This window comes from Herbidospora yilanensis (assembly GCF_001570565.1).
Lineage (GTDB): Bacteria > Actinomycetota > Actinomycetes > Streptosporangiales > Streptosporangiaceae > Herbidospora > Herbidospora yilanensis.
In genome coordinates, this window is record NZ_BBXE01000023.1 from 56,479 (window position 1) to 114,149 (window position 57,671).

46 protein-coding genes and 1 pseudogene (1 of these 47 running past the window's edge) are annotated in these 57,671 nt (G+C 69.3%); 32 read left to right on the plus strand and 15 right to left on the minus strand.

Translation table 11 applies throughout. From position 1 onward, the window contains the following. Positions 1 to 61, minus strand: partial view of a hypothetical protein gene (locus AW273_RS37270; RefSeq protein ID WP_157555881.1) — the beginning only. It extends 332 nt beyond the left edge of the window; the window shows 61 of its 393 coding nt (coding positions 1-61); it begins with the start codon at positions 59 to 61; its stop codon lies off the left edge, out of view. Between the two features lie 213 nt (positions 62 to 274). Then, positions 275 to 1,510: a pentapeptide repeat-containing protein gene (locus AW273_RS17655; RefSeq protein ID WP_062349425.1), complete on the minus strand. Its 1,236-nt coding sequence runs from the start codon at positions 1,508 to 1,510 to the stop codon at positions 275 to 277. 525 nt (positions 1,511 to 2,035) lie between these two features. Between AW273_RS17655 and AW273_RS17660 the strand changes: the two genes are divergently transcribed. The 6 genes from AW273_RS17660 (at position 2,036) to AW273_RS17680 (ending at position 9,749) form a co-directional block, all read left to right on the plus strand. Further along, positions 2,036 to 2,434, plus strand: a complete 399-nt coding sequence (locus AW273_RS17660) for a plasmid replication, integration and excision activator (RefSeq protein ID WP_232327474.1) — start codon at positions 2,036 to 2,038, stop codon at positions 2,432 to 2,434. A gap of 358 nt (positions 2,435 to 2,792) precedes the next feature. Beyond that, positions 2,793 to 4,223: an FtsK/SpoIIIE domain-containing protein gene (locus AW273_RS17665; RefSeq protein WP_232327475.1), complete on the plus strand. Its 1,431-nt coding sequence runs from the start codon at positions 2,793 to 2,795 to the stop codon at positions 4,221 to 4,223. A 152-nt stretch (positions 4,224 to 4,375) separates the two neighbouring features. Then, on the plus strand, positions 4,376 to 6,058 hold the full coding sequence (locus AW273_RS17670) for a replication initiator (protein ID WP_232327476.1): 1,683 nt from the start codon (positions 4,376 to 4,378) through the stop codon (positions 6,056 to 6,058). A 586-nt stretch (positions 6,059 to 6,644) separates the two neighbouring features. After that, on the plus strand, positions 6,645 to 6,839 hold the full coding sequence (locus AW273_RS36345; protein WP_083949840.1) for a helix-turn-helix transcriptional regulator: 195 nt from the start codon (positions 6,645 to 6,647) through the stop codon (positions 6,837 to 6,839). A gap of 16 nt (positions 6,840 to 6,855) precedes the next feature. Then, positions 6,856 to 8,325, plus strand: coding sequence for a tyrosine-type recombinase/integrase (locus AW273_RS17675; RefSeq protein ID WP_062349428.1), 1,470 nt, complete (start codon positions 6,856 to 6,858; stop codon positions 8,323 to 8,325). A gap of 134 nt (positions 8,326 to 8,459) precedes the next feature. After that, positions 8,460 to 9,749: a C40 family peptidase gene (locus AW273_RS17680; RefSeq protein WP_062349429.1), complete on the plus strand. Its 1,290-nt coding sequence runs from the start codon at positions 8,460 to 8,462 to the stop codon at positions 9,747 to 9,749. Between the two features lie 3 nt (positions 9,750 to 9,752). Here the strand turns inward: AW273_RS17680 and AW273_RS17685 are convergent, their stop codons facing one another. The 4 genes from AW273_RS17685 to AW273_RS17700 form a co-directional block, all read right to left on the minus strand. After that, a complete protein-coding gene (locus AW273_RS17685; protein WP_062349430.1) occupies positions 9,753 to 10,424 on the minus strand; it encodes a FadR/GntR family transcriptional regulator in 672 nt (223 codons plus the stop codon). Positions 10,425 to 10,454: 30 nt separating this feature from the next. Beyond that, complete coding sequence (locus AW273_RS17690; protein WP_062349431.1) at positions 10,455 to 11,486, minus strand: MBL fold metallo-hydrolase; 1,032 nt, start codon at positions 11,484 to 11,486, stop codon at positions 10,455 to 10,457. A gap of 303 nt (positions 11,487 to 11,789) precedes the next feature. Continuing rightward, a complete protein-coding gene (locus tag AW273_RS17695) occupies positions 11,790 to 12,905 on the minus strand; it encodes a steroid 3-ketoacyl-CoA thiolase (RefSeq protein ID WP_062349432.1) in 1,116 nt (371 codons plus the stop codon). Positions 12,906 to 12,924: 19 nt separating this feature from the next. Next, a complete protein-coding gene (locus AW273_RS17700) occupies positions 12,925 to 13,542 on the minus strand; it encodes a TetR family transcriptional regulator (RefSeq protein ID WP_062349433.1) in 618 nt (205 codons plus the stop codon). 96 nt (positions 13,543 to 13,638) lie between these two features. Between AW273_RS17700 and AW273_RS17705 the strand changes: the two genes are divergently transcribed. The 3 genes from AW273_RS17705 to AW273_RS17715 all read left to right on the plus strand — a co-directional run bounded on the left by AW273_RS17705 (position 13,639) and on the right by AW273_RS17715 (position 16,518). Continuing rightward, entirely contained in the window at positions 13,639 to 14,658 is a 1,020-nt protein-coding gene (locus tag AW273_RS17705) for an acyl-CoA dehydrogenase family protein (protein ID WP_062349434.1), read from the plus strand. After that, the gene (locus AW273_RS17710; protein ID WP_062349435.1) at positions 14,643 to 15,797 is read left to right on the plus strand and encodes an acyl-CoA dehydrogenase family protein; all 1,155 of its coding nucleotides are present in this window, start codon (positions 14,643 to 14,645) and stop codon (positions 15,795 to 15,797) included. The genes AW273_RS17705 and AW273_RS17710 overlap by 16 nt, the downstream gene beginning before the upstream one ends. 343 nt (positions 15,798 to 16,140) lie before the next feature. Then, positions 16,141 to 16,518 carry a hotdog family protein gene (locus AW273_RS17715; protein ID WP_157555883.1) on the plus strand — a complete coding sequence of 126 codons (378 nt, stop codon included), beginning with the start codon at positions 16,141 to 16,143 and terminating at the stop codon, positions 16,516 to 16,518. A 10-nt stretch (positions 16,519 to 16,528) separates the two neighbouring features. Here AW273_RS17715 and AW273_RS17720 read toward each other — a convergent pair whose 3' ends face one another. Further along, positions 16,529 to 17,962: an RNA polymerase sigma factor gene (locus AW273_RS17720; protein WP_062349437.1), complete on the minus strand. Its 1,434-nt coding sequence runs from the start codon at positions 17,960 to 17,962 to the stop codon at positions 16,529 to 16,531. Positions 17,963 to 18,151: 189 nt separating this feature from the next. Between AW273_RS17720 and AW273_RS17725 the strand changes: the two genes are divergently transcribed. The 5 genes from AW273_RS17725 to AW273_RS17745 are packed head-to-tail and all read left to right on the plus strand — an operon-like array spanning position 18,152 to position 21,873. Then, positions 18,152 to 19,105 carry an ABC transporter ATP-binding protein gene (locus AW273_RS17725; RefSeq protein WP_062349438.1) on the plus strand — a complete coding sequence of 318 codons (954 nt, stop codon included), beginning with the start codon at positions 18,152 to 18,154 and terminating at the stop codon, positions 19,103 to 19,105. Continuing rightward, the gene (locus tag AW273_RS17730) at positions 19,098 to 19,763 is read left to right on the plus strand and encodes an ABC transporter permease (protein WP_062349439.1); all 666 of its coding nucleotides are present in this window, start codon (positions 19,098 to 19,100) and stop codon (positions 19,761 to 19,763) included. Before AW273_RS17725 ends, AW273_RS17730 begins: the two co-directional genes overlap by 8 nt. Next, positions 19,760 to 20,422 carry an ABC transporter permease gene (locus tag AW273_RS17735; RefSeq protein WP_083949859.1) on the plus strand — a complete coding sequence of 221 codons (663 nt, stop codon included), beginning with the start codon at positions 19,760 to 19,762 and terminating at the stop codon, positions 20,420 to 20,422. Before AW273_RS17730 ends, AW273_RS17735 begins: the two co-directional genes overlap by 4 nt. 30 nt (positions 20,423 to 20,452) lie before the next feature. Beyond that, positions 20,453 to 21,373: an ABC transporter substrate-binding protein gene (locus AW273_RS17740; RefSeq protein ID WP_062349441.1), complete on the plus strand. Its 921-nt coding sequence runs from the start codon at positions 20,453 to 20,455 to the stop codon at positions 21,371 to 21,373. Next, positions 21,373 to 21,873, plus strand: coding sequence for a flavin reductase family protein (locus AW273_RS17745; RefSeq protein ID WP_062349442.1), 501 nt, complete (start codon positions 21,373 to 21,375; stop codon positions 21,871 to 21,873). Before AW273_RS17740 ends, AW273_RS17745 begins: the two co-directional genes overlap by 1 nt. A 52-nt stretch (positions 21,874 to 21,925) precedes the next feature. Here AW273_RS17745 and AW273_RS17750 read toward each other — a convergent pair whose 3' ends face one another. Continuing rightward, on the minus strand, positions 21,926 to 22,486 hold the full coding sequence (locus AW273_RS17750; RefSeq protein ID WP_062349443.1) for a hypothetical protein: 561 nt from the start codon (positions 22,484 to 22,486) through the stop codon (positions 21,926 to 21,928). A gap of 188 nt (positions 22,487 to 22,674) precedes the next feature. Between AW273_RS17750 and AW273_RS17755 the strand changes: the two genes are divergently transcribed. After that, positions 22,675 to 23,166 (plus strand): BP74-related protein, encoded by a 492-nt coding sequence (locus AW273_RS17755; protein WP_232327477.1) that lies wholly within the window; start codon positions 22,675 to 22,677, stop codon positions 23,164 to 23,166. 86 nt (positions 23,167 to 23,252) lie between these two features. Here the strand turns inward: AW273_RS17755 and sppA are convergent, their stop codons facing one another. The 6 genes from sppA to AW273_RS17785 all read right to left on the minus strand — a co-directional run bounded on the left by sppA (position 23,253) and on the right by AW273_RS17785 (position 34,123). Beyond that, complete coding sequence (sppA, locus tag AW273_RS17760) at positions 23,253 to 24,941, minus strand: signal peptide peptidase SppA (RefSeq protein WP_062349444.1); 1,689 nt, start codon at positions 24,939 to 24,941, stop codon at positions 23,253 to 23,255. Between the two features lie 68 nt (positions 24,942 to 25,009). Then, entirely contained in the window at positions 25,010 to 26,608 is a 1,599-nt protein-coding gene (locus tag AW273_RS17765; RefSeq protein WP_232327478.1) for a glycosyl hydrolase family 18 protein, read from the minus strand. Positions 26,609 to 26,755: 147 nt separating this feature from the next. Next, positions 26,756 to 28,900, minus strand: coding sequence for a 1,4-alpha-glucan branching protein GlgB (gene glgB / locus AW273_RS17770; protein ID WP_062349446.1), 2,145 nt, complete (start codon positions 28,898 to 28,900; stop codon positions 26,756 to 26,758). 12 nt (positions 28,901 to 28,912) lie between these two features. Beyond that, a complete protein-coding gene (locus AW273_RS17775; RefSeq protein WP_062349447.1) occupies positions 28,913 to 30,262 on the minus strand; it encodes a maltokinase N-terminal cap-like domain-containing protein in 1,350 nt (449 codons plus the stop codon). 3 nt (positions 30,263 to 30,265) lie between these two features. Next, entirely contained in the window at positions 30,266 to 31,999 is a 1,734-nt protein-coding gene (gene treS, locus AW273_RS17780; RefSeq protein WP_062349448.1) for a maltose alpha-D-glucosyltransferase, read from the minus strand. A gap of 33 nt (positions 32,000 to 32,032) precedes the next feature. Further along, complete coding sequence (locus AW273_RS17785; protein ID WP_062349449.1) at positions 32,033 to 34,123, minus strand: alpha-1,4-glucan--maltose-1-phosphate maltosyltransferase; 2,091 nt, start codon at positions 34,121 to 34,123, stop codon at positions 32,033 to 32,035. 349 nt (positions 34,124 to 34,472) lie between these two features. Here AW273_RS17785 and glgP point away from each other — a divergent pair, with 349 nt between their 5' ends. From glgP to AW273_RS17865, 16 genes and pseudogenes are all read left to right on the plus strand, one after another. Further along, the gene (gene glgP, locus AW273_RS17790; RefSeq protein ID WP_062349450.1) at positions 34,473 to 37,070 is read left to right on the plus strand and encodes an alpha-glucan family phosphorylase; all 2,598 of its coding nucleotides are present in this window, start codon (positions 34,473 to 34,475) and stop codon (positions 37,068 to 37,070) included. A 109-nt stretch (positions 37,071 to 37,179) separates the two neighbouring features. Next, positions 37,180 to 37,380, plus strand: coding sequence for a hypothetical protein (locus AW273_RS17795; RefSeq protein ID WP_062349451.1), 201 nt, complete (start codon positions 37,180 to 37,182; stop codon positions 37,378 to 37,380). Continuing rightward, positions 37,380 to 38,222, plus strand: a complete 843-nt coding sequence (locus tag AW273_RS17800; RefSeq protein ID WP_062349452.1) for a M55 family metallopeptidase — start codon at positions 37,380 to 37,382, stop codon at positions 38,220 to 38,222. The genes AW273_RS17795 and AW273_RS17800 overlap by 1 nt, the downstream gene beginning before the upstream one ends. Next, positions 38,219 to 39,715, plus strand: coding sequence for a flavin monoamine oxidase family protein (locus tag AW273_RS17805; protein ID WP_062349453.1), 1,497 nt, complete (start codon positions 38,219 to 38,221; stop codon positions 39,713 to 39,715). Before AW273_RS17800 ends, AW273_RS17805 begins: the two co-directional genes overlap by 4 nt. After that, positions 39,715 to 40,227, plus strand: coding sequence for a YbaK/EbsC family protein (locus AW273_RS17810; protein WP_062349454.1), 513 nt, complete (start codon positions 39,715 to 39,717; stop codon positions 40,225 to 40,227). Before AW273_RS17805 ends, AW273_RS17810 begins: the two co-directional genes overlap by 1 nt. Before the next feature lie 106 nt (positions 40,228 to 40,333). Then, complete coding sequence (locus AW273_RS38675; RefSeq protein WP_083949842.1) at positions 40,334 to 42,697, plus strand: serine/threonine-protein kinase; 2,364 nt, start codon at positions 40,334 to 40,336, stop codon at positions 42,695 to 42,697. Beyond that, positions 42,698 to 44,683, plus strand: coding sequence for a serine/threonine-protein kinase (locus AW273_RS17820; protein WP_062349456.1), 1,986 nt, complete (start codon positions 42,698 to 42,700; stop codon positions 44,681 to 44,683). A 53-nt stretch (positions 44,684 to 44,736) separates the two neighbouring features. After that, positions 44,737 to 45,951 carry a serine/threonine-protein kinase gene (locus AW273_RS17825; RefSeq protein WP_062349457.1) on the plus strand — a complete coding sequence of 405 codons (1,215 nt, stop codon included), beginning with the start codon at positions 44,737 to 44,739 and terminating at the stop codon, positions 45,949 to 45,951. Between the two features lie 154 nt (positions 45,952 to 46,105). After that, positions 46,106 to 46,888 (plus strand): electron transfer flavoprotein subunit beta/FixA family protein, encoded by a 783-nt coding sequence (locus tag AW273_RS17830; RefSeq protein WP_062349458.1) that lies wholly within the window; start codon positions 46,106 to 46,108, stop codon positions 46,886 to 46,888. Positions 46,889 to 46,901: 13 nt separating this feature from the next. Continuing rightward, positions 46,902 to 47,849 (plus strand): electron transfer flavoprotein subunit alpha/FixB family protein, encoded by a 948-nt coding sequence (locus AW273_RS17835; protein WP_062349459.1) that lies wholly within the window; start codon positions 46,902 to 46,904, stop codon positions 47,847 to 47,849. A 325-nt stretch (positions 47,850 to 48,174) separates the two neighbouring features. Then, a complete protein-coding gene (locus tag AW273_RS17840; protein WP_083949843.1) occupies positions 48,175 to 49,320 on the plus strand; it encodes a cysteine desulfurase family protein in 1,146 nt (381 codons plus the stop codon). 573 nt (positions 49,321 to 49,893) lie between these two features. After that, positions 49,894 to 50,043, plus strand: a pseudogene (locus AW273_RS39350) (helix-turn-helix domain-containing protein); the annotation flags it as partial. Positions 50,044 to 50,079: 36 nt separating this feature from the next. Further along, positions 50,080 to 51,072: a hypothetical protein gene (locus tag AW273_RS17845; protein WP_062349461.1), complete on the plus strand. Its 993-nt coding sequence runs from the start codon at positions 50,080 to 50,082 to the stop codon at positions 51,070 to 51,072. A 163-nt stretch (positions 51,073 to 51,235) separates the two neighbouring features. Continuing rightward, positions 51,236 to 52,192, plus strand: coding sequence for an SAM-dependent methyltransferase (locus AW273_RS17850; RefSeq protein ID WP_083949845.1), 957 nt, complete (start codon positions 51,236 to 51,238; stop codon positions 52,190 to 52,192). Between the two features lie 82 nt (positions 52,193 to 52,274). Continuing rightward, positions 52,275 to 52,583 carry a hypothetical protein gene (locus AW273_RS17855; RefSeq protein ID WP_157555887.1) on the plus strand — a complete coding sequence of 103 codons (309 nt, stop codon included), beginning with the start codon at positions 52,275 to 52,277 and terminating at the stop codon, positions 52,581 to 52,583. 1,008 nt (positions 52,584 to 53,591) lie between these two features. Continuing rightward, positions 53,592 to 53,948, plus strand: a complete 357-nt coding sequence (locus AW273_RS17865) for an STAS domain-containing protein (RefSeq protein WP_269750251.1) — start codon at positions 53,592 to 53,594, stop codon at positions 53,946 to 53,948. Positions 53,949 to 54,139: 191 nt separating this feature from the next. Here AW273_RS17865 and AW273_RS37280 read toward each other — a convergent pair whose 3' ends face one another. After that, on the minus strand, positions 54,140 to 54,562 hold the full coding sequence (locus tag AW273_RS37280; RefSeq protein ID WP_157555889.1) for a hypothetical protein: 423 nt from the start codon (positions 54,560 to 54,562) through the stop codon (positions 54,140 to 54,142). A 900-nt stretch (positions 54,563 to 55,462) separates the two neighbouring features. On the opposite strand from AW273_RS37280, the gene AW273_RS17870 reads away from it, so the two are divergent. After that, positions 55,463 to 57,397 (plus strand): replication initiator, encoded by a 1,935-nt coding sequence (locus AW273_RS17870; protein WP_063910004.1) that lies wholly within the window; start codon positions 55,463 to 55,465, stop codon positions 57,395 to 57,397. Positions 57,398 to 57,671: the final 274 nt, after the last annotated feature.

Sequence of the window (57,671 nt, forward strand, 5' to 3'; positions counted from 1 at the left end):
GAAGGTGGACGATTCTGATCACATGGCCGGGTAGGTCGGCTCTGCGGGCGTCGTAGTCCATGGGGTCAGTATGGCTTTGGATCATGTGTTGGTGGCCTGGACGAGTGGGCGGCTTGCCGCTCCTCGCCGGGACCGGCCGGAGGCCGCATGCCCGGCGAGGGGAGGGCGGCGTTCTGCCGCCCGCGCGGCCGTCAGGCCGCGCCTTGACATCTATAAGAACAATTCGGCAGTGGCGCGGAGGCGTCCAAGATCGATTAGGGCCTGGCGGTAATGTCTACGATCTCGTGGCATCACTCCGTGTTGTTGCGTCGAGGATCTGGTCAGGGGTCCTTCCTCGCACGTTCTGGAGGTTCGCGTGGGTCAGGTCCGCGTCGGTGAGATCCGCGCCGGTTAGGTTCGCATCGGTCAGGTTCGCGTCGGTGAAGTCCGCGCCGGTCAGGTTCGCGCCGGTCAGGTCCGTGCCTGCCTGGTACTGACCTGCTATGTACGCGCCGTTCAGGTACGCGCCGTTCAGTTTCGCGCGGTTCAGGAATGCTCCGTTCAATTTCGCGCCTACCAGGGTGGCTCTGGTCAGGTCCGCGCTGAACAGTCTCGCCTCGGTCAGGTCCGCGCTGAACATTTGCGCGTCGGTCAGGTCGGCACTGGCCATGTGGGCACCGTTCAAGAATGCGTCGTTCAGGTCCGCATCGGTCAGGTGGGCTCGGGCTAGGTTCGCGCGTTTCAGGGATGCGCCGGTCAGGACCGCGTTTGCCAAGTGGGCGTAGATCAAAATCGCGCCGTTAAGGTTCGCGCCGGCCAGATTCGCGCCTGCTAAGTGGGCGCCGGTCAGATCCGCGCCGGTCAGGTTTGCGCCTGCCAAGTTCGCGCCTGCTAAGTAGGCGCCGGTTAGGTCTGCGCCGGTCATGTTGGATCGCGTGATGACGGTGAGTGCGGCTTGGATGTCGGGTGGTGGCTTCTTGTGCGACGGGGCTTCATCCGTGGGGGTGTCCTCGTCCTCTTGCGAGTCGGCGGGGGTGTCCTCGTCTTGGTGGGAGTTAGCGGGGGTGCGCTCTTGGGAGTGGATGCGGATGAAGGCGGTGAGGACTTCTTGGACGGTGCTGTGGTCGCGCTGGGAGTCGTGGGCGATGCGTTCTAGGGCGTAGATGCCGCCGAGTCGGATGTCGAGTTTCTCGTCTCCGAGTTGTTGGATGGCTTTGGTGTATCGGTCGGTAACTTGGCCTTGCTCGGTGAGCGCGAGTGCGTTTCGGGCTGTCTGTGCGTTGCGGGCGGTGTAGTAGACCGCTATGAGCGCGATGATGCCGGTGGCGATGGCGAGGGCTCGTCCGCGTACGGCGTCGACGGCGGTGGCGAGGTCTTTGGGTTCCAGGGTGCCAACGCGGTCCAGGTCGAGAATCCAGCGTGCACCCGGTCCCATGATCCAGAAGAGTGCGCAGAAGAATACGGTCGCCGGAAGAATGAGGCTTAGGCGTCGTGCGTACTCGCGATACCGGGCAGACGCAGTGCGGGGCATGCGCAGGATCGTAGGGCTTTAGTTCGTTCGCCCGGAACGGTGAGTATGGCTGTCTTTATGGTAATCATGCCGTGTGGTTGTGACGGGCGTCCCGGAGCTGGCGGCGCTGGGCGTGCGGGATGCACCATGGGGGCTGGAGCGCGTTGACTTGTTCCGTGTCGTTGCCGGATGAGGTACGCGTGACCGGTCCGAACGATGTGGGTCCTGCCAGAGACAGAACTGCGAGAGACAGAAGAGGAGGGTTGATCACCAATGTCATACGTGTCATATGCGCTGTTCAGCTCGCCTCCGTGCGCTCCTCGCACGCGGGGCCGTTCGACGTGGGCGGGATAATAACAGCGGATTCCTGATTTGGGAATACCTGATTGATGCCGTCCGGTTATGGCGGGATCCGTCGCCCTTCTCGGGCCGTTTACTGGTCACAAGCCCGCCGAGTCAGATCACTTGTCAAGGACGGTAATCCGGCTCGGGCGGGGACCAGCTATCGAGGAGGCTGATGCCAAATTGATTAGGGGCCCCATCCCCGTGCACCACGCGTTCGTGTTTCCCAGCGGTGCCTTTCTCTCCGGAGAGGTCACCCCGGTACTCGATTTCGATGCGAGTACCAAGGATCGTCCCGTCCAGCAGCGCGACAAGGTCACCGGTGAGCTGGTGTGGTCGGTCGCGGTGACCAATGTGAGTCCGGATGTCCGTGCGGCGGATAAGACGGTGAGCGTGAAGATCGTGGCGGCGGTCGCTCCGGAGATGCCTCCGGTGCCACCCGCCATGGCAAGTCTCGGCTTGCCGTTCGTTCCGGTCGAGTTCGTGGATCTTGCGGTGACTCCGTATGTGAACTCGGCGAACAATCGCCTGGCGTATTCGTTCCGGGCTCGCGGGTTCCGCCCTTTGGCGGTATCCCGCTCGCAAGAGACCAGCAGGGGATGATCCTGCTGAGGACCTGAGGGTCATGATTCAGGGCCGGTAGAGCCGGTGCCTGCTGCGGCGCTGTAGCCGCCGATCATTCAACACGCCTGAGTCCCCGTGACCCGTCAGCGGTCGGGGACCTGCCCCGGCATGCCGGGCTGCCCGTTGGAGCTTGGAACCTCCCCCGTGTGGTCCGGCATGCCCGCAAGGGGCCTGCGTTTTGCCCTGTTCCCCCGATTCGACGCCTGAGGGCTGGCCGGTGCTTGGTGGCGCTGGCCGGTCCTCGGGTTTTGGCACCGCTGGTGTGAGCGGCTCTCGCTGCTAGGCGCGGGCTGCGGTGTGGGGTGCGGGGTCCTCATGGTCTGAATGGGGGTGTCCCATGATCTTCCGTAAGCTCCCTGGTCAGGAAATCGTCGGCGTCGTCTCTACCCGTCCTGACACCACGGTCGTGTTCGCTCCGACCGTCGTCCGCACGCCCGTGATCGTCACCGTTTTCGTGTGGCTGTGGCGGCTGCTGGCCGGTTCGGTCCGCATGTTCTGGCGTCATCCGGTCGCCTGCGCGGTCCCGATCGTCACGGGCTGGCTGTGGTCGTTCGGCGCATGGCAACTGGTCGCGTTCATGGCGGCCGATCTGTCGGCCATCGCAGGCCTGGTCGCCTGGGCCTACCCTCACGCCTTCGGCCGGTGGGTCGGCTGGCCGCTGGTCGCCTGGTGGCGGTGGGTGTGGGTCTACCGGCGCAAGTGGCAATCCGTGATGGTCATGTCCGGTCTCGCCGGGAACTTCGGCGGGCGGCTGTATCTCCCCGACCTGGTGCGGGTGCGCTGCGATGCCCGCTGCGATGTCGTCCGGGTGCGGATGCTCGCCGGTCAGGCGGTCGAGCAGTTCACCGACCATGCGCCGAACCTGGCGCATGGCTTCGGCGCTGCGCGGGTGCGGATCACCTCCCCGAAACCCGGCTGGGTGACGCTGACCGTTCCGCGCGCCGATGTGTTGGCGCGGGTGATTCCGGCGATGCCGATTCCGGCTCGGCCGTGGGTGGGTCCGGTGGAGATCGGGTTATCCGAGGACGGCTTGGTGTTCCGTCTCCAGGTTCACGGGACCCATGTGCTGATCGCTGGGGCGACCGGTTCGGGTAAGGGGTCGTGGCTGTGGTCCATCATCAGGGGCCTGCTTCCGGCCTGCGCGGCGGGCATCGCGCAGGTGTGGGGCCTGGACCCCAAGCTCATGGAACTGAGCTTCGGCCGTGAACTGTTCGACCAGTACGCGGGAACTCCTGAGCAGTGCGCGGACCTGCTGGAACAGGCCGTGGCACTCATGCAGGAGCGGGCACACCGGTACGCGGGAGTACGCCGCAACCACGTCCCGACCTTGGACGACCCGTTCGTCCTGGTGGTCGTTGATGAGGTGGCGTTCCTGACCGCTTACCAGCCGGACAAGGCGTTACGTCTGCGGATCTCGGCGGCGCTGGCCACGCTCACCACACAGGGGCGCGCGGTCGGTATCGCGGTCGTGGCGGCGCTTCAGGACCCGCGCAAGGAGGTTCTGAACATCCGGAACCTGTTCCCGGACAAGGTGGCGCTTCGGCTGGATGAGCCGGGTCAGGTCGACATGGTTCTGGGCGACGGTGCTCGGGATCGGGGCGCGGTGGCGGATCAGATTCCGCGTGATCCGGATGACCCTTCGGTGGGTGCGGGTGAGGCGTATGTGCGGCTGGAGAACAGCACAGATCCGGTTCGGATGCGCGCCGCGTACGTGTCGGATGCCGATATTCGGCAGATGGCGGCCTGGTTCGGGGGTCGCTCGTGGTGACCTCGGATGGTACGGCGGGCGGTTCAGGGGCGTCCGGTGAGCTGAGGCCGGCGGATGCCGTTGGCACCCGTAGGGCGACCGGCAGGGAGTCTGCCGGCGTCAGCGCCCCCGCGTCGGACCTGGGATCAGGCCTGGGGTCGGGCCTGGTCAGTATGGCTGCGGTGAAGGCCTCGGGGCTGGTGTCCCGTGAGGTTGCCGAACAACTGGCGGTGGCGAACGGGGTGTGTATCCGTCCTATCCCGATGCGTCGTCAAGACACGGTGACGGGTGTGGTGGACACGGTGGATCTGCCGTGTGGTTCGTGGCGGGAGAGCTGGTGTCCTCCGTGTGCGAAGCGGGCTCGTCAGGTGCGGATGGCGCAGTGCCGTGAGGGCTGGCACATGGAGTCTGAGCCGCTGGTCGAGTACACGCGAGGCGAGTATCGGAGCTACTTGCATGACCTTCGGGAGCAGGCTCAAGGCTGGCGTGATGACGCTGAGGCGTCCGGTGAGGACACTACCGATTTCGATCTGGCTCTAGCAGACCTGGATACCGAGATCGGCGCGTTGGTGCCGGTGAGCCGAGCGACGGCGGACGTGGCCGACCAGGAGGACGCGGGCGACGACGGGGCCTCGGCTGAGGTGGGGCCGGATCGGCGTTCGCGGTCGACGCGGCGGCGGGATGACGCGGCGAACCTCCCCCGACGTCAGCAGGTGTCCGGAACGTTAGGGCGGGTCTATGAGGGGCGGGACGGTAAGGGGTTCCGTCCGAGCATGTTCCTGACTTTGACCCTGCCCTCCTACGGCCGGGTGTCGAACGGTGTGCCGGTCGATCCGGACAGGTACGACTACAGGCGGGCGGCTCGGGATGCGCTGCACTTCGGCAAGCTCGTCGACAGGTTCGTGCAGAACCTCCGCCGGGTGGCGGGCTGGGATGTGCAGTACTTCGCGGCGGTGGAGCCGCAACGGCGTCTGACTCCTCACCTGCATATGGCCATTCGGGGGACGTTGCCCCGGTCGGTGGTGCGTCAGGTGGTGGAGGCGACCTATCACCAGGTGTGGTGGCCTTCGGTCGATCGGGTGGTGTTCGGTGAAGGGGATGCCGAACCGGTCTGGTCGGAGGGTCACGGCTACGTGCATCCGGGCACGGGGGAGGTGCTGGCGTCCTGGGATGAGGCGTTGGACGCCCTGGATGATGGCGGCTCGGCGGACGGCGGGCACGGGGAGCCGTTGCATGTGGCGCGGTTCGGCTCGCAGATGGACATGCAAGGCGTGCTGGCTGGTACCTCGGATGCGGATCAGCGGGTCAGGTACCTGACGAAATATCTGACCAAGAGCCTGTCCTGGGATGCGGTCCTGAAGGCGGACGATGCGGGTTCGTCGGGTCGGGCGGCGCATGTGGCGCGGTTGGCGGAGGCGCTGCGGTGGGAGCCGTGTAGTCCAGAGTGTGCGAACTGGCTGCGGTACGGGGTTCAACCGCGTAAGGCGAAGTCGGGATTGCGCCCGGGATGGTGCAGGAAGAAGGCGCACAGTCCCGATCGGATGGGCTACGGCGGTCGCCGGGTATTGGTGTCGCGCAAGTGGTCCGGGAAGACCCTGGCAGGTCACAAGGCGGATCGGCGGGCGTGGGCGCTGGCGGCGGCCGGGCTGGACCCGGAAGAAGAGGCGCGGGAGCCGGGCCGTTACGTATGGCGTCGTCTGAGTGCGTCCGACCCTGCGCTGGAGCCGGTGGCCGTGCGGCTGTTGCGGCTGGTGGCTGTCCGTCAGGCGGCTCGGGCGGCGCGGGAAGGTCCACCCGATGGCGGGCCTGATGACGTGGGGAAGGCACCCGGCCCGGACACAGGGCGGGATGCCTGATGGGCGCTGAACGCCCACTACGGAGGGAGCCGGAGCAGGCAAGACCGGCCGCGAAGACGAACTTGGGCTCCTCGGGTGCTCGCTGTGTACCGATGGGTGAGAGAGGTTGCCCGTTCCGGTCTGGTCGTTGCGCGTCGGTGGGTGGAGGCGCGGGGAAGCGGCGCCTGCCCCTGATAGATCGTGCCGAAGGCTTCATTCGCTCTTGGGGCGTCGGCGTGGGTGTCACGTGGTCGGTGGCAAGCGATCACGGCGGCGGGGGTGGGTGGGCGGGTCGCGGCGGCGGCGAACAGAGTCCCATCCCACTAGTTGATCTTGCTGGGGGACGTGCGGTCTCGTCGGCGGGAGCGTGGCCGGCGGCTGGCGTCGGCGAGAAGGGCGCGGATGCCCGAAATGAATTACAGAGATCACTCAATCGACTCCATTATGTAATTCTCGATAAGCGGGCGACGGAACGGCCTGAAATGCTCCTGGCGGCTCGGTGGATATCCCGCCGGGAAAATGAGGTAAAGGCACTCGGGCGGAATTTCTTCCTTGTCGGCTCCGACTGGACGGTTCCGGCCCCCTCGTCGAGTGTGGGGGGGTGTGAATGGCCAACGATCACGCTAGTGATGACTTTCTCACCATAGCCGACTGTCGCCGCATCCTGCGGGTTCCCCGAAGCACTTTCTATCGGTGGTTGGCTTCCGGAAAGGGTCCGAAGTCCTATCGTCTGCCCAATGGAGAAAGGCGTATAAACCGCAACGACTGGGTAAAATGGCTAGAGGGACAAAAGCTCGACTAGGTGGAGGTGGTGGAAAATGGAAACGTCGCTCGACATTCAGTTCTGGAAAATCCGGAAACGTGAGGGAAGGAAAAAGCCGTATGAGCTGCGCTGGCGAGTCGGCACACAGGAACACTCCCGTTCGTTCCTGACAAAGGTCCTGGCGCAGACCCATCAGGCGAAGCTCATCGCTGCGACAAGCGTCGTGGGCGAAGCGTGGGATGTGGCCACAGGCGAACCGGTCTCGTGGGGCCGCAAGCAAGCAACCTGGTTCGACCACGCGACGGCGTTGGCGGCTCGCGAATGGGAGGGGGCGGCGGCCAACACGCGCAAGCAGTTGGCCATGTCCCTCGTCGCGATCACGCTCGCCATGGTGGAGACCTCGACCAAAGCGCGGCGGACCCGGCCTACGGAGAGGTCGCTGCGTACTGCCCTACGTGACTGGGCCTTTCGCCCGACTGCCCGTGGTGCGGACCAGCCCGAAGAGATCTCGGTGGCGCTGGAATGGCTGAGCGCGAACAGTCGGCCGGTCGCCTGCCTGGCTGAGGATGACCACCTGCGGTCGGTGCTGGCGGCGCTGGGGCGTAAGACCGATGGCGGGGCCATCAGCGCCACGTCCATGCGAGTGCGGCGGGGGATCCTGTACAGGGCTCTGGACTACGCGGTGGAACGCAAGTTGATCAACATCAACCCGTTGCCGGGTATCCGTAGTCGACGGCGCTCGTTCAACGATGACGCTGTGTCGCCGCTCGTCGTCCCGACCATGGAACAAGGCCGACGGCTGTTACGAGGGGTGAGGAGCCTGCGCAAAACCGCAGCGGGAGAGCGTGGGCGGCACCTCTACGCCTTCTTCTCGCTGATGTTCTTCGCCGGCCTCAGGCCGGGTGAGGCGACCAACCTCCGCGTGATCAACTGCCAGCTTCCGAAAACCGGCTGGGGCAAACTCACGCTCACAGGATCGAGCCCCGACGTGGGAACGCTTTGGACCGATGACGGGGCCGTTCACGACGTGCGCGGCCTGAAGCATCGGTCAAAGAAGTCCGTCCGCATCGTCCCCATCCCGCCGGAGCTGGTGGAGATCCTCCGGGAGCACCTGGCCGAATTCAGCCCTGCTCCCGACGGGAGGATCTTCTACGACGGACCCGAGTACGGTCGCATTCCGCAGCAGGCGTACGGCAACATCTGGCGTCGCGCACGTAAGGCGGCGCTGACCGCAGAGGAGTACGATTCCCGGCTCGCCCAAAGGCCCTATGACCTGCGGCACGCTCACGCGAGCACGCTCCTCATGGCCCGCGTTCCCGTCGCTGAGATCGCGCGACGGCTCGGGCACTCCATTCGCGTGTTGCTATCCACCTACGCCCACTGGGTAGATCACAGTGAGGACGTGGTGAATGCCCAGATCGAAGCGGCTCTAACTGCGGAAACTACCACCGGGGGGGCTGTGAACAGGCAAAACGTGACTGACGGGCCAACTACGGGCCAAAGGCCTGATCTACGGGTCGCATAGCGACAAAATCGCAGGTCAACCCCCTAGCCAGGGGCGAACGTTGGTTTTCCACAGAACGGCGTTCAAGGACGCGCGCTCAGCGTAACCCCCCGGACTCTTGGGTCGCCCCGTCTTTCCCGACCCAGGAGTTCCGTATGCTCACAACGCTCCTCACCGCCATCCTCTGCACCCCCCACCCGGGTGCGGAGGCCCGGCCGTGCCCGTCACCGGCCTCCTTCCGGTACGTCCACCACACGCCGACCGGGCTCTCCGACGACCCCGACGAGCTGGACGAGCTGATCGACCTGGCCGAACTCGCCGAACGCTGGGGCCACACATGGCCCCCACCGGAGTGGGGCGGCTTCGACCCGTGGGCGGCCGACGGGCCATGGGCCGAGGCATGGGACGACTTCGACGACCCCGAAGAGACCATGGGCGGCGTCTTCGGCCCGTCCGACCGGGACCTACGCCCGGGCTTCGGCGCCTGGGCCGGCGCGCTGGCGGGCGGCGTGGCTCCGGGCTGGGGCGCACGTCCACTCCAGGACGGCTGGCCCGTTCCGGACGGGCGAGCCCGACCGCTCGGGGAGAACGAGCCGGTCGGGGACAGGGGTGCGGGGTCGCCGCAAGAGGCCGGGACCGCCGCGGGGGGAGGCACGCGCCCGCTTCAGGACGGCGGTGTTATTGCGGAGGGAGGCGCGCGCCCGCGCCAAGACGGCGGTGCTGTTGTGGACGGGGGTGCGCGTCCGCTTCAAGACGGTGGGGCCGCCCTCGACGGGGGCGCGCGTCCAGGTCAGGACGGTGTCGTCACCCTCGACGGTGCTTCGCAGGAAGGCGCCGCGTCCGAAGGCGGCTCGCGGCCCGGGAGTGCCGGCGCCGACCGGAAACCGAAGTCCGATGACCGCAGGCCCCGGGGCAGGTCGGAGGAGCCGCCCGGAGTCGAGGCCGAGCCCCGGAAGAAGCGGAAGGACCGCGAGCCGCGCAAGCCCGAGGACGAGAACACCACGACCCGCGACGCCACCCCGGGAGCGGTCGCGTTGCGGGCCGCGACCAAGTGGCTCGGCATCCCCTACGTGTGGGGCGGCGGCAACGCCGAGGGCCCGAGCCGGGGCATCGGCAAGGGGGCGAACCGGGTCGGCTTCGACTGCTCGGGTCTGACCCTCGCGGCCTGGGCCAAGGCCGGGGTGACCCTCGGGCACTACACCGGCACCCAGATCAAACAGGGCAAACCCGTGCAGACCAAGGATCTGCTCCCCGGCGACCTGCTGTTCTTCGGCGCGACGAAGACCGACCCGTCCCACGTCGGTCTCTACGCCGGCGACGGCGACATGATCCACGCCCCCCGGACGGGCGACGTCGTCAAACGCGTCGAGGTCCTGGCGGCGCCGGTCTGGATGAAACGTTTCCAGGGCGCGGTGCGCCCCCAACTGCCGTCTGCGAAGACGTGAGGGCTAGAGGGCCTGTCTGAGCCACGACTCCACGTCGGCGATGTGGACCGTCGCCCACGAGTGGGCCACCTCGGGCTGGCGGGCCGCTATCGCGCCGTAGATGGCGTAGTGCTGGTCGAGGGTCTTGCTCGGGGCGTTCGACTGGGTCAGGCCGCGCCAGATGCGGGCCCTCGTCGTCGGGCCCGACAGGCTCTCGATCAGGGAGCAGAGGACGGCGTTGCCGGAGCCCTCGGCGATGCGCTGGTGGAACTCCAGGTCGTTGGCGACGAGCTGTTCGACCGTGGGGTTCTCGGGGAGGGAGTCGAGGATCTTGCGGAGTTCCTCGATGCCGGCGTCGGTCATGTTGACGGCGGCCTTGGCGGTGGCGGCGGGTTCGAGGATGCGGCGGACCTCGAAGAACTGCAGAACGGTGTCGTCGCGGTGGAAGTCGACCACGAACGAGAGGGCGTCGAGGAGGAGGCGGGGTTCGAGGCTGGTGACGTAGGTGCCGTCGCCCTGGCGCACGTCGAGCACGTTGATCAGCGCGAGCGCGCGCACCGCCTCACGCAGGGAGTTCCGGGAGAGCCCGAGCCGTTCGGCGAGGTCGGCCTCTTTGGGGAGCCGGGCTCCCGGCGCCAGCTCTCCGTTGAGGATCATGTCCTTGATCCGGTCTATCGCCGTATCGGTTACCGCCACGCCTCGCACCCACCCTCAGACATCCGATGTCTAGGAGTGTACGACGAACGTGACCGGATCACCTCCCGTGCGCCTGACCAATCCGCGCACCTCCAGTGTCCGCAGGTGCGCCGCGGCCTCGCCGGCGGCCATGCCGCGCAGCATCGGGGCCAGGTCCTCCCAGCGCCGGTTCCAGGTCATGAGCGACGCGGCGGTCCAGATCGTCAGCGGCCGGTCGGCCTCGGCCATCGAGGCCAGCAGCTTGGTCAGCTTCTCCTCGTGGTGCTCGGCGATCTCCCCGGCGCGGGCGGCGACGTCGGCGAACGTCCACTCGTGGGCGGGAAGGGCCTCCAGCGGGCCGAACGCGGCGATCTTGCCGAGGGAGGCCAGGAACTCACCGAGTGGGTCGATGTCGGTGCGATCGTAGGGATACATCCCGATATGGGGAGTGATGCCCGGCAGCACGTGGTCACCGGTGAACACCCGATCACCGTCTTCGAGATGGAGACAGATGTGGCCGGGGGAGTGCCCGGGGGTCCAGACGGTCCGCAGCCGCCGCCCCGGCAGGTCGACGAGCGCGCCGTCGGCCAGGTGCACGTCCGGGATCGCGGGGGGCGTGGGGGCGTCCATGATCGCGGCGGCGAGCTCCTCGGGCGAGGCGCCCGCCCGGCGCAGCATGTCGGCCTGCATCCGGGGCCGGTCGTCGGCGGCGGCCATGTCGTGGAACATGCGGACCATCTCGGCGTCGGCCTCGTGCATCGCGATCCACCCGCCGGAGGCCTCCCTGACCTGCCCGGCGAGCCCGGCGTGGTCGGGGTGGTAGTGCGTGACGACGACGCCGCGCACGTCGGCGAGCGCGATGCCCGCCTGGCCCAGCCCGCTTTCGAGCGCCTGGAACGCCTCGGGGTGGTTCCACCCGGCGTCGATCAGGACCGGCCCGGTGGGCGACTCGACGGCGTAGACGAGGGTGTAGCCGAGCGGATTGCCCGGTATCGGCACCGGCACACTCCACACCCCGTCACCGAGATCGGTGACCTTCTGGGCCGAGTAGGCACGCCGCGTCCGCACATCCCGCTCACTCATCCGGCCCCCATCAAGCGCTTGTTACCGCGACCATGGTCCCAAACCGACATGACCACCACGTCTCGCCCTCCCCTTCCAGGCCATCGCCCCACGTCACAGCGGAAACCCGACGGCAGGCCGCATCGGGCCTCGCCGCCGCGCGCGGACGCGACCGCCGGATTTCGCAGCGCGCAATCTGCGGCTGTTCGACGCGGGCGAGCACAAGACCCTGGCGACGCGTGCTCCCGGGCGGTGGCGCTGCGGGGGGAATCCCGAGTGCGGAGCCGTTCACCTTGGTCCCGGACGGTGAATTCCCGGAACAGGTCACGCGCGTTCGAGGATGGTCGCGGTCGCGAGGGCGCCGCCCGCGCACATGGTCACCAGCGCCGTCGACCCACCGGCCCGTTCGAGCTCGTGCAGGGCCGTGGTGATGAGCCTGCTCCCGGTCGCGCCGACCGGGTGCCCCAGGGCGATGGCGCCGCCGTTGACGTTCAAGCGGGAGAAGTCGGGTTTGTGGACCGACGCCCACGACAGGACGATGGCCGCGAAAGCCTCGTTGACCTCATAAAGGTCGACATCTGACATAACCATGCCCGCCCGGTCCAGCACCCGCGTGGTGGCGTCCACGGGGCCGTCCAGGTGGAAGTAGGGCTCCGCGCCCACCAGTGCCTGCGCGAGGATCCGTGCCCGGGGGCGCAGGCCGTGCCGGGCGGCGGCCGTCTCGCTCATCAGCAGGACCGCGGCCGCGCCGTCGGAGATCTGCGACGACGTCCCGGCGGTGTGCAGGCCGCCCTCGCCCATGACGGGCTTCAGCCGGGCCAGGCCCTCGGCCGTCGTCTCCCGCAGGCCCTGGTCCCGGGTCACCTCGGCGACCGGCACGATCTCGCGGTCGAAGCGTCCCTCGGCCCACGCTTCGGCCGCGCGCTGCTGGGATCGGGCGCCGAACGCGTCGAGGTCGGCGCGGGACAGGCCGCGCCGGGCGGCGATGCGTTCGGCGGCGGTGAACTGGTCGGGCAGGTCGATCGACCAGTCGTCGGGGCGGGGGTCGGCGGGCAGCACGTTCGAGCCGAGCGGCTGACGGCTCATCGACTCGACGCCGCACGCGATGCCGACGTCGATCACGCCGGCCTGGATCAGCGCCGCCACCACGTGCACGGCCTGCTGCGACGAACCGCACTGCGCGTCGAGCGTGGTGACGCCGGTCTGGTAGGGCAGCCCGGCGTAGAGCCACGCGTGCCGTCCGACGTGTCCGCCCTGTTCACCGGCCTGGGTGACGCAGCCGGCGAAGACCTGCTCGACGGCCATGGGGTCGATGCCCGCCTTCTCGACGAGGCCGCTCAGGGTCGCGGCGAGCAGCGCCTGCGGCTTGACCCCGGCCAGCCGGCCGTCGCGTTTCCCGATCGGCGACCGGACGGCCTCGACGATCACCGGCGTCCCCATGCCGAAACTGTAACGCGTTCTATTCCGCCCGTGAAGCCGGGAACTCGGCCAGGAGCCGGGAGGCGGCGATCTCGATGCGGCGCTGGATGTCCTCGTAGGTCCGCCGGCCGCGCAGCATCTCCAGGAGTTCCTGCACCCACACCGCGCCGAGCGAGGCCGCCAGGACACCCTGCTCCTCGGTCGCGCGGCCGTCGGACAGGCCCGCCACCCGGAGCAGCAACCCCGCCATCCGGTCGCCGAAGGGCAACTCGACGTCGGCCAGGATCAGCGCCCTGATCAGCGCGTCGGCGAGTTCGGGCTCGCGCATCAGGCCGCGCGTCGCCCGCATCAGCACGTCGACGGCCCGCCCGTCGGGGGTGGCGGCGGCGGGCGGGCGGCGGGCGATGCTCGACTCCAGCATGTCGAGTTCCTCGCCGACGACGGCGACCACGAGGTCCATCTTCGAGGGGAAGTAGCGGTAGAGGGTGCCCAGGGCCACTCCGGCGCGTTCGGCGACCGTGCGCATCTGCATCGCCTCGACCCCGCCCCGGGAGGCCAGGGCCGCGGCGGCCTGGAGGATGCGCCTGCGCCGCTGGAGCTGGCTCTTGGTGCGCAGGCCCGGAGCCGTGCCGGGCGGGAGGTCCTGGACCGCTTCCATAGCAGAACACGTTATCTGACCAGGTCCCGTACCGGATGGTTACTCACCAGTCACGGGGTTGTGGACACTTACTAGAATCCGTTCTAACTTCGGTTGGTGGATTTCGATCTCGACGAGCCGCAACGGGAGTTGCGCACCCTCGCGGCCGGGCTCCTCGACAAGGAGGCCGACCCGGAGGCCCACGAGAAGACCGGCGAACCCTACGACGCCCGCCTGTGGGCCACGATGGCCCGCGCGGGGCTGACCGGGGCCTGCCTGCCCGAGGAGTCGGGCGGCGCGGGGCTCGGGCCGATCGAGATGGCGGTGCTGCTGCGGGAGGTCGGGGCGCACGTCGCGCCCGTGCCGCTGCTGCCCGCGCTGGTCACGGGGCTGACCGTCGGTCGCCACGGTACGCCGGGCCGGCAGGCCCGGCTCGCTCCCGTCGCGGAGGGCGGCGCGCCCTACACCTACGGCGTCGGCGGGCAGGTCACCGTGGCGAACGGTCGGCTCACCGGGCGGGTGACCGGCGTCCCCTACGCCGCGCAGGCCGCGGGTGTCCTGGTGGCGGCGCGCGACGACGTGTACGTGGTCGGTCCGGAGGCGATGGGCGTACAGAAGACCCCGACCGCGACCGGGGAACCGGCCGGCGTGGTCACCCTCGACGACGCCCCGGGAGAGCTGATCGCGGGGGCGGCCCACGAGCTCCGCCTGCTGGTACGCGCCGCGGTTGCCGCCACCGCCTCCGGAGTGCTGGCCCAGGCGCTCAAGATCACCACCGACCACGTCAGGACCCGCCGCCAGTTCGGCCGCGCGCTGGCCGAGTTCCAGGCCGTCACCATGCAGATCGCGGACGTCTACGTCGCCGCCAGGGCCCTCGACGTCGCCGTCTGGTCGGGGGTGTTCCGGCTCGCGGCGGGGCTCGACGCCGACCGCGACCTGGCCGTGGCGGCGCTGCACACCGCCGACTCCGCGCTGCGGGCCCTCTACACCTGCCAGCACCTGCACGGCGGCCTCGGCCTCGACGTCACCTATCCGCTGCACCGCTACTTCGCCTGGGGCAAGCACGCCGCGCACGTCCTCGGCGGCGCCGAGGCGCAACTCGACCTGATCGGGGACCTCGAATGTTCGTCGAACTGACCGACGCGCAACGTGCGCTGCGCGACGAACTGCGCGGCTACTTCGCCACCTGCCTGACCGCCGGGCAGCGCGCCGACATCGCCGCCGACCCGTTCGGCGCCGCCTACATGGAGCACTGCCGCAGGCTCGGCCGCGACGGCATGCTCGGCATGGGCTGGCCGGAAGAGTTCGGCGGCCGGGGCTACGGCCCCCTGGAGCAGCAGATCTTCGCCAACGAGATCGCCCGCGCCGAGGTGCCCTACCCGATCATCACGTTGCAGACGGTCGGCCCCACCCTCATGCAGTACGGCACCCCCGAGCAGAAGGCGTTCTTCCTCCCGCGCATCCTGGCGGGCGAATGCCACTTCGCCATCGGCTACAGCGAACCCGGCGCGGGCACCGACCTGGCCTCGCTGACCACCACCGCCGTCCGCGACGGCGACCACTACGTCGTCAACGGCCAGAAGATCTTCACCTCGGGCGCCCACTTCGCCGACTACATCTGGCTCGCCGCCCGCACCGACCCGAGCGCCGGGAAACACCGCGGCATCACCATGATGATCGTCTCGACCGGGGACCCGGGCTACTCCTGGACCCCGATCATCACCATGGACGGCCGCCACCACACCAACAGCACCTACTACAGCGACGTCCGCGTCCCGGCCGACATGGTCGTCGGCGAGGTCGGCAAGGGCTGGGACCTGATCGTCGACCAGCTCAACCACGAACGCGTGACCCTCGGCCCGGCCGGCAACATCGCCCACACCTACGACCGCTTCAAGGCGTGGGCGCGGCGCTCGGGCGCCATCGAGGAGCCGGCGGTCAGAAGGGCGCTGGGTTCCGTGTACGCCGCCTTCCGGACCAACGAACTGCTCAACTGGCAGGTGGCCGCCAACATGGACCTCGGCTGGCTCGGCGCCCCCGACGCCTCGGCCACCAAGATCTACGGCTCCGAACGCATGCAGGACGTCGGCCGCGTCGTCGGCGAGACCCTGGCCCGCTTCGGCGACCCGGCCGACGAGGAGACCCGCGACCTGATGGAACGTGTCGACCGGGGCGTGAAGGGCGGCCTGGTGCTGACCTTCGGCGGCGGCGTCAACGAGGTCCAGCGCGAACTCATCGCCATGCTGGGCCTCCAGCTCCCCCGCGCGCCCCGCTGACACGCGGGATGGAGCGCCTCCAGGCGCAAAGAAGACATACCGCACCTCGCCGTGCCGGAGAGGATGCCGGAATTCCGCCCGCGAGTGGAAAAACCTCAACCCGGTGAATCCCGACCCCAACCGGCGGATCAACCGGCTAACCCGGACACCCGGCACGTCTGGAAGGGTTCATCTGCGGAGAGTTTCCGGGCCCAGCGGTGCGGCGGGCCCGGAAGCCTGCGACATTCCGCCCAGACCCGGTCTGCCCGGCGTGCCGTCCTCCTCCGGCGGAACCGCGCCGGCGACCGGCGTAGGGGGTTCGTGTCGCGAATCCGCCCGACGACGACAGCCCGGGAGCCGTGAGATGCGAACCCTGAACACGTCCAGGCGCGGCACCCCGTTCGCGGCCCCCTGCCGCCCCGCCCCGTGGAGCGGCCCGATGCGAATCCCGGAGATCCCGACCGGCACCCGGCTTCCCCGCCTGATCCTGTCGGCCGCCGACGTCCAGCTCACCATGCTCACGACGATGAACCTGGTCGAGAACTACGTGACCGCGTGGGCCGGCCCGGACGCCTTCGTCCGCGGCATGAACGTGAAGCTCGGCCGCCCCGCCCACACGGGCGGCACCCTCACCTTCACCGGCGTCGTGGTGAGCGCCGCGGCCGAGATCGTGACGGTCGAGGTCTGCGCCCGATCGACCGACGGAGTCCACGCGACGGGCACCGTCCGCCTGTCTTGGTGAGGCGAAGGCCTCAGACCAGCAGCGGCATCGAGAAGAAGACCGCCAGGGCGATCACCAGGCAGATCAGGAAGCCGATCAGCTCCCACGCCCAGTCGTGATGGCGTTCGGGCTTCGGCTTCGGCGCCCGCCGCCCCGAGTGGGAGCGGGCCGGCAACAGCGGGGGCAGGTCGATCGGCGCCTCGGGCAGTGAGCCCGTCTGCACGGCCCTGACCAGCGCGCCCTCCGGCTGGTCGATCGTGGTGGAGCCCTGCGGCAGGTCGTCGTCCGCGGCGAGCGGCTTGGCGAACACCAGCCGGTCGGACGGCAGCAGGTCGGGCATCGTGGTCTCGCCCGGCGTCTCGGGCTCGTCGCGCGAGACGTCCGCCGAGGTGTCGGCCGAGGGGCCGGCGGCCTCGGGGGCAGGGGCGTCGGAGGGCGGAAGCTCCGTCTCGGCGGGCTTCGGCGCGGGGTGTTCGGTCTCGGTCGTGAAGCCGTCGAACGACGACATCTTCGAGAACGCCGCCAACTGGTCTTCGACGACCGCCTCGACCGCTTCCACCGTCTCGGGTGGTGCGGGGGCGGCCTGCGGCGCGGGCATGCTCATCCGCCGCTTCGGCGGGCCGTTGCCGATGTTCTTCAGGATCGAGCCGCGCAGGCGGGGCATCGGCTCGGTCAGCGCCTCGTGACGGCGGCGGCGTTCGGCCCTCTTCGTCGGGTTGGTCAGGTCGTCGATCGGGACGACCGTCGTGTTCGTCGCCGGGTCGGTCTCGGTCGCCAGCGGCAGCGGCCACGAGGGCGCGGTGGGCCAGAGTTTACGGACCGGCAGGGAGGACTTCCGGCGGACCGGCGGGGCCTGGTCGAAAGGGAGCGCGGACTGGTGGAGCCGGCGCAGCACGTCGTGGGGCGGCTCGCGCCAGGGGAGCCGGGCCAGCACGTCTTCGAGGGGGGCGACCCCGATGGCGTCGTACACCTCTTCGACGTCGCGCGCGATGAACGGCGCGGTGCGGGCGGCGGCGACGGCGGTGGCGAGGGTCTGGCCGAACCGGTGGCGGGCGCTGGTGGCCAGCTCTTCCGCGGTGTCGGCGGCGACGTCGAGGACCAGGGCGAGTTCGGCGGCGCTGAGCCCGCAGTGGGCCGACAGCAGCAGGACCTCGCGCTGGTGCGGCCGGATGTCACGGAAGACGCGTTCGATGAGGGCGGTCGCCGGGTCGGCGATCGAGTCGACGGCGGGCATCGCGTAGCTGACGTCGCGGCGGTAGATCTCGCGCCGGGCGAGGGAGAAGAGCGCCGCGCGAGGCGGATCCGTCGGCGGGACGCCCGTGAACACGGCCACCAGGGCGTCGGCGGCCGAGGCCGTCTCACCTAGTTGGTCGTGGCAGTAGGCGAACAGCCCGGCGGCGTGACGCTCGTAGAGCTCGGCGATCAGGTCGCTCCTGGAACGCTGACCCGTGAGCGGTGTTGTCACGGCCGGTACCCCTGGTGTTGAAGTGGAGGGATCGTACGTCAATCATGCCGCCACCGAGGCTGGAGCGCACTAATTAGTGGGCTTTTGATTCATATTCTTCTGGGCAGTGACCAGTGATCATTTCGGAATGTCACAAAGCCCTCGTAGGCTGGCCCGCGGAGATCGACACCCTGTGGACAGAGGTCACCAGTGATCACTTTTGACGGCGTCACGAAACGCTACGCCGACGGGACGGTCGCGGTGGACGACCTCTCGCTGGAGGTGCCGACCGGCGCCATCACGGTTTTCGTCGGCCCTTCGGGTTGCGGCAAGACCACCTCCCTGCGGATGATCAATCGGATGATCGACCCGTCGCAGGGCCGCGTCCTCCTCGACGGCAAGGACGTCACCGCCGTCGACCCGGCGACCCTGCGCCGCGGCATCGGCTACGTCATCCAGCAGGCCGGCCTGTTCCCCCACCGCCGCATCGTCGACAACGTCGCCACGGTGCCGTTGCTGCTCGGCTGGGACAGGAAGAAGGCCCGCGACCGAGCGATGGAACTGCTCGAACGCGTCGGCCTCGACCCCAAGATGGCCCGCCGCTACCCCTTCCAGCTCTCGGGCGGCCAGCAGCAGCGTGTCGGCGTGGCCCGCGCGCTGGCCGCCGACCCGCCGGTGTTGCTGATGGACGAGCCCTTCAGCGCGGTCGACCCGATCGTGCGCGCCTCGCTCCAGGAGGAGCTGCTCCGGCTGCAGTCCGAGCTGCACAAGACGATCGTGTTCGTCACCCACGACATCGACGAGGCGGTCAAGCTCGGCGACACCGTCGCGGTGCTGCGGGTGGGCGGGAAACTGGCCCAGGTCGCCGCGCCCGCCGACCTGCTGAGCGACCCGGCCGACGACTTCGTGCGCGAGTTCCTCGGCCGCGACCGGGGCATCCGGCGGCTCGGGTTCGTGCCGGCGAAGGAACTGGCGCTCGACCCGGCGCCCGAGGGCGTGACCGCCGAAGGCCACGGGACCTTCAACCCGGCGCGCGACTCCCTGCGGGCCGCGCTCGACGCGGCGCTGCTGTCGCCCGACGGGCTGGCGGTGGCCGTCGACGACGACGGGCGGGTGCTCGGGGTGGTCGGCCAGGCCGCGCTCGTGGGGGCGGCCCGTGGATGAGCCGCTCGTCCGCTGGGACTGGATCGCCCGCAACTGGGACAACGGCGGGCCTACCTCGGTGAAGGTCCTGCTGGAGAACCACATCGTGATGGCGTTCGTGCCGGTCGTCGCGGGGCTGCTGATCGCGATCCCGCTCGGCCTCGCCTGCGCCCGCTACCGGTGGCTCTACCAGCCGACCGTCGGTGTCATGAACGTCGTCTACTCGCTGCCGTCGCTGGCCGTGTTCTCGATCCTGTTGTCGGTCACCGGCCTGACCCAGACGACCGTCATCATCCCGCTGACCCTGTTCTCCCTGGCCGTGCTCATCCCGGCCGTGGTCGACGGCATGCGGTCGGTGCCCGACCACGTGCGCCAGTCGGCCGTCGCCATGGGCTTCCGGCCCTACCGGCGGCTGGTCCACGTGGAGCTGCCCATCGCGGTGCCCGTCGTGCTGGCCGGGCTGCGGGTCGCGGCCGTGTCGAGCATCTCGCTGGTCAGCGTGGGCGCGCTCATCGGGCAGGGCGGGCTCGGCTACCTGTTCATCGACGGCTGGCAGCGGCAGTTCTACACCCCGATCGTGGTCGGCATCGTGCTGGTGGTCGCCCTGGCCCTGGTCGCCGACCTGGTCATCATCGTGGCTCAGCGCCTGCTGACGCCGTGGGCGAGGAGGCGGGCGTGAACTGGCTCATCGAGTTCTTCGGTAGCGCCGAATACTGGTCGGGCGACGACGCCATCCCGCTCCGGCTGCTCCAGCACCTCGAATACTCCTTCCTGGCCTTCGCCGTCGCCGCGCTCATCGCGATCCCGCTCGGCCTGCTCATCGGGCACACCGGCCGGGGCGCGGTCATCGTCGTCGTGTCGGCCAACGCCGCCCGCGCGCTGCCCACGCTGGGCCTGCTCGTGCTGGTCGTGCTGCTCATCGGCGTCGGCACGCTCTGGCCGGTGCTGATCCCGCTGATCGCCCTCGCGATCCCGCCGATCCTGGTCAACACCTATGAGGGCATCCGGGGCGCCGACCCCGATCTGCGCGACGCCGCATACGGGATGGGCCTGCGGGGAAGCCAGGTGCTGTTCCGGGCGTTGCTGCCTGTTGCGCTGCCGTTGATCCTGCTGGGTCTGCGCCTGTCGGCCATCACCGTGGTGGCGACGGCGACGGTGGCGGCCTACGTCGGGCTCGGGGGGCTGGGGAGATACATCATCGACGGGCTGGCGACGAAGAACTACGCCGAAGTGTTCGGGGGAGCGGTCCTGGTCGTCCTCCTCGCGCTGGCGGTGCAGACCGGGTTCACGCTGCTCAACCGGGTAATCGTCTCGCCGGGGGTGCGACAGGTCCGCTAATCTCTACCTATCCTCCCGATTTTGAAGGGAATGTACGTGAAACGAGCACTGGTCACCGCGCTCGCCGCGGTGTTCGCCCTATCCGCCTGCGGAGGAGGTGGCAGCGACCCGTTGGCGCAGGCCACCCCGTCCGCTCCCGCCACCTCGGGGGGTTCCGCCGCGGCCTCGACGGTCGTCGTCGGCTCCTTCAACTTCCCCGAGAGCGTGCTGCTCGGCTCGATCTACGCGCAGGCCCTCCAGGCCAAGGGCGTCACCGTCGAGGAGAAGCCCAACATCGGCTCCCGTGAGGTCGTCTTCGACCAGATCAAGAGCGGCGGCCTGACGGTGCTGCCCGAATACGTCGGCTCGCTGCTGGCCTTCGTCGACCCGGCCGCCACGGTCAAGTCGACCGACGACGTGGTCGCCGCGCTGAAGACCAAGCTGCCGCCGGAGGTCGAGATCCTCACCCCGGCCGCCGCGCAGGACGGCAACTCCCTCACGGTCACCAAGGCGTTCGCGGCCGAGAAGAGCCTGACGACGATCGAAGACCTGGCGAAGATCTCCAAGGACCTCGTGGTCGGCGGCCCGCCGGAGTTCAAGGATCGCCAGGAGGAGAACTTCAAGAACACCTACGGCCTGGAGTTCAAGTCGTGGGAACCCACGGCCGAGACCACCGCCGACGCCATCAAGAGCGGCACCATCCAGGTCGGCAACGTGTTCACCACCGACCCGAAGATCCTGCTCAACGACCTGGTCTCGCTCCAGGACAACAAGAACGCCTTCGCCGCCGACAACATCGCGCCGCTGGTGTTCAAGGCCGGGGCCGACGACACGGTCAAGACCACGCTCGACGCCGTCTCGGCCAAGCTCACCACCGAGGGCCTGCTCGAACTCATGAAGCAGGTCGCGGTCGACAAGGCCGACCCGCCGGTGGTCGCCAAAGACTGGCTGACCCAGAACGGTCTCCTCTGATGACGACCCCGGCGGCGGGCGCGCTGTTCGTCGAGGCGATGGCCCAGCTCGCCGCCGGGGTCGCCGTCGTCACGGTGAAAGACGACCGTGACGACGTCGGCAACACCGTCACCAGCCTGCTGTCGGTCTCGGCCACGCCGCCGACCGTGCTGATCAGCCTCGCCGACGGCGCCTACCTGACCGAACTGCTGCTGCGGCGCGACCGGTGGGCGGCGACGCTGCTCGCCGACGGCCAGCAGGCCATCGCCTCGCGCTTCGCCACCCCGGGCCGCCCCGGCGCCCGCCTGCTGCTCGCCTCGGTGGCCCACCATCGCGGCGCCCACTCCGAGGCGCTGATCGTCGAGGGCGGGGTGGCCGCCCTGGAGGCCGAGACCACGACGGTCGTCCCGGCCGGCGACCACATGTTGTTCGTCGCCCAGGTGACGGCGGTCGACTACGTCGACGCGGGCAAGCCGCCGCTCACCCGGCTGCGCGGCCGTTATCGGCCGGTCAGGAGCTAGTGCTGTGACCGTTCACCGGGTTTGACCTGGTCGTCACGAGCCAACAGCGGCTTTACGACACGGCAAGGTTCGCGGTCACCGCACTGGTTCGGATGTCGTTGGCGATGAGCTGGACGATCTTGTAGGTCTCCGGTCTCGGGTCGGGCAGGAGGGCCGCCACGTCCTCCAGAGGCCGGCCGTCGAGGTAGGCCGACACGTAGTCCGTCGTCTTCCGATCGAGTTCGGCCAGGTCGGGGGTCCACAGGGACTCGACCGCGTGGCGGGTGGCGGCGGGGCCGTCCGGGCCGGGCCAGCGGAAGCCGGTCAGATAGCGGTACTCGCCGATGTCCGGGGCGCGGTTTCGGCGTTTCTCCATCCGGCGGCGTGCGGCGTACTCCGCCATCTCGGCCAGCCAGGCCATCCGGCTGGTCTCCAGGATGTCCAGTGCGCGGACGAGGGCGGGTCCGTCCTCGTCGACCGGTCCGGCGTGGCTGACCAGGTAGTTCCAGGTCGCGGTGAAGCCGAGCGGGCAGTAGATCGTGACGGCGCGGCGGAGTGCGCCGACGCGGAGGGGGTGGCGGACGATGCTGCTCCTGGCCACGCCCGCGTGGATGCGGAAGCTCACCTTCTTCACGATGTCACGGTGGGCCTACTGTCTCGTATGACTTCTACCGGGTACGCACCAAATGGCATGGTTTGCACCATTGATCGCCTGCTGATCGTCCCGCATTGGGCCAAGTGACGTGTGAGACCGGTGAGGCGACGGGAGACCGGGAGACGGAGGGTCCGTCCACGAGACCCCTGACCTCTTGGAGCATTTCAGTGCTGAAGGCATCTTTCGTCACCCTCGCCGTCCTCGCCGGCACCCTCGTCACGGCGGCCCCCGCCGCCATGGCCGTCTCCGCCGGTACGTGCAAATCCGCGGAGAAGGCCGCGGCCTCGGTCACCCCGGCCACGTCGAAGGCCGTCGCCCCCGTCCGCTTCCAGATGGAGACGATCGACCAGCGGAAGTTCGTCATCGAGCTGACCGACCAGGCGAGGATCGACCACGCCCGGAGGATCCTCAGGGGCGAGGAGAAGAACCGCGTCCACGTCCACGGCCGCATCATGAAGCGCCCGGCCGCCTACAACCCGGGCTGGAGCTTCCACCTCGACCCGACGACGATCGGCTTCTTCGAGGTCGCCATCGAGGTCTGCGACGCCACCACCCAGTACGTCGAGGACCACCTCGACGAGGTCTGCGGCGCGTTCCTGCCCGGCTGCCACTGGTGCCCGTGGACCTCCAGGCTCGTCTCCGAGGTCACCACGTCCTAGTGCGGTGACCGGAGAGGTTCACCGGGTTTGAGCTTGATCGTCACGAGCCAACAGCGGCTTTCACGACACGGCAAAGGTTTGCGGCACTAGCGGATCACCCACTGGCCGGGCAGCACCAGCGGCCCGGCGGCCGGCAGGCCCAGTTCGGCGGCGAACGCCGCCAGCGGCCCCCACGCCTCCAGGCGGACACGCGCCATGGCGGCCGTCTTGTCTTCGCTCGACTCGGCCGGCAGCAGCCGCTCCAGCGGGTTGATCTTCGGGTAGGACCGCACCGGCGCGTCGGCCGCGAGGCCGGCCCGCTTGCGCGCCTCGGCCAGCGCGTCTTCGACCCCGCCGAGCTCGTCGACCAGCCCGTTGTCGCGGGCGTCGGCGCCGGTCCAGACGCGGCCCCTGGCCAGTGACTCGGCCTTCTCGCGGTCCATGCCGCGGCCCTGCGCGACCTTGTCGACGAAGTCGTCGTAGACGCGGTCGAGCCAGGTGTTGATACGCGCCCACTGGGTGTCGGAGAACGGCCGGGTGGCGGAGAACATGCCCGCGTTGGCGCCCTCGGCGACGATCTCGGTCGAGATGCCGAGCCGGCCGAGCAGCCCGCCGAGCACCGCCTTGCCGCCGAACACGCCGATCGAGCCGGTGAGGGTGCCGGGCTGGGCGTAGATGACGTCGGCGGCCATCGAGACGAAGTAGCCGCCCGAGGCGGCGACGTCGCCCATCGACACGATGACCGGCTTGCCCGCCCGCTTGGCCAGGATCACCTCGCGCCAGATCGAGTCGGAGGCGGTGTAGGAGCCGCCGGGGCTGTCGACCCGGAACACGATCGCCCGCACCTTGTCGTCGCGGCGGGCCGCGCGGATCGCCGCGCTGACGGTGTCGGAGCCCATCGCGCTGCCGCCGCCCAGGGGGGACCGGCCGCTGCGGCCCAGCCGGATCGCGCCGTGGCCGTGGACCAGCGCGACGACCTGCTCACCCGGGTGGGGCATCTTGGGCAGGGCGGTCTTCGCGTAGCGGGCGACGTACAGGAGGACGGACTCTTCCGGCACGTGGTCGGCGTAGACCTCGTCGCGGTATTTCAGGCCGTCGACCAGGCCGGCCGCGACGGCCTCCTGGCCGTAGAACGGGCCCTGGTCGATGAGTTCGCGCACCCGCTTGGGTTCGAGGCCGCGGCCCTCGGCGATGCCGGCCACGAGCTGCTCGGTCAGCGACTCGGCCAGCCGCCCGGTCATCTCCTTGTGGGCGTCGGTCATGTGGTCTTGGGTGAACATGTTCGCGGCGGTCTTGTATTGGTGCCGCTGGCCCACCTGGTAGTCGATGTCGAGCTTGCCGAGCGCGCCCTTGAGGAAACGCTGCTCGATCGCCACGCCGGTCAGGCCGACGTCGCCCGACGGCTGGAGGTAGACCTTCTCGAAGGCGCTGGCCAGGTAGTAGGGGACGGTGCCGTTGGCCACCTCGCCGTAGCTGTCGGCCCAGGCCACGGTGAGCTTTCCGGCGGCGCGGAAGTGGACGACCGCGTTGCGGATCTCCTGGACCATGGCGAGCCCGAGGGGATGGCCGCCGACCTTGACGATCAGGCCCTTCACCCGGGGGTCGCGGCGGGCCCGCCGCAGGCCGCCGATGACGTCGCTCAGCCGGGCCCGGCGCATCGACAACAAGGCCGACACGGGGTCGGCGGGCGGAACGTCGGTCAGACCCTCGGTCAGGTCGAGTTCCAGCATCAGCGGGGAGGTCCGGCGCTGCCGCATCTTGCCGACGGCCTCGATGATCGTCTTGGTCGCGTCCATGAAGCAACACTAAGCGAAACGGCCCCGCGCACAGGGCGCGGAGCCGTTCAGCCGTCAGAGGACGGGCACTACTTGAGACCGTTGCTCATCGCGGAGATCAGCTCGCCGTTGGCGGTGTCGCCGCTGGTCTCCCAGAAGAAGGCGCCGGCCAGGCCCTGGTTCTTGGCGTAGGTCATCTTCCCGGCGATGGTGGCGGGGGTGTCGTAGCTCCACCACTGGTTGCCGCAGTGGGCGTAGGCGGTGCCGCCGACCGTGCCGGTCGCCGGGCAGCGGGTCTTGAGGACCTTGTAGTCCTCGATGCCGGCCTCGTACGTGCCCGGCGCCGCGCCGGTGGCCGAGCCGCCGGGGGCCGACTGGGTGACGCCGGTCCAGCCGCGGCCGTAGAAGCCGATGCCGAGCAGCAGCTTGGAGCCCGGGATGCCCTTCGACTTGAGCTTCTGGATCGCCAGGTCGCCGTAGAAGCCGGCGGTCGGGATGCCGGTGTAGCTGGTGAGGGGCGAGTGCGGGGCGGTCGGGCCCTGCGCGGCGAACGCGCCGAAGTAGTCGTAGGTCATCGGCATGTAGAAGTCGACGTACTGGGCCGCGCCTCCGTAGTCGGCGGCGTCGATCTTGCCGCCGTTGGTGCCGTCGGCGGTGATCGCGGCGGTGACCAGGGCGTTGGGGCCGAACTTGGCGCGGAGGGCCTGCATGACGTTCTTGAAGGAGGAGAAGCCGCTGGCGTCACAGCTCAGGCCGCACGCGTTCGGGTACTCCCAGTCGATGTCGATGCCGTCGAAGACGTCGGCCCAGCGCGGGTCCTCGACCATGTTGTAGCAGGAGTTGGCGAACGCGGTCGGGTTCGCGGCGGCCTGGGTGAAGCCGCCGGAGTAGGTCCAGCCGCCGATGCTGAAGATGACCTTCAGGCCCGGGTACATCGCCTTGAGCTTGCGGAGCTGGTTGAAGTTGCCGCGCAGCGGCTGGTCCCACGTGTCGGCGACGCCGTCGACGGAGTTGGCCGCGGTGTAGGCCATGTCGTAGTCGGCGTAGCTGTCGGAGATCGTGCACTGGCCGTTCTGGACGTTGCCGAAGGCGTACAGGATGTGGGTCAGCTTGGCGGCCGAGCCGCTGGTGTGCAGGTTCTTCACGTAGAACTGGCGGCCGTAGACGCCCCAGTTGGTGAAGTAGCCGATGACCTTCTTGCCGCCCGGAGGAGGGGTGACCGTGGGCGTCGGCGAAGGGGAGGCCGTGGGGGAGGTCGTGGGGGAGGCCGACGGCGACGGCGACGGGTTCACCGGGCCGCCCGTGCAGGGGGCGCCGTTGAGCTTGCAGTTCTGGACCGCCGACGGGCCGCCCGGGGCGCCGATGAAGCCGAAGCTGACCGAGGTCCCGGCGGCGAGCGGGCCGGCCCAGCTCTTCTTGGTGAACGTGTAGTGGTTGCCCGACTTCACCATGTCGGCGTCCCAGGCCGAGCTGATGGTGGTGGTGGCCGGCACGTCGAACTCGACCGTCCACGTGGACAGGGCCGTGTCGCCCGCCTTCACGGTGACCTTGCCCTGGAAGCCGGTGCCCCAGTCCTGGTCGACGGCGTACGTGGCGGTGGCAGGAGTGGCGGCGGAGGCCTGGCCGAAGCCGAGCGGCACGAGCAGCGCCGCCGCGGCGATCAGCGAGCCGATGGTGATACGTCGCAAGGAACGCTCCCGGGGGGTAATTCTTAGGAAAGTTTCCTATTAATAGCCCGAGATTAGGACCATGGTCTGACGCCGGTCAACTAACCCGTAAGGGGGTTAATCTGCGCTTAAGGTTCCCATAAGAAAGGGCCCCCGGAGGGGCCCCTGTCAAGCTTCCTTGCGCAACCAGATGGTGCCGAGCGGAGGCACCCGCAGCCTGACCGAATAGGGCAGCCCGTGGTGCTCCACCTCGGCCGCCTCCACGCCGCCCAGGTTCCCGACGCCGCTGCCGGCGTACTCGTAGGCGTCGGTGTTCAGCACCTCGGTCCAGGTGCCGCCCTCGGGCAGGCCCAGGCGGTAGTCCTCGTGAGGGCCGCCGGAGAAGTTCGTCACGCACGCCAGCGCCGAGCCGTCGGTGCCGTAGCGGACGAACGAGAACACGTTGCCGGAGAAGTCGTCGGCGTCGATCCAGCGGAACCCATCGGGGCTGTCGTCCTGGGTGTAGAGCGCCGGGGTCTCCTTGTAGACGCCGTTCAGGTCGCGCACGAGCTTCCGCACACCCTGGTGGAAGTCGAAGTCGAGCACCCACCAGTCGAGCCCCTTGGACTCCGACCACTCGCCGCCCTGGCCGAACTCCCCGCCCATGAACAGCAACTGCTTGCCCGGGTGGGCCCACATGAAGGCGTAGAGGGCACGCAGGTTGGCGAAGCGCTGCCACTCGTCGCCGGGCATCTTGCCCAGCAGCGAGCCCTTCAGGTGGACGACCTCGTCGTGCGACAGCGGCAGCACGAAGTTCTCGGAGTAGGCGTACATCAGCGAGAACGTGAGCTGGTGGTGGTGGTACTGGCGGAAGATCGGCTCGTGGGCGAGGTAGGCCAGGGTGTCGTGCATCCAGCCCATGTTCCACTTGAAGCCGAAGCCCAGACCGCCCAGGTGGACCGGCCGGGAGACGCCCGGCCAGGCCGTCGACTCCTCGGCGATCGTGACGATGCCGGGGGCCTCGCGGTAGGCGACCGCGTTCATCTCCTTGAGGAACTCGATCGCGTCGAGGTTCTCGCGGCCGCCGAACTGGTTGGGCGTCCACTCGCCGTCGCGGCGGGAGTAGTCGAGGTAGAGCATCGAGGCCACCGCGTCGACCCGCAGGCCGTCGACGTGGAACTCGCGCAACCAGTAGACCGCGTTGGCCACCAGGAAGTTCTTCACCTCGCGGCGGCCGAAGTCGAACACGTAGGTGCCCCAGTCGGGGTGTTCGCCGCGGTGGGGGTCGGCGTGCTCGTACAGGGGGGTGCCGTCGAAGCGCGCCAGGGCCCACTCGTCCATCGGGAAGTGGGCGGGCACCCAGTCGACGATGACGCCGATGCCCGCCTGGTGCAGCGCGTCGACCAGGGCGCGGAACTCGTCGGGCGAGCCGAACCGGGAGGTCGGCGCGTAGTAGGAGGTCACCTGGTAACCCCACGATCCGCCGAACGGGTGCTCGGCGACCGGCATGAACTCGACGTGGGTGAACCCCATCTCCGTCACGTACGCCGTCAACTGGTCGGCCAGTTCGAGGTAGGACAACCCCGGGCGCCAGGAGCCCAGGTGCACCTCGTAGGTCGACATCGGCTCCTTGATCGCGTCGCGGGTCGCGCGGGAGGCCATCCACTCCTCGTCGTTCCAGGTGTAGGACGACTCGTCGACGACCGAGGCGGTCAGCGGCGGCACCTCGGTGCGCCGCGCCATCGGGTCGGCCTTGCCGCGCCACACCCCGTCGACGCCGAGGATCTCGAACTTGTAGCGGGTGCCGGCCCCCACGCCGGGGATGAACAACTCCCACACCCCGGCCGACCCCAGCGACCGCATCGGGTGGCCGCCGCCGTTCCAGTGGTTGAAGTCGCCGATCACCCGTACGCCCAGCGCGTTGGGCGCCCAGACCGCGAACGCGGTGCCCTGTTCGTCCTCGTGGGTCAGCACCCGCGCGCCGAGCACCTCCCACAGGCGCTCGTGGCGGCCCTCGCCGATCAGGTGCAGGTCGACCTCGCCCAGCGTCGGCCAGTGACGGTAGGGGTCGCCGGCCTCGATCGGGTCGCCGCCCTCGTACTTCACCCGCAGCCGGTAGGCGGGGACCTTGTCCAGGCCCGGCAGGAGGACTTCGAAGACGCCGAACTCGACGTGCGCCAGGGCGTGCGCCTCCCCGTCGACCAGCGCCTCGACCGTCTCCGCGAACGGCCGCAGCACCCGGATGACCACACCCTCGCCCGTCATGTGGGCACCCAGGATCGAGTGGGGGTCGTGATGGGCGCCGCCGGCGAGACGGTCCAAGTCGTTCCTCATCTATGCCAACTCTCAGTGTTTCGTGGTGAACGCCGCCAGAGGGATCGGCAGCCAGGACGGCCGGTTGCGCGCCTCGTAGACCACCTCGTAGACGGCCTTGGCGAGTTCCAGCGCGCGCATCATCACGACGTCGGCGGGGCGCAGGTCGCCGCCCGACCTCGTGTACCCGGACAGGAAGGCGGCCCGGTTGCGCACCGCCCACTCCTCGGCCCGGTCTTCCAGCGTCTCCGCGTCGGGGTGGTCGGCCAGCAGGTGGCGGGCGGCGTACTCGAAGGAGCGCAGCATGCCCGCGACGTCCCGCAATGGCGAGTGGAGCGCGCGGCGCTCGGCCAGCGGCTGCCCCGGTTCACCCTCGAAGTCGAGCACGATCCAGTCGTCGTAGGTCCGCATGACCTGGCCGAGGTGGTAGTCGCCGTGCACCCGCTGCACCAGGACCGGTTCGTCGATCGAGGCCAGCAGGTCGTAGGCCTCCCGGGCCACGTCGGCGTGGTCGGCCAGCGCCGGGATCTCCTCGACCGCCCGTTCGAGCTGGGCGAGGAACCCCTCGGCCATCGCGTGGATCTCGTCGGGGTCGAGGGAGTCGTGCCCGAAGGCCTCCCGCATCTCGCGGTGGACCTCGGCGGTGGCGACCCCGAGCCGCTCGGCCTCGGCCGCGAAGTCGCCCCCGGCGTCGCCGGCGGACACCTCGCGCGGGGTGGCGTAGAGATCGCGCACGCTGGTCAGCGCCATCGCCCAGCCCTCGCTCGCGCCCCCGAGGAACGCCTGCATGATCGCCAGGGTGGTCGCCACGCCGTCGATCGTCCCCTCGACCCAGCCGAAGGGCCGGGCCACGTGGTGGGACCCCTCGTCGGACAGCGCCCGGACGATCTCCAGCTCGGGGTTGATGCCCGGGATGACCACGCGGAACATCTTCAGGATGTACTGGTCGCCGAAGACGATCGAGGTGTTCGACTGTTCGGCGGTCATCACCAGGCTGCGCTGGGAGGTGTCGATCTCCGCCCCGGGCACCCGGTGGAAACTGAGCGGGCCGACGGTCGCGTCGCCGGCGATGCCGTGCAGCAACCGGCCCATGAGCTCGGCGTCGTGGGCGGCGTCGTACACGTCGCGTTCGCGGCCGTCCCACTCGCAGCGGCCGACGAAGACGTGCCGCAGCCTGCTGCTCAGCCCGTCGCGCAGCCCCAGCAGGAGCTGGTACCGGGTCGTGCGGTCACCCTGGACCACCTTGACGATCATGTGGACCAGGGCGGGGTCGCCGTCCACGAGCGGGACGGTGGACTCGATCGACAGACCGTCGATCGGCCGCCCCTTACCGGCGAACCATCGTTGATCGGCGATCCATCCGGTAAGGAGCTCGACAAGCACTTTCTATTCCTCCCGGGACGACGGCGGGATGGTGAACCAATAGAACCCATGCCCCGGGAGCGTCAAAAGATACGGAAGTTCGCCAATCGGGGGGAACGGGACGTTACCCGTCGCTTCGATGGGCGAAACCCCCTCGAACCGGCGCAGATCCAGCTCCACCGGCTGGGGGAACCGTGACAGGTTGTTGACGCACAACACCCGGTCGTCGCCCAGCTCCCGGACGAACGCCAGCACGCTCGGGTTCGAGGAGTTGAGCTCGGTGAAGTCGCCCAGCCCGAAGACGGGATGACGCTTGCGGATCTCGATCATCCGCTTGGTGAAGTGGAGCAGCGAACCGGAGTGCTTCTGCTGCGCCTCGACGTTGATCGCCTGGTAGCCGTAGATCGGGTCCATGATCACGGGCAGGTAGAGGCGGCCCGGGTCGCAGTCGGAGAACCCGGCGTTCCGGTCGGGCGTCCACTGCATCGGGGTGCGCACGCCGTCGCGGTCGCCCAGCCAGATGTTGTCGCCCATGCCGATCTCGTCGCCGTAGTAGAGCACCGGGGAGCCCGGCAGCGACATGAGCAGCGCGGTGAACAACTCGATCTGGTTGCGGTCGTTGTCGAGCAGCGGCGCCAGGCGGCGGCGGATGCCGACGTTGGCGCGCATGCGCGGGTCTTTGGCGTACTCGGAGTACATGTAGTCGCGCTCTTCGTCCGTCACCATTTCGAGCGTGAGCTCGTCGTGGTTGCGCAGGAAGATGCCCCACTGGCAGTTCTCCGGGATCTTCGGCGTCTGGGCCAGGATCTCGGAGATCGGGTAACGCGACTCGCGGCGCACCGCCATGAAGATGCGCGGCATCAGCGGGAAGTGGAACGCCATGTGGCACTCGTCGCCGCCGGTGACGGGGTCGCCGAAGTACTCGACCACGTCGCTCGGCCACTGGTTGGCCTCGGCCAGCAGCACCCGGTCGGGGTAGAGCCGGTCGATCTCGGCCCGGACCCGCTTCAGGTAGGCGTGGGTCTGCGGCAGGTTCTCGCAGTTGGTGCCGTCGACCTCGAACAGGTAGGGGATGGCGTCCATGCGGAAGCCGTCGATGCCCAGGTCGAGCCAGAAGCGCAGGACCTCCAGCATCGCCTCCTGCACGGCCGGGTTCTCGTAGTTGAGGTCGGGCTGGTGGTGGAAGAACCGGTGCCAGTAGTACTGCTGGCGGACCGGGTCGTAGGTCCAGTTGGACGACTCGGTGTCGATGAAGATGATCCGGGCGTCCTTGTAGAGCTCGTCGTCGTCGTTCCAGACGTAGAAGTCGCCGAACGGGCCCGTCGGGTCGTGCCGGCTGGCCTGGAACCACGGGTGCTGGTCGCTGGTGTGGTTCATGACGAGGTCGGCGATGACCCGGATGCCGCGCTTGTGCGCCTCGTCGACCAGCTTGATGAAGTCGCCCAGGTCGCCGAAGTCGGGCAGGATCTTCATGAAGTCGGCGATGTCGTAGCCGCCGTCACGCAGCGGCGACTCGTACAGCGGCAGCAACCAGAGGCAGTCGACGCCGAGCCACTCGAGGTAGTCGAGCTTGTCGATCAGTCCCCGGATGTCGCCGGTGCCGTCACCGTTGGAGTCGGCGAAACCGCGGATGAGCACCTCGTAGAAGACGGCGCGCTTGTACCAGAAGGCGTCGCGCGGCTTCTCGTGCGTGAAGGTGTTCGGAACCGGCGGATTGTGCTGGTTCTGCGGATTCGGCTGAGGTGTCGTAACGCTCACCTGTGGACTCCCCGGTTGTGCAGGCTGCGATTTCTATGGGCGGTGCGCTGACCCGTGACGCAGCGTGAAGATGTGTGCGGGATTGACATGCGGATCGAGGCGCACGTAGTTGGCCTGCCGCCAGCGGTACGACTCGCCCGACAGCTCGTCGTCGACGACGAACTCGGCATGCCAGTCGAGACCCAGGGCCGGCATGTCCAGATAGACGGTGCCCTCGTGGGTGTTGTGTGGATCAAGATTGACGACCGTCAGCACGACGTCGCCTATGGCGTGCCTTCGTGTGGCCGTGTCGTAGGCGCCCGGCAGCCGCTTTGAGAAGCAGATCACGGCCGGCTGGTCGACGCTGTGAAACCGTAGATTACGCAATTCCTGGAGGGCCGGGTGGGCTCTTCTGAACAAATTCAGTTGCGTGATGAACGGCGCCAGGCTGCGGCCCTCACGTTCGGCCGCCTGCCAGTCGCGGGGCCGGAACTGGTACTTCTCGCTGTCGAGGTACTCCTCGCTGCCGGGGCGTACCGGGACGTTCTCGCCCAGTTCGTAACCCGCGTAGACGCCCCAGGTCGGCGACATCATCGCCGCCAGCACCGCCCGGATCTCGAAGGCGGGCAGCCCGCCGTGCTGCAGGTACTCGTGGAGGATGTCGGGCGTGTTGACGAACAGGTTCGGCCGCATGAAGTGGGCCGTCTCGTGCGAGAGCTCGGTCAGGTACTCCTCGAGCTCCGGCTTGCTGTTGCGCCACGTGTAGTAGGTGTACGACTGGTGGAACCCGATCCGCCCCAGCGTCCGCATCATGGCCGGCCGGGTGAAGGCCTCGGCCAGGAACAGCACGTCGGGGTCGGTGTTGCGGATGTCGCGCAGCAGCCGCTCCCAGAACGCCACCGGCTTGGTGTGGGGGTTGTCGACCCGGAAGATCCGCACCCCGTGGTCCATCCAGTGGCGCACCACCCGCAGGACCTCGCGGTAGATGCCCTCGGGGTCCTTGTCGAAGTTCAGGGGATAGATGTCCTGGTACTTCTTCGGCGGGTTCTCCGCGTACGCGATGCTCCCGTCGGCCCTGATGTTGAACCACTCGGGGTGCTCCTTGACCCACGGGTGGTCGGGCGAGCACTGCAGCGCCAGGTCGAGCGCGATCTCCATGCCGAGCTCGCGCGTGCGCGCCACGAAGGAGTCGAAGTCGTCGATCGTGCCCAGGTCGGGGTGGATCGCGTCGTGCCCGCCCTCGTCGGCGCCGATCGCCCACGGGCTGCCGGGGTCGTAGGGCTCGGGCGTGAGCGTGTTGTTCGGGCCCTTCCGGTACGCCGTCCCGATCGGATGGATCGGCGGCAGGTAGACCACGTCGAAGCCCATCTGGGCGACCGCCGGGAGACGCTTCTCGGCGGTCTTGAACGTGCCCGACTTGGGGGCGACGCCCGCTTCGACGATCGCGCCCTCGGAGCGCGGGAAGAACTCGTACCAGGAACCGAACAACGCCCGCCTGCGGTCGACCATGACCTTGTAGCGGACCGTCCGGGTGACCAGCTCGCGCAGCGGATGAGCGGCGATCAGGGCCTGCGTCTCGGGCAGTTGCGCGGCGGCGAACCGGGCCCGGGGGTCGACGTCGTCGTCGCGCAGCCGGGCCGCCATCGCCTGCAACGCGGCCCGGTGGCCGCACACGGGGTCTTTGGGCCGGGCCTTCGACGTCGTCTTGGTCGTCTTACGCGCCTTGAGCGGGACGTCCGGGCAGTCGGCGGCGCGGACCGCCTTGGCGGCGCGGTCGAACAGCCGCGCGCCCTCCTCGCACATCAGATCGGAGTCGAGCCCTCGCGGGATCTTGATGCCGGCGTCGTGGAGCCAGGTCGCGATCGGGTCGCTCCAGGCCTCGACACGGTAGGACCACAATCCCTCCGCGGGCAGCGTGACGTCGACGCCCCACCGGTCGGTGCCGGGCGCGAGCTCCCGCATGGGTCTCAGGCGGCCGGGCACGCCGTCGGGGTCGAAGAGCACGACCCCGGCGGCCACCGCGTCGTGTCCCTCACGGAACACGACGGCGGTGATCTCGAAGGATTCCCCGGCGGCGGCCTTCGCGGGTCGCTTCCCGCAGTCGACGACGGGATGGATGTCCTGGATTGGGATTCTTCCGATCATCGTTTCTCAACGTAGCGACGGCACGCCCGGTACCGCCGGAGTCCACGGGGCAATTGTCGATCTTTGCTCTGTCTTGAGGCAGCACGAATCACAGCCCGCTGACCGGACCACTCGCTCGTACTGGAGTTGCCCTAATGCTCCCCCTTTACCCGCCAGAATGAAAGTCAGTCCGACGGGTCAAACCCGCGTGTCATCCACGGGTCCCCAGAGGTTCGTGCGACGTACACGTACTCACCGTCACCCCGGCCGTTCGGTGAGGTTTGAGCAGGTATGCCAATGGTGAGTTCGCACTGTGTGGCGCGAAGTTCCGGCCACATCCACCCCCTCCGATCGCCTAGGGTCTGGCCACGTGAGAGCTATACGCAGGTTCACCGTCCGTACCGTCCTTCCGGCCGAGCTCGCGCCGCTTGGCGAGCTGGTCCAGAATCTCCGCTGGTCATGGCACCCGGAGACGATGGACCTGTTCGCCGAGGTCGACCCCGAGGTCTGGGAGCGGGTCGAGCACGACCCCGTGGCCCTCCTCGGCGCCGTCTCGGCCGAGAGGCTCCGCGCCCTGGCGCAGGACCGGCGCTTCCTGCGCCGCCTGGCCGACGCCGCCGACGACCTCCGCGAGTACATGACGGCGCCGCGCTGGTACCAGACGCTGGAGGACGCGCCCGCCGCCGTCGGCTACTTCTCTCCCGAATACGGCATCGCCGCCGCCCTTCCCCAGTATTCGGGCGGCCTCGGCATCCTGGCCGGCGACCACCTGAAGGCCGCCTCCGACCTCGGCGTGCCGATCCTGGGCGTCGGCCTGCTCTACCGGCACGGCTACTTCACCCAGTCGTTGTCGCCGGAGGGCTGGCAGCAGGAGCACTATCCCTCGCTCGACCCGGGCGGCCTTCCACTGACCCTCCTCAAGGAGGACGACGGCGGCCCGGCCCGCATCCGCATCAGCCTCCCGGGCGGCACCGGCCTGCACGCCCAGATCTGGGTCGCCCAGGTCGGCCGCATCCCGCTGCTGCTGCTCGACTCCGACGTGGCCGACAACGACACCACCGCCCGCGACGTCACCGACCGCCTCTACGGCGGCGGCGGCGACCACCGCCTGCTCCAGGAGCTCCTCCTGGGCATCGGCGGTGTGCGCGCCATCCGGGCCTACTGCCGCATCACCGGCCACGCCGAGCCCCAGGTCTTCCACACCAACGAGGGCCACGCCGGGTTCCTCGGCCTGGAGCGCATCCGCGAGCTCACCGAGGCCCGCCTGTCGTTCGACGAGGCACTGGAGGCGGTCCGCGCCGGCACCGTCTTCACCACCCACACCCCGGTCCCGGCCGGCATCGACCGCTTCCCGGCCGACATGATCGCCCGCCAGTTCGGCGGCGACAACGCCTGGCCGACCGTGCCGGTCGACCGCATCCTCGCCCTCGGCGCCGAGCCCGACTCCGGCGACGGCGAGAAGGCCGTCTTCAACATGGCCGTCATGGGCATGCGCCTGGCCCAGCGGGTCAACGGCGTGTCGGTCCTGCACGGCGAGGTCAGCCGGGGCATGTTCCAGGGCCTGTGGCCGGGCTTCGACCTGTCGGAGATCCCGATCGGCTCGATCACCAACGGCGTGCACGCCCCCACCTGGGTCGGGCGCGAGGTCATGGAACTGGCCGGCAAGGAGCTGCCGACGATCGTCGAGCGCGCCCAGGGCTGGGAGGGCGTGCAGAAGCTCTCCGACGCCGACCTGTGGACCATCCGCGGGCAACTGCGCGCCAACCTGGTCAACGACGCCCGCAAGCGCCTGCGCCGGTCGTGGCGGCAGCGCGGCGCCTCCGACGCCGAGCTCACCTGGACCGACGAGGCCCTGTCGCCCGACGTGCTGACCATCGGCTTCGCCCGCCGGGTGCCCTCCTACAAGCGGCTCACGCTGATGCTGCGCGACCCCGAGCGGCTGCGCGCGCTGCTGCTCGACCCGGTCAAGCCGGTCCAGATCGTGATCGCCGGCAAGGCCCACCCGGCCGACGAGGGCGGCAAGAAGCTCATCCAGCAGATCATCAAGTTCGCCGACATGGAGGACGTGCGCCACCGCATCGTCTTCCTGCCCGACTACGACATGACCGTCGGCCAGTTGCTCGTCCAGGGCTGCGACGTGTGGATGAACAACCCGCTGCGCCCACTGGAGGCGTGCGGCACCTCCGGCATGAAGGCCGCGCTCAACGGCGGCCTGAACCTGTCGATCCGCGACGGCTGGTGGGACGAGTGGTTCGACGGCAACAACGGCTGGGCCATCCCGACCGCCGACGGCGTCGACGACCCCGACCGGCGTGACGAACTGGAGGCCTCGGCCCTCTACGACCTGATCGAGCGCGAGGTCGCCGACCGGTTCTACGACCGGGCCGCCGACGGCCTGCCGCGCCGCTGGCTGGAGATGGTCAAGCACACCCTCAGCTCGCTCGGGCCGAAGGTGCTGGCCGGCCGGATGCTGCGCGACTACGTCGTCGAGCTCTACAGCCCGGCGGCCGGCGCCGCCAAGGCGCTGTCGGGCGACGGCTACGCCCAGGCCAGGGCGTTCGCGGCCTGGAAGCTGCGGGTCTCGCAGGCCTGGCCCGCCGTCCGGGTCGAGCACGTCGAGACGGCCGGCATCGGCGACACCCCGGAACTGGGGGCCGCCATGGAGGTCAACGCCACGATCGCGCTGGGCGAGCTGCCGCCCGACGACGTCGAGGTGCAGGCCGCCTACGGCCGGGTCGGCCAGCACGACGAGCTGATCGAGCCCAACCACGTGAAGCTGACCGTCGGCTCGCTCGACGACGACGGCCACGCCACCTACACCGGCGTGATCCCGCTCGACCGGACCGGCGCGTTCGGCTATTCGGTCAGGGTGGTGCCCTTCCACCCGCTGATGGCCTCGCCCGCCGAACTGGGCCTGATCGCGGTGCCCGAGGAGCCGGCCGGCATGACCAACGGCACGCTTCGTTAAGGATCCACCTCCGGGACGGGTTCCCCCTGGCGGGGGGCACCCGTCCCGTGCGGTTATTGTGACCATTGGGTGCGGAACGTTCCTCGCATCCCGGCTAGGGTTTCGGGTCATGCGGCCCGTCCTCCGCCTCGTTCTCCGTGTGCTCGCCCCGCCCCGGCTGCGCCGGGCCGTCCGCGTCCGGGTCGACGCCCGGTACGTCACCCGGGCCGACCACGCGCAGGACATGAAGGAGGCGTTGTGGGAGATCCAGATGCTCCGCCGGGAGGTCGTGGCGCTGCGCCGTGAGGTCGATCGATTGCGGAGCTACTGATGCGGGTTTACCTGTCCGTCGACATGGAGGGCGTCACCGGGCTCACCGACCCCGAGGAGATGCACCACGGCGGCCGGGGCTACGAGCGCGGTTGTGAGTTCATGACCGGCGACGCCAACGCCGTCGTCCGGGGCGCGTTCGCGGCCGGGGCGACGCAGGTGCTGGTCAACGACGCCCACGGCTCGACCAGGAACCTGCGCGTCGACCAGCTCGACCCGCGTGCCACCCTCATCCGGGGTCCCGGCAAGCCCCACCGCATGGGCCAGGGCCTCACCGAGGGCTTCGACGCCGCGATCTTCGCGGGCTACCACGCGCGGGCCGGGGTCTCCCACGGCGTGCTCAACCACACGTGGATGGGCAAGGAGATCCAGAACGTCTGGCTCAACGGCGAGATCTGCGGCGAGACCCGGCTGGTGGCCGCGTACGCCGGGTTCGTCGGGGTGCCGGTCGTGCTGGTCACCGGCGACGTGGCGGTCTGCGAGGAGGCGCGCGAGGTGCTCGGCGACGTCGAGACGGTCGCCGTCAAGCAGGGCATCGACATGTTCGCCGCCGAACTGCTGCCGATCGAGGTGGCCCAGCGGAAGATCGAGGAGTCGGCCTTCACCGCCCTGAACCGGCTGACCGACTTCCAGCCTTATGCGATCGAGCCGCCGTACACGCTCGAAGTGGAGTGGAACAGCACCGCCATCGCCTCGGCCTGCGCGATCATCCCGGGAACCCGGCGCAAATCGGCAAGGAACACCGAGTTCACAACGCCCGACTACCGGGAGATCATGGCACTCTTCGGGCTGTACGCCATGATCGCCGGCCAGGTCGCGTGCGGAAGCGGTGTATATGGGTGACAGGTGAATTAAGCCGCAGGGCGCTGCTCCACGGGCTCGGCGTCGCCGGGGGAGCCGGCGCCATGCTGGCCGCGATGGGCGCGCTCGGCCTCGTCCCGTCGAGCCAGGCGAACACCTTCACCGCGCCCCAGCCGGGCGACTTCACCCTGACCGGGCGCTCGCCCAAGCGCGTCGTCATCCTGGGCGCCGGCATCGCCGGCCTGGCCACCGCCTACGAACTGCTCAAGGGCGGGTACGACGTCACGATCCTGGAGGCCGCCAAGAAGGTCGGCGGCCGGAACCTGACGATCCGGGGCGGCGACGAGATCACCGAGATCGGCGGCGTCACCCAGCGGGCCGCCTTCCGCGACGGCGGCTATTTCAACGCCGGACCGGCCCGCATCGCCCAGTGGATGATCACCATGGACTACTGCCGCGAGCTCGGCGTGCCCCTGGAGATCTTCGTCAACTCCAACGCCGACGCCTACGTCCACACCTCGGGGAGGTCCATCCGGCTGCGCACCGCCCGCGCCGACACCCAGGGCCACCTGTCCGAGCTGCTGGCCAAGGCCGCGAACCAGGGCGCCCTCGACGCCGACCTCACCGCCGCCGACAAGACCGACCTGCTCGACCTGTTACGCGAGTTCGGCCAGCTCGGCGAGCGGCTCACCTACGAGGGCGGCGAGCGCCGCGCCGACACCGGCCCGATCCCGTCGGTCGGCGAGGTGCTGGGCTACCGGATCCCCCACGCCCTCACCTGGGACCTCGCCCACGACCAGGCCATGCCGATGTTCCAGCCGGTCGGCGGCATGGACCGCATCGTCGACGCCCTGGTCGCCAACGTCGGCCGCCACCGCATCAGGACCGGCGCGCCGGTCACGAGGATCACCGACACCGGCCGCGAGGTCGTCGTCGAGCACCGGAACGGCTCCGTCCGGGCCGACTACTGCGTCGCCACTCTGCCTCCGCACATCCTGGCCCGCGTGCCGAGTTCGCTCCCGCAGGAGGTCGTCTTCCAGTTGGGCGGGGGCTTCCTCCTGGCCGGCGGCAAGCTCGGCCTGGAGTACGGCCGCCGCTGGTGGGAGCTCGACGAGAACATCTACGGCGGCACCAGCGAGACCGACCTCGACATCGGCCGCATCTGGTATCCCTCACACGGCTTCCACGAACGCCGGGGCCTGCTCGTCGGCTACTACAACGTGGCCGACCAGGCCGCCGCCTACGACGTCCTGTCGCCGGCCGCCCGCCTGGAGCGCGCGCTGCGGGCCGGCGAACAGGTCCACGGGCCCCGCTACCGCGAGGACCTGCTGTCGGGCGTCTCGGTCTCCTGGGCGAACCGGCCGCACATCGAGGGCATGATTACCGCCGGCCTCCAGGACGTGCGGCAGGCCCACGGGCGCGTCTACCTGGCGGGCGACTGGCTGACCGGCCTCGTGGGCTGGCAGGCTGGGGCCTTCGAGTCCGCGCGCAAGGCAGTGCTCTCGATCCACGAGAGGGCGCTGAAGGAGAACTGATGCTGGATTGGGCGCCCGCCGCCGACCACCTCGATCTGCTGGCCGAACCGGTGGCGAAGGCCGTACCAGACCTGAAGATCGACCTGCGGGCCACGGCCATCGACCCCGGCCTGGCCGACACCGCCGCCTTCTGCGAGAAGTACGGCGTCGCCCTCGAAGACTCGGCCAACTGCGTCGTCGTGGCGGCCAAGCGCGGCGGCGAGACCCGCTACGCGGCCGTCATGGTGCTCGCCACCCACCGCGCCGACATCAACGGGATCGTGCGGCGCCACCTCGACGCCCGCAAGATCTCGTTCGCGCCGATGGACGACGCCGTCTCACTGACCGGGATGGAATACGGCGGAATCACGCCGATCGGGCTGCCCGAGGGCTGGCCGGTCCTCGTTGACGAAAACGTGACCCGCCGCGACTTCGTCGTCATCGGCAGCGGGCTTCGCCGGTCCAAGCTGGCGCTTTCCGGTAGTGATCTCGTCACCGCCACCGGGGGAGAGGTGCTGTTGCTCACTTTGTGACCGTAGGGTGGGAAACCGTTGGACCAATCCTGCCGTTGTACAGGGCAGGAATGTGGCCTGATGGTTCACTCATGGGCGGTGTTTTAGTCGGTATGGTGCTTAAGGCATGAATCAGGACGACCGACTTGGCCCCTACCGGCTGCTCCGGCGGCTCGGTGAAGGCGGCATGGGCGTGGTCCACCTGGCCCTCGATCCTCACGGCAGGCAGGTGGCCGTCAAGGTGCTGCGCCCGGAGGTCGCCGGCGACGACACCGCGCGCCGCCGGCTCTCCCGCGAGGTCGAGACGATGCGGCGGGTCCGCAACCCCTACATCGCCGAGGTCGTCGACGCCGACGTGACGGGCCAGCGGCCCTACATCGTCACGCGCTACGTCCCCGGCAAACCCCTCGACGACCTGATCAAACACGACGGGCCTATGTCGGTCGAAGGCCTGCTCAAGATCGCCTACGGCGTGGCCGACGCGCTGGCGGCCGTCCACGCGGCCGGGGTCATCCACCGCGACCTGAAGCCGGGCAACGTGCTCATGCTCGACGGCGACCCGGTGCTGATCGACTTCGGCATCGCCCAGGCGGTCGACGCGACCCGGCTGACCCAGACCGGCATGTTCATCGGCACCCCCGGTTACCTCGCCCCCGAGATCATCGAGGGTCACGAGGCCGGGCCCGAGGTCGACGTGCACGCCTGGGCCGGCACCCTGCTCTACGCCGCGACCGGCCTGCCGCCGTTCGGCAAGGGCACGCTGGAGATGATCTTCTTCAACATCACGTCGGGCAAGGCGAACGTCGACGCCGCCCCGCCGGTGATCCAGTCGGTGCTGCGCGCGGCGTTCCAGCGCGACCCCTCGCGCCGGCCCCGGGCGGTCGAGCTGCGCGAGCAGGTGGCCCGGCTGATGCCGCAGGCCCGCCGTCCCCGGGTGCCCGACGAGGTCACCACGGTCCCCAACATCGACGACCAGACCGGCCAGCCGATCGCCGCCTTCGGCGTCGAGGGCCCGCCGCCCACGCCGCGGCCCCCGTCGACCGACCAGGTCAACCAGCCGGTGGCGGGCAAGGCCAACCCCCTGATCACGCCGGTCGTGCGCCGCCAGCCGACGCAGGAGGAGTACGTCTCCCTCCTGAACGACACCCCTTACGCCGGCCACCAGCCGCCGCCCGAGCCGCTCCCGACGAGCGACGTCCGCCCGACCCAGGGCCACCCGAACCGCCCGAACCCGGGCTACCCGGGACAGACGGGTCCCGGCACCGGTCCGCGCCCGGGACCGGCTCATCCGGGCACCGGCGCATCCGGCTATCCGGGGCAGACCGGGCAGAACGCCGCCCAGCAGCACGGGACCGGCCCTTCCGGCCTCACGGGCCGGCCGAACACCGGGCCGAACACCGGGCCGAACACCGGGTCGAACACCGGGTCGAACACCGGGCCCGCCGAGCCGACCGCGCCGCGGCCGGCCGTCAACCCGTCCGGCCCCGGGCACGTTCCCGGCCGGGGCGGCGGCGACCCGTTCCCGACGGTCCGCGTCACCGGCGACGACCTGCGCCGGGCCGGGCTCTCCGGCGAGGGCGACATCCCCACGCGGATGCCGGGTCAGCAGAGCGGCTGGAACGACGGCGACATGCCGACCCGCCGGGCCGGTCAGGGCGGCTGGGAGCAGCCGCGCGACGGCGACCTGCCCACGCGCCGGGTCCGGCCCGAGGAACTGCGCCAGTCGCAGAACCCGCAGCAGGCGTTCTTCGAGCAGCCCGCGGAGCTCTACGAGCGCACCCCGCAGGTCCACCAGCCCAAGCCCGCGCCGTTCCTCGAGACGCTGCGTGTGCCGCCGCCCCCGCCGCTGCACAACCCGAGCGCCCGTCCGGGCGCCATGTTGCAGCGCTCCCGGGCCTACGGCGTGGCGAGCGTGCTCATGCAGGTCGCGCTGCTCGGCGGCGCGGCCATCGCGCCGACGCTGGCCGCGCTCCTCGTCATCCCGAGCGTCATCCTGTTCCGGGCCGCCGACATCGCCCAGCCGCAGCTCAACGGCCAGCGGCAGGTCAGCGCGGCGGCGGGCGACGTGTTCCGGGTGCTCAACGAGCCCGCCGCGCTGGCCAGGTCGGCCGGGGCGACGCTCGGGCTCATCTTCTACGGCCTCATCCTCGGCATCCCCGTCACGCTGCTGCTGACGGTGCTCACGAACATGGACATCCCCGCCACTCTCGGCTGGGGCGTCGCGGTCGCCCTCTGGACGATCTGCGCCGGCCCGGCCGTCGAGGCCCCCACCCGCCAGGTACGCCGTACGCTGGCATCGCTGTTCCCCACCAGGGGTATGGCGATCGGGGTCGCGGCCATCGTGGGGGTGGTGGCGGTGGTCCTCGCGGGAGTCGCGCTGTTGTCGCTCAGTTCCGATATCCACACGGCAGGTTTGATCTGGGGTTTCGACCTGCCGGAGCTGACACAACGGCTGGAACAACTGCGGAAATCAGGACTAGGGGGGTCATAGGTGGCCACAACGGAAGCACCGGAGCGGATCGGTCCGTACCGATTGCTCCGGCGACTTGGCGAGGGCGGGATGGGCGTCGTCCATCTGGGGCTCGACTCCGACGACCGCCAAGTCGCCGTCAAGGTCCTCCACCCACACGTCGCATCCGACCTGAAGGCACGCGACCGTCTCACCCGCGAGGTCGAGACGATGCGCCGGGTGCGCAGCGGCCGCGTCGCCGCGGTGCTCGACGCCGACCTGACCGGCGCCACGCCCTACATCGTCACCCGGTTCGCGCCGGGCCGCACGCTCGAACAGCGGGTGCTCGAAGACGGGCCGCTCAAGGGTGACGAACTGACCAGGCTGGCCCGGGGGTTGTGCGAGGCGCTGGTGGCCATCCACCAGGCCGACGTCATCCACCGCGACCTCAAGCCGGCCAACGTGATGCTCGTCGACGACGGGTCGGGCACGTTCGAGCCGCTGGTCATCGACTTCGGCATCGCCCACCTCGTCAACGCCACCCGGCTGACCCAGACCGGCATGTTCGTCGGCACCCCCGGCTACCTCGCGCCGGAGATCATCCGGGACAGCGAGATCACCCAGGCCGCCGACGTCCACGCGCTGGCCGCGACCGTGTTCTTCGCCGCGACCGGCAAGCCGCCGTTCGGCCAGGGCACCTTCGAGGCGGTCTGTTACAACATCCTGGAGGGCAAGGCCCAGGTCGACGCCGCGCCCGCGTTCCTGCGCGGCTGGTTGCGGCTCGCCCTGGCCACCGACTCCACCGCCCGTCCCACGGCCGGGTCGCTGCTGAAGCTCTCGCGCGCCCTCGACCCGACGGTGACGGTGTTCAAGGAGGGCGGCACCGCCGTCCAGCGGAACCAGCAGCCCGACGGCACCCGCGTGCTCTCCGACGGCACCCGCGTGCTGGCCGACGGCACCAGGGTCCTCAACGACGGGACCCGGGTGCTCACCGACGGCACCCGCGTCCTCAACGACGGCACCCGCGTCCTGAACGACGGCACCCGCGTGCTCGACGACGTCGTGCCCGCGGCCCGGCGCGACGAGACCTTCTCCGACCTGCTGCCGCCGGTCAACTACGTCGCGCCCGAGCGCGAGCCCCGGCCGCAGAAGGAGTCGCGGCAGCGGCGTTCCGGCGGCCCCGCGCAGCCGCCGCCCTACGTCCCGGCCCACCCGCCGCCCTACCAGCCGCCGCCGCAGTTCGCGCCGCCTCCCTACGCCGACCAGCGGGTGGCCGGGTTCCCGGCGCCCCAGCAGCAGCGGCCGGCGCCCGCGCCGCCGCCCTACACGCCGCCACCGGCGCAGCCGCAGCAGGACCGGCCGCGATACAAGACCAGCCACCCCGTGATGGCGGCGCTGATGCTGGCGACGCTGATCGGCGCGGCGTGCCTGCTGCCGGTGATGGTGAGCCTGTTCGCGATCGTGCTGGTGTTGTGCCTGCGGGTCGGCAACTCGCTGATCGGCGACCTGAGCGAGCGCCGCTCGATCCGGGGCACCAGCAACTCCGACCCGATGCGGGCCCTGCTCGGCACTCCCTGGGCGCTGGTCAAGGCGGTGCTGGCGACCCTGATCCACGTCCCGCTGGGCATCCTGTTCGGCATCTGCGTCTGGGGGGCGTGCCGCTACCTGGGCGGGCTGACGACCGACGGTGCGGCGGCCTACGCGGCGGCGGCGTTCGTCGGCGGGCTGTTCCTGCTGCCGGGCGGGCGCAAGCCGCGCCAGGCGGTGCAGCGGGCGTTGGCGGGCGTCATCCGCAGTCCCGGCGCCGGCATGGTGGTCACCCTGGTCTTCGGCACGCTGGCGTTCTTCATCGTGATGACCGCGCTGTCGGCCGAAGCCGTCTGGACGCCCTGGCGGCCGCCGTCGGCCGTGATCGACGACCTGGTGGCCAGTCTCGGCAAGGGACAGGACACGGCGGTCAACCTGATCACCGGCCTGTTCGAAGACCTGATGAGCCAGATCGGACTGGGTTTCCTCGTCGGGAAGTGAGCCAGAGCCCGCGACGGGGCACGATGACTCGTGAATCCTGAAGGGAGCAGCCGGTGGAGTCGAGCGTCTCTAACGCCGGTCCCTACCGGCTGCTGTCGCCCCTTGGCAAGGGTGGGTTCGGTGAGGTCCATCTGGCGCTCGACGCCGAGGGGCGCACCGTCGCGGTCAAGGTGCTCCACCCCCACATAGTGGCCGACGGCTCGGCCATCACCCGGTTGTCGCGCGAGGTCGAGACGATGCTGCGGGTCCGCGGGCCGCACATCGCCGAGGTGCTCGACGTGTCGCTCGACGGCGACCGGCCCTACATCGTCACCCGCTACGTGCCCGGCCGGGCCCTGTCCACGATCGTCGCCGAGGGCCCGGTCAAGGACGACGCCGATCTGCTGCGGCTGGCGCGCGGCCTGGCCGAGGCGCTGGCGGCCATCCACGACGCGGGGGTCGTCCACCGCGACCTGAAGCCGGCCAACGTGATGCTGGCCGACGGCGAGCCCTATCTCATCGACTTCGGCATCGCCTCCGCGCTCGACCTGGTCTCGGTGACCGACACCGGCGCGGTCGTCGGCACCCCCGGCTACCTGGCCCCCGAGGTGCTCGAAGGCCGGGAGGCCGGGCCGCCCGCCGACGTGTTCGCGTTCGCCGCGACGCTCGCCTACGCCGCCACCGGCCGCCCGATCTACGGCCAGGGGCCCGCCCCGGCGGTCGCCTACCGGATCGTCCACCACGAGCCCGACCTGACCGGGGTGCCGTCGTGGCTGGTGCCGATCCTGCGCGACGCCCTCGCCATCGACCCGGCGGCGCGTCCGACCGCCGGTCAGCTGCTCGCCCGCCTGGGCGCCCAGCGCCCGGTCACCCCGGTGACGGCCGGCGCCCACCGCGAGGAGGAGACCGTCGAGCTGAAGGCCGCGGCCGCGCCGCCGCCCGACACCCGCTCGCCGGCCGAGATCGCCTTCGCCCGCCGCAGAGACGTCGTGCGGCGCCGCTGGGTGGTCGGCACCTGCGCGGTCGTCGGCCTGCTCGCTGCGACGGGCCGCGAGCACCTGCCCGAGGCCTCTCTCCTCCTTCTCGTCGTGTACGGTCTGGCGCTCCTCATCGACGCCATGTTCGGCCTGGCCGCGAAGGCGAAGGGGCGCGTCGTGCTCGACCTGTCGGCCATCGCGGGCTCCATCGTCCTCTGGTGGATGCTCAGCACGTTCTTCAGCACGTTTATCCTGCTGCTGGCCGTCGGCGCCGTGCTCTTCGCCCTGGGTGTGCTGGTGCTCGCGAGCTGACCACCCCCCGCCGCGCACTTCCAGAACATAGTTCGGTATGGTGAGGTCAAGTGCCCGGTACGCGGGGTTTGTGAGTAAGCTACCCGTGGGTAACAAATAGCCAGTCGTCCGCTGCGGCGTCAGCCGTCTGAGTACGGGAGGTCGGCCACCGGCCATGAACATCGTCGTCTGCGTGAAGCAGGTTCCCGACACCGCGACCGAGCGCAAGCTGCGGTCCGATGACAACACGATCGACCGCAGCGCCAACGGGGTCATCAACGAGCTCTGCGAATACGCGGTCGAAGACGCTCTCAAGCTGAAAGAGGCCCACGGCGGCGAGGTGACGGTCCTCACCATGGGGCCCGACCAGGCCACCGACGCGATCCGCAAGGCCCTCGCGATGGGCGCCGACAAGGCCGTCCACCTGTCCGACGAGGCGCTGCACGGCTCCGACGCCCTCTCGACCTCCTACGCGCTCTCCCAGGCGCTCAAGAAGATCGGGTTCGACGTCGTCATCCTCGGCTCCGAGTCGACCGACGCCCGCACCGGCATGCTCGCCGCGATGCTCGCCGAGCGCCTGGGCGTGCCGCAGCTCACGCTCGCCAGCAAGATCGAGGTCTCCGGCTCGGCCATCAGCATCCACCGGCAGACCGACTACGGCTACGACAAGGTCGAGGCCACGCTGCCCGCCGTCGTGTCGGTCGTCGAGAAGCCCGACCCCTTCAAGCCGCGCTACCCGTCCTTCAAGGGCATCATGGCGGCCAAGAAGAAGCCCATCGAGAAGCTCGGCATCGCCGACGCCGAGATCGACCCCGCCCAGATCGGCCTCGCCGCCGCCTGGAGCGTGGTCGCCGACTTCACCCCCGCGCCCCCGCGCGGCAAGGGCGTCGTGGTCAACGACGAGGGCGACGGCGGCACCAAGGCGGCCGAGTTCCTCGTGTCGAAGAAGTTCATCTAAGGGAGGGTTGGCAATGGCAGAGATCCTGGTGCTCGTCGAACAGGTCGACGGCGAGATCAAGAAGGTCACCCTCGAACTGCTCACCCTGGCCCGCTCGCTCGGCGAGCCGTCGGCCGTGTGGGCCGGTCCCGGCTACACCGACACCGCCAAGGCCCGCCTGTCGGAATACGGCGCGGAGAAGATCTACGTCGCCGACTCGGCCGACATCGCCGACCACCTGGTGGCCCCCAAGGCCGAACTGCTCGCCTCGCTGGTCGGCGGCCGGTCGCCCGCGGCGGTCCTGGTCGCCTCGACCACCGAGGGCAAGGAGGTCGCGGGCCGCCTGGCCATCAAGACCGACAGCGGCGTGATCACCGACGCGGTCGGCGTGGCCGAGGGCTTCGTCGCCGAGCAGCCCGTCTTCGGCGGCGGCGTGATCGTGCACAGCAAGGTCGCCAAGGGCACCCCGATCATCGCCGTGCGGCCCAACTCGACCCAGCCGGTGGCCGTTGCTGGCGCGGGCGCCGAGGAGAAGGTCGACGTCGCGCTCTCCGACGCCGCCCGAGGGGCGCGTGTGGTCGAGCGGGTGAAGGAGAAGTCGAGCTCCCGCCCCGAACTGACCGAGGCCGCGATCGTGGTCTCCGGCGGACGCGGCGTCGGCGCCGACTTCTCGATCATCGAGCAGCTCGCCGACTCGCTGGGCGCCGCCGTCGGCGCCTCCCGGGCCGTGACGGACTCCGGGTGGTACCCGCACGAGTTCCAGGTCGGGCAGACCGGCAAGACCGTGGCGCCGCAGCTCTACATCGCGGCGGGCATCTCGGGGGCCATCCAGCACCGGGCCGGGATGCAGACGGCCAAGACCATCGTGGTGATCAACAAGGACGGTCAGGCTCCCATCTGGGAGATCGCCGACTTCGGCGTGGTGGGCGACCTGCACAAGGTGCTGCCGCAGCTCATCGACGAGATCACCAAGCGGAAGTAGTCAGCTGCGGACGACGGCCGGAAGGGCGCCGGGACCTCGGTCCCGGCGCCCTTCCGCTTTGTCGTCGTCCTTGTCGTCGTCGCGGTGGGAAGTGGCGCGGCCGGGTGGCGTGGGGTGCGGCGGGAGGGGGCGGCGGCGGGGAGTGCCGGGTGGGCGGAGCCGTAACGGAACGGAGTCGGTTCTGCTTTCCACCACGTGAACGCGGGGTTTCCGGGGGCTGTCCGGCGGGCAGACCGATTCAGGTCGCCCTTACGGCCCGGGCCGTAGTGGGCGACCACCAATTCCCGGCGGTGGAGTCGGAGTTCACTGCGGATACGCTTGTTTGGTGCGAACTGCCTACCTGGATCACGCCGCGACCACGCCGATGGTTCCCGAGGCGGTCGCCGCGATGGTGGCGGAGCTCTCCCGGGTCGGAAACGCCTCGTCGCTGCACGCCGCGGGGCGCCGGACCCGGCGCATCGTGGAGGAGTCGCGCGAGACCATCGCCTGTGCGCTCGGCGCCCGGCCCAGCGAGGTCGTGTTCACCGCCGGAGGGACCGAGGCCGACAACCTGGCGATCAAGGGGCTGTTCTGGGCGCGGCGGCGGCCGCGGGTGCTGCTCAGCTCGATCGAGCACCACGCCGCCCTCGATCCGGCCCACTGGCTGGCCGATCACCAGTCGGCCCAGGTCGAACTGCTGCCCGTCGACGCCAAGGGGCGGGTGCGGCCCGAGACGCTGCGCGCGGCGATCGGCGACGACGTCGCGCTCGTCAGCGTGATGTGGGCCAACAACGAGGTAGGGACGGTCCAGCCGATCCACGAGCTGGCGGCCATCGCCCACGAGGCCGGGGTGCCCTTCCACACCGACGCCGTGCAGGCGGTCGCGCAACTCGACGTCGACTTCGCCGCCTCCGGCGTCGACGCGATGACGATCTCCGGGCACAAGGTCGGCGGCCCCATGGGGGTCGGGGCGCTGCTGCTGGCGCGCGGGGTCGATCCGGTGCCGGTGCTGCACGGCGGCGGCCAGGAGCGCGACGTGCGGTCGGGCACGCTCGACGCGCCCGCCATCGCCGGGTTCGCAACGGCCGTGAAGCTCGCCGTCGAACGCCGGGCCGCGCTCGCCGCCCGGCTGACCGACCTGCGCGATCTGCTGATCGCCAGGGTGCGGGCCGCCGTGCCCGACGTGGTGGTCAACGGCGACCTCGACGAGCGGCTGCCGGGAAACGCCCACTTCACGTTCCCCGGGTGCGAGGGCGACGCCCTGCTGATGCTGCTCGACGCCAAGGGAGTCGAGTGCTCGACCGGGTCGGCGTGCTCGGCCGGCGTGGCCCAGCCGTCCCACGTGCTGCTGGCCATGGGCCAGGACGGCGCGCGCGCCCGCGGGTCGCTGCGGTTCTCACTCGGTCACACGTCGACGGCCGAAGACGTCGAGTGGGTCGGCGAGGTGATCGGCGGCGTCGTGGAGCGTGCTCGCCGAGCGGGTCTTTCCTGAGGTCTACGGGGTCTTTCCTGAGGTCTAGTTGTGCTTTGCCTGAGCGCGCCGGTGTCTGGACAAACGCACCTTCGTAGAGTGACCTAACCGCGCACCCTCTGACCTGGGCTTATGTATGACCTGCAAGTGAAACCAAACCGTGACCTCGCGTGCTGCCTGGTGCGCGAGTCCGGGCATGCGGGCTGTTTGGCCTAGATGCATCGCGAGTCCTCGGGCGCGTGCCACACCTGCGCTGCTCCCGCTAGCTGCCCGCTCCGGGTCTATCGGACGGCGCTCAGTCAAGGATGGCCTCGCGTGCTCCCTTGCCCGGTGACCTTCCTCGCGCGCTGGTTGCCCTACGTTCACGGCCGTCCTTGACGGGTTCCGGCTGACCCGGACAATCGGGCGGCGGGTGCAGAGCCTACGGCGGCCATGCCCTGCGGATACTCACCAAGTGTCACCGAATGCCCCTGCAAAATGCCTGCTATGCGCCGTAGCCTGGAGGGGTCTACTTGAGGAAGGCATGGTGTCATGTATCACGGCAACGCGCCTACGGACCTCGGTGAGCGCGAGCCTGTAGGCGTCGGACGGCGAATGCGAGAACTGCGCGCACTTCGCGACTACTCCCTAGCGGAACTGGGTCGTAGAGCCCATGTTTCTACCGGTCACCTCTCCCGGATCGAATCAGGCGATCGATATGCGAGCCCGGCCGTGGTTGCGTCAGTAGCCCGCGCGCTCGGTGTCCCGGTATCGGTACTTCATGGTCAGCCGTACATTCAAATGTTGCAGCGTGACCAACTGGACGCGTTGCTGACTCCGATCAGTAGCGCGCTCGATAGCTGGGACATTCTGCCGGACGACGATTTGCCGAACGGCTCATTGGATGAGCTGGCGGCGAAGGTGTCACAGAACTCGCGTCAGAGAGCGGCCGGGGAGTTCGGTGCGGCGGCTGAAGCGCTACCGGAACTGATCGTGCTGACGGCAGTAGCAGTGCAGACCTACACCCAGCCTGGCGCTGACCGGGAAAGGGCTCACTACCTGCAAGCCGAGGTCGCGCGCACTACTGCGATCATCGCTTACCGGCTCGGCTTCATGGACCTGGCGCGGCTCGCCCTTGCCCGCATGGCCGTCGCCGCGCCGCAGTCGGGAGACCCGCGACAGGTGGCGATCGAGCGCTACGAACGGGCGCAGATCACCCACGCGGAGGCGTCCCGGCCAGACCGGGGCGTGGCATTGATGAAGCTCGCGCTTCGTGATCTCGGTGACGACGGCCAATCATCCACGGCTGCCGTCCGGGGCACCCTGCTCCTTCGCGCCGCGACCCTGTCCGCCGCTCAGCGTGACGACACCGCAAGTGAGGAATGGCTCGCTGAAGCGGATGCGTTGGCGACGTCGATGGAACGGCAGGGAGCGGAGAACGGCATCGGCAGGTACGCCCTGGCCTTCGGACCGCTGAATGTGGCGCTGGGCAAGATGGACGTAGCCATCTACTCAGAGGACCATGACGCCGCACTTCGCTGGGCGGAAATGGTTGAAATGCCTGATCACTACCAGCCAACCCGAATTGCCGGATTCCAAATTCGGCGTGCGGGATCATTGGCCTGGACCGCCAAGCATCTAGAAGCGCTTGAGGCGTTGGAGACTGCGCGGCGCGTCGCTCCCCAGCTCACGCGGTATCACCCGGAAGTTCACGAGACCGTCGGCACGCTACTTCGCGCCCGTCAGCGTGCTACCGATCAACTCAGGACTTTCGCTCAGTGGAGCGGCATTTAGCTTTATCAGCCAAGCAAGTCAAGAGGCTCTGTGTTGCCAAATCGCGCAACGCAGGGCCTCTTGCATACAAGGACGATACGAGCAGGCAAGGGAGGTAAAAGTCGGGACCCGCAGGCGGGCTAACGCCGTACGGGTCCCTTGATCGCACGTGGAGGTGCGACCCATGGGAGAGCATACGGGCGGGGACACAAGCGGCAAGCGGAGCAGCCTTGCCGAATTAGGTGGGCCTGATCTGTTATCCAGACGGGCAACAGCTCCCGAGAAGGCTTTCGAGCCAACGGTGCCCAACGTGGCACGCATCTACGACTACCTGCTGGGCGGAAAAGACAACTACGTGGCTGACCGGGCGGCGGCTGATCGGCTGCTGGAGCTGGTTCCCGACCTGCGGACACTGGTGTGGGAGAACCGGTACTTCCTGGGCCGGGCGGTCCGTGAGCTGGCGGAGCGGGGTGTTCGGCAGTTCCTCGACATCGGAAGCGGGCTGCCGACGCGCGACAACACGCACGAGATATTGCGGGCCAAGCTCGCGGAGATGTCGGTTCCTACGGAGCACGGCCGGTGCGTGTACGTCGACAATGACCGGGTTGCGGTGCTGCACGGCCAACTGCTGGCCAAGGCGGCGGGCGACGGCGTCGCGGTGATCGAACACGACCTGCGGCTGCCTACGGAGATCGCTTACGACCCTGCCGTGCGCGCCGTGCTCGACTTCGACCAGCCACTCACGGTCCTGCTCGTAGCGATCATGCATTTCATCGCGGATGACGAGGGTCCCGGCGAGATCCTTCGTGATCTCTGGGAGGTGGTGCCGGAAGGCAGTTACCTCGTTGTCTCCCACGCCTGCGCGGGCGAACTGGACGCGGGAACGGCCAAGGAGGCGGCCGGGGTGTACGCGTCGGCGTCGGCCGGAATGGTCCTTCGTACGGCCGAACAGATCGAAGCCCTGATCACCGGAGCGGGCTGGCAGTTGATCGAGCCGGGACTTTGCGAGGTTCCCCGCTGGAAGCCCGACCTCTACGCGCAGAGAAGCCCTGATCGGTCGGGGGCGGCGTTCCTCGGCGGGGTGGCGATCAAGCCCATGACGAGCGGACCGGCGGGCACGCAGGTGAACGACCGTGGGTAGGCACGGCGGCGAGCGGCCTGACCCGCTGCCGACCCGTGGGCCGCGCCTGACCTTGGATGAGCAGAACACGGCGGTTCATCGGGTGCGCAGACTGCTCGAAGAGGTCGGTATCCCGTGCGTTGGTTCGACCACGGCACGTGTGCTGCTGCGGGGACCGGGCGTTTCGGCGATCACCGCTCCGGCGATCTGGGACGCGCCCGAGGTGGTCGCGCTGGACTCCACTGGTGCGGTGTCGGCGACGGTAACCCTGGGCGATTCGGGTGGTCACTACCTGGTGAGAGTCCATGGGCGGGACGGAGAGCCTGACCGGCTGGTGCCTGTGATCTCGGCGGCGCTGGCTGCGGCCGAGGTGCCGGGGTACCGGGAGGCGTTGGCCCGGGGGACGCGATGAGGCGGCGCATGAATGGTGGTGGCTGGTGATCGTGCCACCCGGCGATAAGCGGCCACAGTCGGCGGTTCCGCGGGGCGACGTCTCTCCAGGCCGGGAGAGCGGATATGAGGCCAGTAAGGCTATGGCGCTGAGTGCCACGCGGGAGGCGCTGTCGTGGGTGGTGCGGGAGCGGCTGGCCCGTGAGTGCAGAGGCGCATTGGGCCGGTTGGACCGCCAGTGGATCGCGGAGCGGTCTCCCGCTGAGGGGATCGCGGCGATGACCGATGCGGAGTGGGCGGTGTTCACGGGAAAGGCTGCGGCGCTGCCGCCACTCTGGTGGACGCGGTTCATGTCCGGCAGAGATTAGGACTGCCGCCGGACCGGAGAAGCTCCCCAGGGACCGGCTGTATGGCCGGGGGAAGCTCGCCCGCGCGATAGCCCCCGCTTGCGTGGATGTGCCGGTCCGGCGGTATCGAGGCGGGGCGGGTTGAGCTAGCTTCCAGAGCTGTTCAGCCTGCCCCGTCGTCGTGTGGCCACGAGTCAGCGTCGACGTTCGGCCGAACTGAATGAGGCGGGCAGCGACCACCCGACGAACTTGGGCTCCGAAAGCAGCGCTGGGTACGGAGTCATGGCGGTACGGGCCTAAGTCGGTACGGGAGTGACTGGGCCGGCGGAATGACCGCAGGTCACCCCGTAGGGGCGAGCGTTGAGCGAGTTCGGCCGGCGCTGCCACGGCCGCGCGTTGATCTGGACCTGAAGGGATCGCCCCTGCGGGAGCTGGTCTGTTTGTTCGGCAGGGGCGCGCGAAGAGTGCGGGGGCTGTCCGCACGACCGATTCCCCACTCTTCGCGCCTTACTTGTTCGCAACGATGAAGGCGTTACGTACCTGCGACGATATGCGCGTTGGCGCCCGAATGGCGATCATGACTCGCGGGGGAGCGAGGGCGGGCTATCACTGTGGGGCGACCGGTCGCGTCCGGAGAGAGTGTGGTATCCCTCTCGCTGCAAGCACAGCCAAGTCGGCGGCTCGTGGAGGGTCGGCGTGGAGATCGCTTGCACTCAAGGGGTGCCATCGTCGTGATGAGTGTCAGCGGTGAGGTCGACGTGATGAACGTCGACGAGTTGAGGGAGCGCCTGGTTGAGGCGTGGAGCCAGGCGACGCCTGATTTGGTGCTGGACTTGTCAAAGGTAAGGTTCATCGACAGCGCGGGTATGCGGCTGCTGCTGGCCACTTTTGTTCACGGTTCGGTGCGTCCTGGCCGGAAGGCGTTCGGCGGAGTGAGTGACTTCGTGCTTCGCCTAGTGAGCATGTTAGGCATGCGGGATTACCTGCCAATCTATTCAAACCAGCAGGTGGCGGTGGCTGCCCTGGCGGCTGCGGGATAGGCGGGTACGCCTGCGGCTGTGCCTGCTTCTCCAGACCCCATGTAGGGGTTGTTTTCCTGAAGAGTGTGGACTGCCCGCACGACTGGTCAGGCCACAATCTCGGAGCATCACTCGCGGAGCTATGAAGGCGTTGCGCGGTGTTGGCATGACGTTACGTATGCCGCAGGCGTTGGTCGATGGGCGCTAGACGGTCAGCAGGCGGCTGATCCGACCATTCCTCCGATAAGCCCTCCGAAGGCTCCGGCTCCAGCACCAGCGATGGCGGCGAGGGGACCTCCCGCCATTCCGCTGATACCGCCTGAGACCGCCCCGCCCACGGTGCCACCTCCCATGGTGGCGATGTAGCATTTGTCCCTTTGCCATACCTTTGAAGCCTGATTGGCGATTTCCTGACCGATCGAAATCTCCTCTCCATTGTCCTCGGCGATCGTCCATCCAGGATTCTGGTTGGGTGGTGTGGGGTTCGCCGCGATGTTGGCGACATTTCCCCGATATCCGTTGTCCGGGCAGGCACCTTCGGCGCACTGAGCGGCGGCCATCGCGGGACCGGCCGCGATCGTGGCAGCTCCGATGAGCGCCACAGAGCAGACGGCGAGCGAGACGATTCGTCGCATGACGGGACTCCAATCAGTAGGTGATCAACTGGCGTTCCGAGTGAACAGGTTCAATCGTCATCGCTTTCCCGAAGGTGCGAGAAGGTGAGGTCAAGATTCGTCAGCCTTGATCCTGAGGTGTGACCGCTGCGGCTGGCGGGCGGCTTGCCGCTCCTCGCCGGGACCGGCCGGAGGCCGCACGCCCGGCGAGGGGAGGGCGGCGTTCTGCCGCCCGCGCGGCCGTCAGGCCGCGCCTTGACACTCATAAGATTAATTCGGCAAAACAGCGATAGGTGATGGGCTGCGTACTGTCGGGCGCTGCCCGGCGTGCTCGCGGGCGAGAATCCGAGACGGTTTACAATCACCTTGACCGCTGGTCAACTGGCGTTATGCCGCGCGGTTATCAATGGCGCTGCGGGGGGAACTATGCCGGGACGCCGTCCGTCTATCATGTCAGCTCCATGGAATTCGCGTCCGGACCTGGCAGGGTGCCCGGCGGGTGCGGGTTCCGGTCAGGGTGTTCACGGCATGGTGCCTGCGCTCTGGCGGAGAGGTGATACGCCTACAGGATGTAGGCGATAAGGGCATCACGAGAAGGGGACGGTGCGTCCTCCCAAGAAGATCCCGGGGCTGACCGGGCGGGAGTCGACGCCTTCAGGCACAGGATGCCGACCGTCGCGCGACTGATTGCAGCGCGCTAGCGAACCCAGATGTCCTCTGCATTCCGTTGCTGAACACGTGTGCATGCGGTGTCCGCTCTGTTTGCGGCCTGCCGCATCCGGCATGCGCGGTGTATGTGCTGCGCGTGCGCTGCGGTTTTTCAATCGATGCGAAGAGGAGGGTTTGTCATGCGTGAAATCAATGCAAGCGACCGTCAGTCAATGTTGCCGCCGTTTACCGGCGAAACCCCTTGGAGTGCTTATGTCTGACATCACCAGCGGAAATCTCGGATACGACGAATACGAACACGACGAATACAGCCGCGACGAATATAGTTCCGGCGAATACGGGACCGGTGAATCCGGCAACGATCCCGTTCCTGATGGTGCGGGCCTGGGGCTGCTTGACCTGCACGCGGCGGGCCTGCTGTCGCTGGAGGTTGCCGAACAGGCGGCGGTCGGGGTGGGGGTGTGCGTGCGTCCGTTGCCGTTCCGGGTGACCGATCCGGCTACCGGGGTGTCTCGGTTAGTGGAGGTGGCGTGCGGGGCGCGTCAGGAGTCGCGGTGTGCTCCGTGTGCTCGGACTAACCGTCTGTTGCGGCTGGCTCAGTGCCGTGAGGGCTGGCACTTGGAGGCCGACCCCGAACGCACGCCCGGCTCTGGGTCTGGGCGTGGGGTGCCGACGTCGGTCGAGACCGGTCCGGAGGTCTTGGGCGGGCTGCCGGAGATGTCGGCGGACGGGTTCGTCTCGCACCTGGACGGGTTGCGGGCCGAGTGGCAAGCCCAGTTAGACGCGGCGGTGGCTGCGGGTGTGGAGGAGACCCCGGATGGGGTGAGTGTCGCGGATCTGCGGGCGGTGCTGGCTGATCTGGACGGCGAGATCGGTCAGGCGCGTGAGATGGCGGAGGTCGAGCGGGAGGAGGCCGAACGCGCGCGACGGGTGCGCTCGACCAGACGGCGTCAGGATGCGCCGGATCTGCCCGCGCGGCCGATGGCGGACACCACACTCGGCCCCACGTTCGCGGGCCGTGATGGGAAGGTTCACCGGCCCTCGATGTTCCTCACGCTCACGCTTCCCTCCTATGGGCGAGTGTCCAGTGGTGAGGGTGGCGGGGTGCCGGTCGATCCCAGCACCTACGACTATGTGCGGGCGGCGCGGGATGCGTTGCATTTCGCCAAGTTGGTAGATCGGTTCGTGCAGAACCTCCGTCGGGTGGCGGGGTTCAAGGTGCAGTACTTTGCGGCGGTGGAGTCGCAGAAGCGGTTGGCTCCGCACGTGCACATGGCGATCCGGGGCGCGATTCCCCGGGCGACGATCAAAGAGGTGGCGGCGGCGACGTATCACCAGGTGTGGTGGCCGTCGCTGGGTGAGGTGAAGTACGACCAGGAGCGCGGCGACCAGATGCCGGTGTGGGTGGCTGATGCTCCGGGCGGCGCGGATGCGGCGGAGGTCGGCAACTGGGTGGATCCCGGCACGGGCGAGATCCTCCCGACGTGGGAGGAGGCGTTAGACGCCCTCGGCCTGGACCTGGAGGCGAGTCCGGCGCATGTGGTGCGGTTCGGTGATCAGCTCGACATTCAAGGGCTGACGGGTGACAGTCCGGACGCGGACGCGCGGGCGCGGTACCTGGCCAAGTATCTGACCAAGAGCCTGAGCGGTGCGGCGCTGGAAGGGCGGGGGAAGGTCCGGCGGGCGCGGCGGGCGCATCTGGGCCGCCTGATGGAAGTCCTGAAGTGGGAGCCGTGTTCGGAGCGGTGCGCGAACTGGCTGCGGTACGGCATCCAGCCGAAGGACGCTCACGCGCATCTGGTCCCGGGCCGGTGCAAGGGCAAGGCTCACCGGAGCGAGAACGCCGGGTATGGCGGTCGGCGGGTGCTGGTCTCGCGGCTGTGGTCGGGCAAGACGCTGGAGGCGTACCGGGCCGAGCGTCGGGCCTGGGTGGTGGCCGCGCTGGGTTTGCCGGACAGTGACGCGGACGCGGGCGCGCTGGTGTGGGAACGGGTGAAGTCCTCCGATCCCCATCTGCCGTCTCCGGCGTTGCGGCTGCTGCGGCTGGTGGCGGAACGGGTGCGGGGCCGACAAGAGATCGCACGACGGCAGGCGGACGGGCAAGCGGCATTAGAGAGCGGGTCGGGTGATGGGTCGCCTGAGGTGCTGGGCGGTGCGGTCGCCTGGGGCCTGGATGGTGGCCGATGAGTGCGGCGGCTGCTGGCGGGTCGGTGCGACCTGGTGCGGGTAAGCGTCGCCGTCGTTCGGCAGAGCGTCCCGAAGGGGCCGCTGTGCTTGAGCCTTTGCCGGGTCTGGCCGAGTGGGTGGAGTCGGTGGCCAGCCACGGCGGGCCGGAGGGTGGGTGGGCGGGTGCCGGCGTCCGGCCTCAGGGTGCGCCGCCGACTGTTGATCTTGCTCGGGGGCCTGAGACCGCGTCGGCGGGGACACGGCACCGTGCGGACGTCGGCGAGATGACCTCAGA

Coding starts and splice junctions, on each gene's coding strand:
- AW273_RS17710 (WP_062349435.1), top strand. CDS start 14,643: ATGTTCGTCGAACTGACCGACGCGCAACGTGCGCTGCGCGACGAACTG.
- AW273_RS17695 (WP_062349432.1), bottom strand. CDS start 12,905: ATGGGGACGCCGGTGATCGTCGAGGCCGTCCGGTCGCCGATCGGGAAA.
- AW273_RS17690 (WP_062349431.1), bottom strand. CDS start 11,486: ATGAGTGAGCGGGATGTGCGGACGCGGCGTGCCTACTCGGCCCAGAAG.
- AW273_RS17675 (WP_062349428.1), top strand. CDS start 6,856: ATGGAAACGTCGCTCGACATTCAGTTCTGGAAAATCCGGAAACGTGAG.
- AW273_RS17785 (WP_062349449.1), bottom strand. CDS start 34,123: ATGATCGGAAGAATCCCAATCCAGGACATCCATCCCGTCGTCGACTGC.
- AW273_RS37280 (WP_157555889.1), bottom strand. CDS start 54,562: ATGCGACGAATCGTCTCGCTCGCCGTCTGCTCTGTGGCGCTCATCGGA.
- AW273_RS17810 (WP_062349454.1), top strand. CDS start 39,715: ATGCTGGATTGGGCGCCCGCCGCCGACCACCTCGATCTGCTGGCCGAA.
- AW273_RS36345 (WP_083949840.1), top strand. CDS start 6,645: ATGGCCAACGATCACGCTAGTGATGACTTTCTCACCATAGCCGACTGT.
- sppA (WP_062349444.1), bottom strand. CDS start 24,941: ATGGACGCGACCAAGACGATCATCGAGGCCGTCGGCAAGATGCGGCAG.
- AW273_RS17845 (WP_062349461.1), top strand. CDS start 50,080: ATGTTGCAGCGTGACCAACTGGACGCGTTGCTGACTCCGATCAGTAGC.
- AW273_RS17870 (WP_063910004.1), top strand. CDS start 55,463: ATGTCTGACATCACCAGCGGAAATCTCGGATACGACGAATACGAACAC.
- AW273_RS38675 (WP_083949842.1), top strand. CDS start 40,334: ATGAATCAGGACGACCGACTTGGCCCCTACCGGCTGCTCCGGCGGCTC.
- glgB (WP_062349446.1), bottom strand. CDS start 28,900: ATGAGGAACGACTTGGACCGTCTCGCCGGCGGCGCCCATCACGACCCC.
- AW273_RS17830 (WP_062349458.1), top strand. CDS start 46,106: ATGAACATCGTCGTCTGCGTGAAGCAGGTTCCCGACACCGCGACCGAG.
- AW273_RS17745 (WP_062349442.1), top strand. CDS start 21,373: ATGACGACCCCGGCGGCGGGCGCGCTGTTCGTCGAGGCGATGGCCCAG.
- AW273_RS17835 (WP_062349459.1), top strand. CDS start 46,902: ATGGCAGAGATCCTGGTGCTCGTCGAACAGGTCGACGGCGAGATCAAG.
- AW273_RS17700 (WP_062349433.1), bottom strand. CDS start 13,542: ATGGAAGCGGTCCAGGACCTCCCGCCCGGCACGGCTCCGGGCCTGCGC.
- AW273_RS17665 (WP_232327475.1), top strand. CDS start 2,793: ATGATCTTCCGTAAGCTCCCTGGTCAGGAAATCGTCGGCGTCGTCTCT.
- AW273_RS17715 (WP_157555883.1), top strand. CDS start 16,141: ATGCGAACCCTGAACACGTCCAGGCGCGGCACCCCGTTCGCGGCCCCC.
- AW273_RS17670 (WP_232327476.1), top strand. CDS start 4,376: ATGGCTGCGGTGAAGGCCTCGGGGCTGGTGTCCCGTGAGGTTGCCGAA.
- AW273_RS17850 (WP_083949845.1), top strand. CDS start 51,236: ATGGGAGAGCATACGGGCGGGGACACAAGCGGCAAGCGGAGCAGCCTT.
- AW273_RS17800 (WP_062349452.1), top strand. CDS start 37,380: ATGCGGGTTTACCTGTCCGTCGACATGGAGGGCGTCACCGGGCTCACC.
- AW273_RS17795 (WP_062349451.1), top strand. CDS start 37,180: ATGCGGCCCGTCCTCCGCCTCGTTCTCCGTGTGCTCGCCCCGCCCCGG.
- AW273_RS17655 (WP_062349425.1), bottom strand. CDS start 1,510: ATGCCCCGCACTGCGTCTGCCCGGTATCGCGAGTACGCACGACGCCTA.
- AW273_RS17680 (WP_062349429.1), top strand. CDS start 8,460: ATGCTCACAACGCTCCTCACCGCCATCCTCTGCACCCCCCACCCGGGT.
- AW273_RS17740 (WP_062349441.1), top strand. CDS start 20,453: ATGTACGTGAAACGAGCACTGGTCACCGCGCTCGCCGCGGTGTTCGCC.